Genomic DNA, 57,671 nt, shown 5'->3' with positions numbered 1-57,671 from the left:
TGAATATACCGGCTCTGCAAGATTCTCGAAATTTGCAGCACGCGCTTTGGCTGCTAAAGTGAGCTTTTATCAAGGTGATTACGAGAAAGCTTATACTACTGCAACCGAAGTAATCAATAGTAGTGGTTTTACTTTATTAACTTCTGATAAAGTATTAGCTTACTGGGCGAATCCGACTTCTAATGCTGCATCGGTTAAAAACGAAACTTTATTTGAAGTATCGGCTGACGCTACCCTGAATGCAGGTACTGATGAGTTAGGATATATCTACAATCAGGCTGGTTATGGTGATTTATTAGCTAATGATGAGTTATATAAATTGTATTCTGATACTGATGTCAGAAAAAAACTAATCGTGATTGGTTCAAGAGCGCAAGCTGAAAATCCTGCATATATTGTTAATAAATACCAAAACGTAGCAGGCGACAGAGATGATAAGAAAGTACTTCGTTTATCTGAAGTTTATCTGATTGCAGCTGAATCTGCCGCTCGCACTAACAAAGAGGCCGACGCATTGAAATATCTTAACGCTTTGGTTGCACAAAGAGACCCTTCATTAGTTTATGCTTCTACAGGTTCTACTTTGATTGAAGACATCATCACAGAACGCAGAAAAGAATTAGCTTTTGAAGGAGACAGATATTATGATCTGACTCGTCTGAAAAGAGATATCGTTCGTGTAGGTGGACGATACGCTGTAAGAAGTATTCCATATACAAGCAATTTCAGAATCGGGCCAATTCCGCAAACTGAAAGAAATGCGAATCCGAATATTTCACAAAATCCTGGATATTAATTCTGTTTTTTCCAGAAAAGCCCGGCTTATCTTTAAGTCGGGCTTTTTTATACCATTAGTACTTAGCCTATCGTTGTATCATCATTATATTTGCTAAAAACTATTCTGATTATGAAAAAAACTATTTTATATGTCGTGCTTTTTTTGATTGCTTTCACAGCCCGGGCTCAATATATGCAGGATGTAAACGGAAAACCTCTGATGGCGGGTAAATATGTGGATGTAGTAGGGACACCCTATCTTTTTGAAAACTGGACAAAAGGTGAAGTAACATTGAGCGATGGAAAGAATTATAAAGACCTTGACCTGAAATATGATCAGATAGAAGGTATTGTGTTCTTTAAAGGCAAAAACGGTGCTGATTTAGGATTTACCTCTCCTGTAAAATCATTCATACTCTACCCTAATAATATAGCTATGAGTTTTATTGAGGTTCCGTGGATAAAAGAGGTGGATAAAGACCCGTATTTTGAACTGCTGAACGATGGCAAGAAAGTGAAATTTCTAAAAAAGACAATGAAGGTAATCAGAGAAGGTAAAGCCTATGGCTCAGCTACTACAACCAAGACGTTTTCAGAGAATACCGCTTATTACCTACTAAAAGCAGATGGTAATTATGCCAAAATCAAGAAGGATAAAAAAGCACTTTTGGGTGTGTTAAACGATAAATCGGCGGAATTAGAGCAGTATATCAAAGATAAGAAGACAAATTTTAAAGAAGATGCCTCTGTTGCTGCATTGGTAGAATATTATAATACGCTATAAGTTTTCATCTCACCGCAACTCCTTTCTTTTGGAAGAGGAGCTGCGGTGAGTAAAAAAGCCTAAACCAATACCTTTCTGGCGTAAATTTCTGTGAGCACTTCTACTACTTTATCTATTTCTTCTTCGGTATTATATTTTCCGAAAGAGAAGCGAACATTACCTCTGTCAGGGTGTACTTTTAAAGCTCCTAATACATGAGAACCCACATCTGTACCGCTTGAACAGGCACTTCCTCCCGAGCAGGAAATCTGCGCTATATCTAAATTAAACAGAAGCATATCATTATCTGCACTGGGCGGGAAGCTCACACTCAAGACGGTATAAAGGCTGTTTTCTATATCTGCTGAATCTCCATTAAAAGTAATACCCGGAATATTAGCCATCAGTTTTTCAATCATCCGGTTCTTTAATCCTTTAATATGATTTTGGTGTGCTTCCATATCACGATAGGCAATTTCAAGGGCTTTTGCCATCCCTACAATACCATATACATTTTCTGTTCCGCCACGCATATTGCGCTCCTGCGAACCTCCATGAATAAACGGGTGTATTTTATTGCTGGCATTGATATATAAAAAACCTACGCCTTTTGGCCCATGAAATTTATGTGCTGCTCCTACGATGAAGTCTATGTTTAACTCTTGCAGATTGTGGGTGTAGTGTCCCATTGTCTGAACAGTATCAGAGTGGAACACCGCATTATATTTTTTACAGATTTCGCTTATCTGTTTTAAATCTATAAGATTACCTATTTCATTATTCCCGTGCATTAATGAAACGAGCGTACGGGGTTTAGTGCTCAATAATTCGTCCAGATGAGTTACGTCTATACGGCCTTTTTCGTCCAGTTTTACATAGCTCAACTCAATAATTCCTTGCTTTGCCAGATGCTCCAAAGTATGTAATACTGCATGATGCTCAGTTGGAGAAGTAATGGCGTGTTTTAGCTGGTAAGTATCAATACTGCAGGTAATAGCGGTATTATCTGCCTCTGTTCCGCCCGATGTAAAGAATATTTCTGAAGGTGATGCACCCAATAAAGTAGCTATACTTTTACGGGCTCTTTCTATAGCCGAACGTACCTGACGCCCATGGGCATGGATAGAAGAGGGATTCCCGAAATTTTCTGTCATCAGGGGAAGCATGGCCTGCAAAACTTCGTCGTCAAGACGGGTGGTTGCGGCATTATCAAGATATATACGAGGCATTTTTATTTGGTTTCTGCAAAATTAATATTTGTTTTTGTATTGTACAACCCACAAAATCAATAGACTAAGCAAATTTTATTTGGCAAAATTGGGCTTGTCGGATTTATAGTTCTACGCTTACGTTTCTCTTGAAAGCTGCGCCAAAGTCAATCATCGATTCTGTTTTGAGTACTCCGTCGATATTATCAATTTTATCGTACAATACCCTTCGCATATGTTCGCTTGATTTCGCCACTATGCGGGCATATAGCGTGTATTGGCCTGTAATATAATAACACTCGGTTACTTCAGGTATTTTTCTAAGCTCTTCAATAATCAGTATGGAGTCTGAGTCTTCTTTCAGAATAATGCCTGTAAATGCACTCCACTCATACCCTAACTTGCGTTCGTCCAGAATAATTCCTGCCCCTTTCAGAATCCCGACTTTCTTCATACGTGCTATGCGTTGATGCACCATTGTATTGGAAATGTTCAGATTTTTGGCAATTTCTGAGTAGGGTTTTCTCCCATCTTTCTCTAACTGTATTAATATCTGTTTATCGAAATCATCTAAAAATTCCTGATTAATCATAAGTCAAAATGAATTTTATTGGGAATATAATTACTATTATTTCCTATTTTTTTTATCAATTAAGTAAATATAACTTATTTATTGATTATTATAAGTCATTTTAACATTTTTGTCGTATATACCAGAGAAAAATTAAATACCAATACTATGTTAGTAGATACTCATTTAAGCGAACAACTAATTGAATTGGAAGAACGCTACGGAGCCCATAATTATCACCCACTTTCGGTGGTTTTAGACAAAGGCAAAGGTGTGTATGTATGGGACGTTGAAGGGAAACGTTACTACGATTTTCTATCGGCATATTCTGCGGTTAATCAGGGGCATTGCCACCCACGCATTATCAACGCATTAATTGAGCAATCTCAAAAGCTGACACTCACTTCACGGGCATTTTACAATTCGGTGCTTGGTCGATTTGAAGAATATATTACCCAATACTTTGGCTATGACAGAGTATTACCCATGAATACAGGTGTTGAAGCTGTAGAAACAGCGATGAAACTATGCCGTAAATGGGGATATCAGGTAAAAGGTATTCCTGAAAACAAGGCAAAAATAATTTTTGCCGGAGGGAATTTTCATGGACGAACCTTATCGGTTATTTCTGCCTCAACCGACCCAACAGCCCGTAAAGATTTTGGCCCTTATATGACAGGCATAGAAGTAGTGCCTTATAACAATATAGAAGCGTTAGAAGAAGCGTTAATCAACGATCCCTACGTTGCTGGTTTTATTGTAGAGCCAATTCAGGGAGAAGCAGGGGTAGTTGTGCCTGATGACCCGTATTTACCAGAGGTCTATAGATTATGTAAAGCAAGCAATGTACTGTTTATAGCTGACGAAATTCAGACAGGCATTGGCCGAACAGGTAAATTATTAGCTACTGACCATTATGATATACGCCCTGATATGATTATTTTAGGTAAAGCCCTTTCTGGTGGAGTTTTGCCTGTTTCAGCAGTACTGGCAGATGATGAAATTATGCTGACGCTGAAACCTGGTGAGCATGGTTCTACTTATGGCGGGAATCCATTGGCCTGTGCAGTGGCTATGGAGGCATTGCAGGTAGTAAAAGATGAGAATCTGGCTGAGAATGCTGATTGTTTAGGCGATGTTTTCCGCCGTGAAATGCTGAAGTTGGTAGATGAGACCAGTATTATTACACAAGTACGCGGAAAAGGTTTGCTGAATGCCGTTTTGATTGATACTACAGAAGATTCTGACCTGGCCTGGGATATATGCAATCAACTTAAAGAGAATGGCCTGCTGGCAAAGCCTACACATGGCAATAAAATACGCCTGGCTCCCCCCTTAGTAATGACGGAGTCGCAATTGTGGGATTGTGTAGATATTATTTCTGACACTATCAGAAGTTTTGAATAGGCGAATTGTCAGCTTAGTTCTAATACTCCCAGCTTTTGGGTAAACCCATTTGCCGCACATAATACGCAGGAGCATAGTTATTAACCCGCTCTAACAATTTATTAACCTCTTGCTCAAACTCTATGTAATAGTCTTCATGGAGTTTGGGCAATTTTTTTAGTATAAACTCTGTTCGTTTGGCAATATATAAGGCGATTGTATCAGATTTACTACTATATTTCTCTAATAGTTTCAACTGGTTATCGAAAAAACTATTGAGCAGGTATAAAGTCAGTTCTATTTCGCCATATTTATCTTTAGTTATTTTTACATGGTTCGTAATCCGACTATTCAAATCCCTCATATCCATCATCATCCAGCCGGGCGTATCATGATACATTTTTGAAACCCTCAGAATACTTTTCTTGATTTCATCGCGCCTGTCACCTAAAAAAGATTCATTTTCAAGTAACTGATATTGTAATTGTTGTACTAATAATTCATTCTTGCCTATTAGTCGTAAAAGCATTTTATCTTTCTCTTTGGCAGGAAGTTCGACAATTGCTTTTTCAAGTTCTTTAGGTATTTTCGACATATTTGTAAAAATCTATTGAAACGATAAAGCCCCTGAAAAATTCAGGGGCTTTAAAATTACAGAAAATAATGATTTTATTTTGTGCTCTTAACCTCTACAACAAAGATTAAAGGTGAATAAGGCGGAATTTTATAAGTATTAGTTGTCTGATCTGCTATTCCTTGTGTTCCGTAACCAAGTGCTGACTTGAAAACCAGCACCGCTTTCTCTCCTACTCTTAATTTTTGCAAACCCTCGTCAAAGCCTTTTACTACACCTCCGCCTCCTAAATATACATCTATCTGCCCGGTATCAAACTGTTTGATAGTACTTGCCAGATACCCTGTATATTTTACAGTGGCTGTCTGGCCTGCTGCCAATTGTGTACCGGTTGTTTCAGTTATTTTAAGAACTTTTACACCAGACGCCGTCGTATCTGTTGATACAAAGGTTGTATTAGTACCTGTAGCAATATACTCTTCGATCTGTTGATCTTCTGAACGGTATCTGACCGCTTCCAGATCAAAAACCACAACCGAATTAGCTGGAATTTTATTTTGCGTTTGAGAACCAAAAGCTAAATAAGACGGAATCAAGAAAAGGCCTCTTTCGCCTTCTCTTAAAGTATTGATCGCATCTAATAATCCTTGTAAACCTATTGTACCACCAAAAATACCTGAGAATGGAGCATTTTTCAGTCTTTCTGTACTATCAATTCTTGTACCATCCAATAAAGACAAAACAAAATGCAATTTTACCTCATCTCCTAAATTTACTTTCTTCCCTGAAGCATTGGTTTGGGTAATCTGGTAATACATACCGTTGTCTGCTTTGGTCATCTGCAGATTTTTGGTGTTGATATAATTCAACATCTGTTGTTCATTCAGTTTCATGGTCTCTTCCAGGTCATTGGTCAGAAAACCATTACAGGCATTCAATAAAACAGAGCAAGCTACTACAACTAATCCGAGTACTATCTTTTTCATTACAATTAAATTATTTATTTCACATCGATAATTTCCATTTCAAAAACCAATGGGCTGAAAGGCGGAATAGGACCACTACCCTGCTCTCCATAAGCCAAGTTTGATGGAATAAAGAAAATACTCTTTTCTCCTTTTTTCATCATCATTAATGCCTGTTCCCAACCCGGAATTACTGCACCTTGCCCAACCGGAAATTCAATTGGTTGTTTACCTACTGAACTATCAAAGACGTTTCCGTTCATCAGTTTTCCCGTATAATCTACTTTGACGGTATTTCCTGCCACAATGGTTGCACCAGCACCTTCTTTCAGAACGACCCGATACATACCATATTGTGTTTTTGTGGCATTAGGGAAGTTTTTCCTGGCAAAATTATCCATGAGTTTCAACTCATTATTTTTCTTTTCTTCCTGTGCTTTCTGATATTGTGCCTGGTTTTGAATTGCTTTTATTTTCACAATAAATTTCATATCAGAACCCTTGGCTACCCCTTGAGGTAAAGGTTGTTGCACACGCATAAACAATGAGTCTGCACTTACAAAAACAGTTGCGCTATCGCCCTCTGATAAGTGCATAAGGCTGTTTTCAAAAGAGCCTTTAAACTGGCCTTTAGGTAAAGGCATTACAATTGGTTCTTTTCTTTTATAAGTATCGGTAAAAACTGTATCGTTAGGAGCTTTTATTACTAAATCAAAAGTTACGATATCTCCTTCTTTTGCCGTTGTTTTACCATTTCCTTTTTCGTGAATCTGGTATTTTGAGCCATCGGACTCCTGGGTTACTTTAAAGTTGTCGCAAGAAAAGAGCAAACCTGTTGCTACCGCAAGACCCAATGTAGGTTTCAAAAATTTTGTCATGAAATTTATTAATTATGATATATTACTTAATCAGATATTTATTCGCTTTCTAACAGCTTTGCTTTATATTGAGGCAAAAGACCGAGAAACTTCTCAAGTGTTTTTGCCAGACTCACATAAGAACGCCCACCTGCGGCATTTTTGTGCCCACCACCATCAAAATGATTTCTGGCAAATTCGCTTACAGAAAAATCTTTTACAGAGCGGAACGAAATGCGTACCATATCTTCTCTCTCGACAAACATGGCTGTCATTTCGACGCCCTTAATCGAAAGCCCATAGTTTACTATTCCTTCAGTATCGCCGTTTTTAGAACCAAACTTAGCTAACTCTTCTTTGGAGATTGTCATGTACGACACTCTGTACTCAGGCAAATAGACTAATTTCTGGCTTATAGCAAATCCTAAAAACTGAATACGCTCTAAAGAGTTATTATCAAAAATTTTCCGGTGTATGCTATTTGTCTCTACACCTATTTCTATTAATTCACCTGCTACTCTATGTAAATCTTTGGTAGTGCTATCAAACCGGAATGACCCTGTATCTGTTACTAAACCTGCATAGAGACACTCAGCAGCAGGAATATCAATTAGTGCTTTATCGCCCAGAATTTCTATCAGTTGATAAATCAATTCACAGGTAGCTGCGGCCTTTTCATTCCAGAAAACAAAATCAGCAAAATGTTCCGGTTGTTGGTGGTGGTCTATGAGCACTTTTTTTGCTGAAGCTTTCCTAACATATTCCTCCATGCTTTTGATACGCCCCAGCGCTGAGAAATCAAGGCAGAAAATTATTTCTGCATCAGCTACCAACTGTCTGGCCATATCCTGTTTGTCACTCTCAAAGTTAATTACTTCCTTCTCGCCTGCCATCCATTGTAAAAACTCAGGGTAGTCGGTAGGTGTAATAACCGTTACAACATGATTCTTTTTCTTTAAATAGGAAGCTAAACCCAACGACGAACCAAGTGCGTCGGCATCTGGGTTTTGATGAGTAGTAATAACAATTTTTCGGGGTGACGCCAATAAATCGTTAAATTCTTGTATTTTTTGTACCGAATCCGTGAAAAACTCTTGCATAGCGGCGCAAAGGTACAAAGTAATGACGGGAAAACAAACATGAGAAAACTAATGCTAAACCCTTGATAATATAATTCTTATAGAATTTTAAATGTGTTTATATATTCTGTATAATTAGAATATTCTGAAAATTCAGAATATTATGAAAGTAATATAATTAATCAAGATTAGCGACTTGAATTGATAATTTCTTTTATGTTTGTATATAGATTTCCCTAATCTTTATCCTATGAAAAAACTTATCCTTGCTTTGTTTCTGTTTATCAGTTCTGTAGTTTATGCCCAACAAGCATCTACCGAACAGTGGAGACCTAATTTTCATTTTTCGCCTGCAAAAAACTGGACAAACGACCCTAACGGGCTTTTGTATCATGATGGCGAATGGCATCTCTTTTATCAGCACAATCCTTTTGAAAATAAATGGGGGCATATGAGCTGGGGGCATGCCGTAAGCAAGGATTTAGTGAACTGGGAACACCTGCCAGTAGCTATTCCAGAAGATTCAGTATGGATTTTTTCAGGTGGTGTGGTAGTTGACAAAAATAATACGAGTGGTTTTGGTGCTAATAGTTTTGTAGCAATTTATACGGCCGATTATCATGGCAAAAAAGAAAATCAGCATTTGGCCTATTCGACCGATAAAGGCAGAACATGGACAAAGTTTGAAGGCAACCCTGTGATTCCGGCCCCTCAACCAAGCGGAAAGGCCATGAAAGATTTTCGTGACCCGAATATGTTCTGGCATGAACCCACTAAACAATGGGTGATGGTAGTTGTATTACCTCTCGAATATAAGGCACAATTTTACGGCTCTAAAAACCTGAAAGACTGGACACTATTAAGCGAATTCGGCAAACAGGGGGATTTAAGAAAAATGTGGGAATGTCCCTCACTGATAGAACTGCCAATAGAGGGCGAACAAGGCACCAGATGGGTATTGATGCTTTCTTCTAACGGCCCTCATCAGGATTTTATAGGTATGCAGTACTTTGTCGGCAATTTTGACGGGAAAACCTTTACTAATGAAAATCCAGCAGATACAAAGTTGTATGTTGACTATGGTAAAGATTTTTATGCGGCTATTCCTTTCAGTAACGCACCTAAGAAAAGTATGTTGGGCTGGATGGCGAGCTGGAACTATACCGATGCTCTTCCGACGTTTCCGTGGAAAGGGCAAATGAGTATTCCGAGAGAAATTTCTTTAAAAAGAACCCGGGAGGGATTAAGACTTTTGCAAAAGCCTGCTGAAGAAGTTTTAAAGGCAAAAAACTGGCATGGGGTTGTGCAGATGGAAGAGATGAGTATAGAGGAAGATAACGGCATGATGTGGCGGAATCAGGCTGGATCTTATATGATCGATGTTGAGTTTGAGTTGGCCGGAGCCAGAGAAGTAGGGGTAAAAGTAATGAAAAATGCAGCGAATAATCAGGAAACGCTGATTGGCTATCAGAAAGATAGCGAACAACTCTATATTAATCGTATTAATTCGGGTAAAGTCATTGCTCCTAATTTTTCTTCAATGGATGCCAGCCCTATGAAAATAGCAAGAGGAACGGTAAGATTATTGATTTTTGTTGACCAGTCGTCTATTGAAGTATTTGGCAATGACGGCGAAGCAGTTATAACCAGTCTTATTTTTCCGGAGGGAGATAATGGTAACTGGCAATTATTCAGCCGGGATGGCAGAGCAAAGGTTACAAAACTGAAAGTATGGGAGTGGCAGAAGGATTGATCTACCTGAAAACAGAAGCTGAATAAACCTGTTAGTTTATTCAGCTTTTTTCTTTTGCTGGCGTTGCTTAAACAGCAGAAACAGGCTTACAACAGCACCTATTCCAACTGTATAAAACTGAATTTTCTGGATTGTAAGTGCTAATGCCTGATGGCCTGTATAATAGGCCACCAATACTGCCGCTGTGATAATAACCATAACAACAAGCATGAAAGCAGGCACTATCTTTACTAATTTTCCTTGCATTAATTGATGTGTTTGTGTTTATAGTATATTTGCAAAAGTAATCAATTTTAACGATTCTACCCTAAATGGACAGTTTTTCAAGACGAGATATTCTTAAAGCCTTTGGCTTAACTACTGGTGGTTTATCATTTTTCAATACCGATGCTTTTGCAGAAAACCCTGATAACGAACCTATCGAACTACCACATGACGAACGATACATTGCATTTGAACAACCAGTAACAGCTATTGTTTTAGGGGCAGGTAACAGAGGCAATGTATATGGGCGCTTTGCCCTGGCATTTCCGAATGAATTGGATATAGTAGGGGTAGCAGAACCCATCCCATTCAGAAACAATAAATACACTAAAGATCATAATATAGCAGAGAAAAATCGTTTTAAAACATGGGAAGATGTTTTTAAGGTACCTAAGTTTGCCGATGCCATTATCATCTCAACTCCTGACGACCTGCATTACGGCCCGGCTATGAAAGCACTGGAAATGGGCTATCATGTACTACTTGAAAAACCTATTTCACCATCATATCAAGAATGTTTAGATATATTGGCAATGGCTAAGAAAACCCAAAGAATTATTGCTGTTTGCCATGTATTACGCTATACGCCGTATTTCAGAAAACTAAAAGAAATCGCACAAAGCGGCCAGTTCGGACAATTAATCAGTGTCAATCATCTGGAGGGTATTGAATACCAGCACATGGCACACTCGTATGTGCGGGGCAACTGGCATGTGGCCAAAGACACGAATCCGATTATTCTGGCAAAATCCTGCCATGATCTGGATATTCTGCGCTGGATTATCGGCAAACCCTGTAAAAATATTGCAGCTTATGGCTCATTGAGTTGGTTCAGAAAAGAAAATGCCCCTGAAGGTAGCACGGAGCGTTGTACAGATGGCTGTAAAGTAGAAGCTGAATGTCCTTTTTCGGCTATTAATATTTACCATAAACAACGCCTGCGCATAAGAGTACTTGATGTAACCGATGACCCGGCTAAGCAAGGTGATGAAATTTTAGAGAAACTGAAAACTTCTCCATACGGTCGTTGTGTTTATAGAATGAATAACGACCAGCCTGACCATTACACTACATCAATGGAGTTTGAGGGGGGTATTACAGTAAACTTTGCTATGGAAGCCTTTACGTCTTTTGAAGCCCGTAAGACCCGGCTGATGTTTTCGCATGGGGAAGTGTGGGGAGATATGGACGAGATTCAGACTTATGATTTTCGTACGAAACAGAACACCAAATGGCGAGCCAGCGAATTGCCCGAATACAAAAGTCAGGCATCAGGCCATGCCGGCGGCGACTATGGTTTAGCCCGCAATTTTGTGCAGGCAGTAGCCCAGAATAAACCCGAATTATTAACATCAACTATTGATGCGTCTATTGAAAGCCATGTGATGGGCTTTATGGCCGAGAAAAGCCGATCAGGCAAACAAATGGTAGAAATAAAAATTTAAAAGTGATGCGTAAATTATTAATTATTGCACTTTTAGTTTTAAGTGCCTGTAAAAATAAAAAAGCTGATTTAGGAGATTTTGACTTACAGAGTTTCAAGACTGACAGAGGTGGTTGTGAAGACAAACGAGTAAAACTGATTGACCCTCTGAAAGCACTCAGACCTAAAATACTTGGTCTGAGTGAAAACCTGATTATAGAAAACTTCGGCCGATATGACTACCAGATTCTGAGCCGTCGTAACGAAAAGGTCTTTGTGTTTTTCTTAGAAAAAGGCCCTCAATGTGAGCATATTCAGAATCCGACTAACTCGCGCTCAATGTTATTGTATTTTAATGCTGCCAGTTTAGTAAAAGAAGTTTCGTTTCAGACAGGAGGGATTATTGATACATATAAGTAGCCCATTTTCATGAAAAAGATTTTAATCATATTGTTATTTTACCCTTTCTTCGGATACGGGCAGTTTGAAATAAAAGGCATTATTATTAACAATCAAGACCAGACACCTCTCCCAGGCGCAAATGTGTTTCTGGCTAATTCGACTAAGGGCACTCAAACAAACTCAAACGGTACTTTTTCGCTTAAAAATGTACCTCCAGGAAAATTCAATCTGGTAGTTTCTTATATAGGTTTTGAAACACTGGTGTTATCGATTCAGGCAGAAATTGCTAAATCGTATCGCATTAATTTAGTCCCTGGTAACAATGCCTTAGATGCTGTTACTATCAAAGCACACCGTAAGAAGGACCTTTATTGGCAGGATAACGTAGATTTTTTTTCTAAGAATTTTATTGGGCAAAGCGAAAATGCTATTCAATGTAAATTGGTTAACCCGGAAGTGTTGTATTTTGAGAACGCGCCTGAGAAATTCACTGCAAGGGCGCAGGAGCCAGTTATTATTGAAAACAGAGGCTTAGGCTATAAATTGAAATTTCAGTTAGACGAGTATTCTTTGAACAAAGAAAAACACCGGATTTTTTACAGTGGTCATGTAGTATATGAGAGCTTGATTCCAAATAATGAGAAGGAAGAAAAAAGATGGGTAGAGAACAGACATAAAGCCTATTATGGCTCGATTATGCACTTTATGCGTTCCTTGTATCAAAGACAGTTATTTGAAGAAGGTTTTTTATTGAAGAAAATTGTTAAACGCTATGTTCCTCGTAAGGACACTTTATTAGTAGCACTACCCGGCGATTCTACCGTTTATATTACCACAAAATTTTTTAATAAGAGCAATCTCCCTCAACAAACCCTTACATACAAAGAGATTATTGATAGTACGCTTTCGACAAGAGGTCATCCGCTACTAAAATTTGATGATTTACTTGAGATAACCTATGTGAACGAAGCAGAGCCTTATACCTATTTCAGAAGTCGTAAAAAAGCTAATGATGTTTATAAGACTGCACCGCAAGTATCTACCATAAAACTACTCAAACCTAATGTTACCGTTGAAAGTGACGGACAATATTTTGATGCCGAGGGCATTCATTACCAGGGCTATTGGAGTTGGGAATTAGTAGCAGAGGATTTACCCATAGACTATACCCCTTGAAAATACTGGCTATAGCAAATACCTGGTTTTACAACCAGAACAGTAAAAAACCTTAGCTATTACCAGATAATAAAAAAAATATTCAGAAATTCTTAAAAAAATTTTGTTTTAAAAATTTACGCAATACTTTTGTATCAACAATTTCAACACAGACAATGAATCGACGAAATATCATAGCTAACATCTGGTGGTGGCGTTCTTCCGGCAAAGGATGAACAGCATAGCTATGTATTGAGTAATCAAAATATATTCAGCGGCTTACAGTTCATCCTGTGAGCCGCTTTTTTTGTGCTATGCATCAAAGATTCCATTCAAAAATAAGTTACTGGCTTTTTGCCCCCCTTCTATGTTTTCTTATAGTATTGGTGGTAATGACAGCCCTTGAAAAGATCTGGATAATGGTGGGAGTGCTTATGGTAGTGAAAGTCTTGATTCTGAGTTTCTTATTCAGAACCTATTACCAGATTGAGGGAAATACTTTGAAAATTGTATGCGGATTCGTGTTTAATGAAACAATTGAGATAAAAAAGATAAGAAAAATAAAAAAAACAGCTAATCCAATCAGTTCTCCGGCTTTATCAGTAAGAGATAGAATTGAGATTTATTATGATAAATTATGATTCTGTGATTATTTCACCGGAACGACAAGCAGAATTTATTCGAACACTGAAATTGATTAATAAAAATATTAGTACAAACCTCTGATAGAAATGCAAAAGTTTGGTATAACAACCCGATATAAACGTTTATTGGCCGATATGCTTACTCCGGTCGGAATTTTTCAAAGAATCCGTAGTCAATACCCCCATTCGGTTATTCTCGAAAGTGCCGATTACCACGCTATGCACAATAGTTTCAGCTATATTGCCTGCGACGAAGTAGCCAGTTTTCAATTAGACAACGATGTTGTTACCCAGAAATTCCCGGACGGCACCAAGAACCAGTTCGCTTTAGCCAATCGTAAAGAGGCAGTAGGCGTTTTACAGGATTTTGCAGCTAAATTTGAGATGCCTAAAAGTGAGTTTTCTTTTATTACGAATGGGTTGTTCGGGCATATTACTTATGATTCTGTAGAATATTTTGAAGACATAGAGATTCAGGAAAAAAGTGCTGAAACCACCATTCCGCAAATCCTCTACCGTGTTTACCGATATGTAATTGCTATCAACCATTTTAAAGACGAATTATACATTTTTGAGCATACCTATACGCCTGAAGGCCAAGAACCTCAACCAGACAAAGATGGCCTGGAAAAACTGGAGCTTTTTGTCAAAAACCCTAAAGTAACCACTTCAAGATTCAAGGCTGATAGCGAAGAATTGACTAATATTAACGATGACGATATGCGAGAAATCATCCAAAAATGTATTGGCCATTGTTTACGCGGTGATGTATTCCAGATAGTTCCTTCCAGACGTTTTTCAAGAAAATTCGAGGGCGATGATTTTAATGTTTACCGGGCCTTACGCTCTATCAATCCTTCTCCTTACTTATTCTATTTTGATGGTGGTGATTACCATATTTTTGGCAGTTCGCCTGAAAAGCAGATTTATATTAAAGATGGGCAGGCAGAAATTCATCCGATTGCTGGTACTTTCAGACGTACCGGTGACGACGAAAGCGATGCCGAATTAGCCCGCCAGCTACACGCCGATCCTAAAGAATCAGCAGAACACGTGATGCTGGTTGATTTAGCCCGGAATGACTTATCCAGAAGTTCAGACTCAGTAAAAGTTGATATTTTTAAAGAGGTACAATTCTATAGTCACGTAATCCATCTGGTTTCAAAAGTAACCGGAAAAATGCACAAAGGTACTAATCCTTTGCAGTTGGTTGCAGATACCTTTCCGGCAGGTACGCTCTCAGGCGCACCTAAGCACAATGCCATGACCATTATTAACCGATTCGAGCCAACCAACCGGAGTATCTACGGAGGTGCTATTGGTTTCATGGATTTCAAAGGCAATTTCAATCATGCCATTGCTATCCGTACTTTCTTAAGTAAAAACAATACGCTTTTCTATCAGGCAGGTATGGGTATTGTGGCAAAGTCAGATATAGAATTAGAAATGAAAGAGATACATTTAAAATTGGCAGCTCTTAGGAAAGCCATTGAAATGGCAAGCGAAATATAATTTGTGGCGCGAACGTCTCGTTCGCCATAAGGGAAAAATAAAAAATTGATATAACAATTTCAATAAAATATTAAAAAATGAAAATTCTGGTTCTTGATAATTATGACTCATTCGTTTATAATCTGGTCTATATTCTGAAAGACTTAGGTGGAAACGTAGATGTATTCAGAAACGATAAAATAGCATTAGAAGACGTAGCAAAATACGATAAAATCCTGCTTTCACCGGGGCCGGGTATTCCTGAAGAAGCAGGTATCATGATTGACCTGATTAAAGAATATGCATCCAAGAAAAGTATTTTTGGGGTATGCCTGGGTCATCAGGCAATCGGAGAAGCATTCGGAGCTAAATTGCATAATATGGGCGATGTGCTGCACGGGGTTACAACCTCTTGTATTATTACAGATAAGGGTGAAAAGCTTTTTCAGGGCGTACCCGAAAAAATAGAGGTGTGCCGTTATCATTCCTGGACGGTTGTACCCGAAACTATGCCCGAAGAGCTTAAAATAACGGCTGTTGACGAAAAAGGCTTTGTGATGGCTGAAGCTCACACCAGATATGATGTGCGAGGCGTTCAGTTCCACCCTGAAGCATACCTGACACAACATGGCGTAAGAATGGTTGAAAACTGGTTGAAAAATTAATTTGCCTAATTATTATCCTAAAATGAAACAATATCTGCAGATTTTATTGCAAGGTCAAACCTTATCAAGCAAGGAAGCTAAAGAAGCCTTGTTGACAATAGGAAGAGGAGAAAGTAACAATTCACAGATTGCCGCTTTTCTGATGGGTATTCAGATGCGAGGCATTACTGTGGAAGAATTAGAGGGTTTTCAGCAAGCCATGCTTGAGTTAGCCGTACCTATTGATTTAACTGATTTCGACCCGATGGACGTATGTGGTACAGGGGGTGATGGTAAAGATACTTTTAATATTTCTACAACATCAGCATTTGTTGTAGCCGGAGCCGGACAAGCCATTGCCAAACATGGCAATCATGGGGTTTCATCTTCGGTGGGTTCAAGTACGGTTCTTGAATATTTAGGCGTAAAGTTTACCAATGATGTCGATTTTCTGAAACATAAAATTGAAACAGCAGGTATTTGTTATATGCATGCCCCTCTGTTTCACCCGGCGATGAAGCATGTAGCCCCTATCCGAAAAGAATTAGGCTTAAAGACCTTTTTTAATATGTTGGGGCCGTTGTTGAATCCGGCAAAAGTACAAAAACAACTGACGGGCGTATATGATATGACTGTATTTGATTTGTACACGCAATTATTCAACCGTTCGGCAGCACAGTTTGGTATTATACATGATTTAGGGGGTTATGACGAAATTTCGTTTACTAACGACTTTAATATAGGCACTCGTCATGGTGTATTTGTTCACTCACCATCGCATTTCAGCTTTGATTTAACTGCGCAATCTGATTTGCACGGAGGGAGTACACTTGAAGATTCGGCCAGTATTCTGATAAACATATTAGAAAATAAAGGCACAAATGCACAAACTAATGTAGTGCTGGCCAACGCCGGAGTAGCCTTAAGCGTAGCCAGAGGTATTAGTATTGCCGAGGGCATTGCACAAGCCAAGGAATCGCTCGAAAGTAAAAAAGCCTTGAATGCCTTAAAAAAATTAGTTGAAGAATAAGCCATAAAACTACCTATTGATACATATAACATGACCATTTTAGATAAAATAGTGGCTCGTAAAGCCATTGAAGTAGCGGAAGCTAAAGCAAAAACTACTATAGAAGATTTAGCAAAAGAGCCGCTTTTTTCGAGAAAAACCATATCCTTAAGTGAAAGATTAAAAGCCGATGGTTCTTCGGGAATTATAGCCGAACATAAACGAAAATCTCCTTCTAAAGGCATTATCAACGACCAACTGACTGTTGAATTTGTTACAAACGGTTATGCCTCGGCAGGGGCTGCGGGTTTATCGGTATTGACTGATACTGATTTTTTTGGAGGAACAAAAGAAGATTTGCTCAAAGCCAGAGCAGCTAACCCTGATACGCCAATTCTGAGAAAAGACTTTATGATTGATACCTATCAACTCTATGAAGCCAGAGCGTGGGGTGCCGATGTTATTTTGTTAATTGCCGCTTGTTTAAGCCCCGCACAGATAAAAGAACTAAGCCTGAAAGCGCATGACCTGGGTCTGGAAGTCCTTTTAGAGATACATGATGAGGAAGAATTGGAAAGGAGTCCGTTAGAAAATGTAGATATTATTGGAGTAAATAATCGGAATCTGAAAAACTTTGCGGAAAATAACGTCAATGCATCTTTAGCATTAGCTGATAAAATTCCGGCAAGAATTGTGAAGATTTCTGAAAGTTGTATTAGTCAGCCCGAAACAATTAACCAATTAAAATTAGTAGGATATAAAGGGTTTCTAATTGGTGAAACCTTTATGAAAGATGACAATCCAGGTGCAAAACTCGGTGAATTTATTGCTAAAATCTAATAAAAAATGTTAATTTTGACATCTTTTATTAGATTTTTCTACAATTCATGCTTTGGTCCCGAGTATGAGTAAAATTAAATTTCCTTTGGGGGCAAGGAAATAATTTTTATGAAACTGAAAGTCTGTGGCATGCGAGATGCCGAAAACATTAAAGAGCTTATCGAGCTCAAACCTGACTTTATCGGCTTTATTTTTTACGATAAGTCTCCACGATTCGTTGGTAATCTGTTAGATGTTGAATTGATTCAATCCATAACCAGAGAAGTCAGAAAAGTAGGTGTTTTTGTGAATTCAACAGTCGATTATATTTTACAGAATGTGAAAAAATATAATCTTCAGTATGTGCAGCTGCATGGCAACGAAACGCCTGATTTTTGTAAAAGTCTACGATTAAAAGGGGTTAACATCATTAAAGCATTCCGTTTGGACGAAACTTTTATTTTCAGCCAATTGAATAACTACAAGCCGCACGTTGATTTCTTTTTATTTGATGCCAAAGGAGACGGCTATGGTGGCAATGGTGTTACATTCGATTGGAGCATTCTGAAAAAATACGATAATCAGAAGCCGTATTTTTTAGCCGGAGGAATCAGTCTTGACAATTTAGACGAATTAGCTACTATTACACCTAAACCTTATGCTTTTGATGTAAATAGCAAGTTTGAAGTTGAACCCGGCATAAAAGATATTGAAAAAATAGCCGAATTGATTACAAAAATGCGTGAACGAAAAAGCATACAGGTATGATAAAGAATTTACGATAGAAAACTTAATAAAATGACAAGCATAGAACAACATAAAGGACAAGAAACAGCCTTTGGGGTAAACGCAAAAGGCTATTATGGGAAATTTGGTGGTGCCTATATTCCTGAAATGTTATATCCGAATGTAGAAGAATTACAGCAGAACTATTTGCAGATTATCAGTCAACCGGATTTTCAGGAAGAATTTCAGGATTTATTGAAAAATTATGTAGGACGCCCAACTCCTCTCTATTTTGCTAATCGCTTGTCAGAAAAATACAAAACCAATATTTATCTCAAACGTGAAGACCTGTGTCATACAGGCGCGCATAAGGTAAACAATACCATCGGGCAGATACTCTTAGCCAAACGTCTTGGTAAACACAAAATAGTAGCTGAAACAGGTGCAGGACAGCATGGAGTTGCCACAGCTACTGTTTGCGCCTTGATGGGTCTGGAATGTATTGTCTATATGGGTGAAATTGACATTCAGCGTCAGGCACCAAATGTGGCTCGTATGAAAATGCTTGGCGCAGAAGTTCGACCCGCTTCAAGTGGCTCAAAAACCCTGAAAGATGCTACCAATGAAGCCCTGCGACACTGGATTAATAATCCGGTAGATACACACTATATCATCGGCAGTGTTGTTGGTCCTCATCCTTATCCTGATATGGTGGCACGTTTTCAATCGGTTATTTCAGAAGAAATCCGCTCTCAGCTCTTCGAGAAAACTGGCAAAGAAAACCCCGATTATGTGATTGCCTGCGTTGGGGGTGGTTCTAATGCCGCCGGAGCATTTTATCATTTTTTGGACGAACCCGATGTTAAACTCATTGCTGCTGAAGCAGGTGGACACGGTATTCATTCGGGTATGTCGGCCGCTACTACATTTTTAGGTAAGCCGGGTGTTTTACATGGCAGTAAAAGCATCCTGATGCAAACCGAAGACGGACAGGTAGTTGAACCGCATAGTATTTCTGCCGGATTGGATTATCCAGGCATTGGGCCATTACACGCGCATTTATGGGATTCGGGTAGGGCAAAGTTTTATGCCATTACTGATGACGAATCTATCGAAGCAGGCTTTGAATTAACCAAATTGGAGGGTATCATTCCTGCCATCGAATCGGCCCATGCGCTTAGTGTCTTGAAATATCTCAATGCTGGTGCAAACGAAACGGTTGTTGTGAATTTATCTGGCCGTGGAGATAAGGATCTGGCTACTTATATGAAGTATCTGTAAGTTACTTTTTTTAACTGCCACAACGTAATTGCCACAATGTACACCAAGCACACAATGTTACACAATTTTATTGCGGCATATTAAATAGGGCAATATTGTGCCTACTTTGTGTACATTGTAGCAGAAAATTTAATCAAACAACAATCCAAAATAAATAATGAAAACTCTTCTATTAACCATCGCTTTATTACCCTTTTTTTATATGGCAAATGCACAAAAAAAAGAGCCTGCGAAACTCCTTCGCCACGCTGTTTTATTCAAGTTTAAAGATACCAGTAGCCCTGAAGATATTAAGAAAGTAGAAGAGGCTTTCAAGGCACTCCCGACACAAATCAAAGAAATTGCTGATTTTGAATGGGGAACCAATAACAGCCCGGAAAATCTGAACCAAGGATTTACTCATTTATTCTTTGTGAGCTTTAAATCAGAAAAAGACCGCGAGGTTTATCTACCTCACCCGGCACATAAAGCTTTTGTTGGGGTATTAGGGCCACATTTAGATAAAGTTCTGGTGCTCGATTACTGGGCAAGTAAGTAATGTCTTCTGTCAGGCGAGCGAGCCTATATCTATCAGTTTGGCTTGCCTGTTCTTTTCATCTTTATCTATTTTTATTTTATTGATTTTATGAATCGTATTACAAAGCTTTTTCAAACCAGGCTTCATAATGTATTGAATCTCTATTTTACGGCAGGTTATCCGAAATTGGCCGATACTATGCCTATATTAGAAGCTTTGCAAGAGGCAGGGGCAGATATTGCCGAAATCGGGATGCCCTACTCTGACCCTGTAGCAGACGGTGAGACCATCCAGCAATCAAACCAGATTGCTCTGGATAATGGCATGAGTTTGAAAGTACTCTTTGAGCAATTGGCAGGAATGCGATCAAAAGTACAGATACCGGTTATTCTGATGGGCTACATTAATCCGGTGTTACAATTCGGTATTGAAAATTTCTGCCAGAAATGTCAGGAAGTGGGAGTTGACGGTTTGATTCTGCCTGACTTACCAATGGACGAATATTATGAAGAATACAAGCCCGTATTTGACAAATACGGTTTACTGAATATATTCCTGATAACACCACAAACAACTGCCGCTCGTATAAGGCGTATCGACGAGATTTCAGATGGTTTTATTTATATGGTAAGTAGTGCCAGCGTAACAGGTAAGACTTCGGGTATTTCTGATGAAATGGAAGCTTACTTCAACCGGGTAAACGCCATGAATCTTAAAAATCCAAGACTAATCGGTTTTGGTATAAAAGACCATGCTACCTTCACAAAAGCATCAGAATATGCGGCAGGAGCTATAATTGGAAGCCAGTTTATTCGTGTGCTACAGTCTGCTTCAGACATCAGAGCAGACGTGGTAGAATATATAAAATCTGTAAAAATAGGATAAGATAAAGGAAATTCAGAACAGCAGTCTCATTTTTTAGCGGTTTTTCCCAAAAAAGCATTAAAAATTGGCTAAAAAGCTAAAACTCTTTTAAAAAAACTTTTGTTTCTCTATAAAATATTCTAAATTTCCTTAGAATTTTAATACCTATATTTACAGAAAAGGCTATAGCTATGGAAAAGTTTTACAGACTCTGTATAATAGCTATCTTGTTGATTTCAAGCCAATTGGCTTTTGCTCAAAAAGACAGGAAAAAAGATACCAGATACGGGTATCACTTTAGAGGGAAAAAACAGAAATTTGCCAAATTCCCGTTTGACCTACATGCTAATCTTATCGTTTTAAAAGCTACTCTTGACGACTCAGATACCCTGCGTTTTATTTTAGATACGGGGGTAACTTCAACTATCGTAACCGACCCCAAACGAGCACTGACATTAGACGTGAAGTATGTACGCCGTGTCAAAATAACAGGTGCTGGTGAAGGAGGAGACCTGATGGCGAATGTGTCGGTAGGACATACGATTAGAATGGGAGATATAGTGGCAACGCAACAAAATATTGTTGTGTTAGATGAAGATGTATTGAAACTATCGGAATTTTTGGGTGTACCTATTCATGGTATTTTCGGACATGACATTTTTAGCAATTTTGTAGTTACTATTGACTTCGAGCATAAGATGCTCTCTCTTACAGACCCCAACAAGTTCAAGTATAAGCGGTCAATGGGTACTATTTATCCGATTGTGCTGACGCAATCGAAACCTTATACTGATGCCATTGCAATGGTGAGCAACGATAATAAGGAAATTCCGATGCGACTGGTAATTGATACAGGTGCAGGACATGCACTCCTATTAAACGCCAGCGAAAAAGAACCTATTCAATTACCCGGCAAAGTAATGAGAGCCAATCTGGGAAGAGGATTGAATGGTGAAATAAATGGCCATATTGGGAGAGTAGATAAAATACGTATGGGGTCACTCGAAATGAAAGACATTTTAGCTTCATTCCCTGACAGCCTTTCTTTCAGTATGAAATTTCCGCCTACCACTCAAGGCAGGCAAGGTAGTATTGGTTGTGAACTATTGAGACGTTTCACGGTAACTCTCAATTATAAAGATGGCTATATGATTCTGAAACCTATCAAGAATCGCATCAAAGAGACCTTTGAACACGATATGAGTGGCATGGATGTTCGGGCAAGAGGAGACCAGTTTAATCAATATTATATTAATAAGGTTATTGAAAATTCTCCTGCCTATGATGCAGGCTTAAAAGAAGGCGACGAAATTATTTTTGTTAATAACCAGAATGTAAAGGATATGGCTATCAGCGAAATTTACAAAATCTTATCAAGAAAAGAAGGCAAAGATGTAGAGCTTTTCATCAGACGAAAAGGAGAGTTGAAATTTGCCAGCTTTAAATTGAGAAGAATGATTTAAATTTACTATTTCGACAATCAGAAAGGGGGTAATTGTGATGCAATTATCCCTTTTTCTTTGATAAAAGTGACACTGATTTTGGCTCACGTGACTTCCCAAAAAAAACTCAACCAATACATATAAGGGGAAACCCCTATTTTAGGATACAACAGAAATATTTAAGAAAATTTCGTTTAATTTTGATTGAATACTTTTACGAAGACCATTAATTACTCTTAATATATGCTCTAACCTACCATACAAGCCCCATGCTGAGATTATTTATCATTCTACTAATAGCTCCTATAGGCTTTGTATCCTGTTCAAAGGGTGATACAAGTGAAAAAATCTTTCAAAAAAAATCTGATGAAAAACTGGATGCTTATTGTAGCTATCTGAATGCCGATAGTAGTCTCCACGACAGCACCTATCTACCTCTTTTTTATAAGCGGTTTAATCGATTAGTTTCTGAAAATAAGATTGATTCAGCTTCACAGATTTTGTTCTGGGCCGGAAGAAATATTGCTAATAACTTTAAGTATGATACGGCTTTCCTTCAGGTATCAATCAATTTTGTAAATAAATATAGTTCAAAGCTACAAGACCGCTATTTTTCAGGTATCTATCATAATATCGGTATCACTTACTGCGATAATGGAGAGTATGATAATTGCTCTTATTATCTTAACAAAGGGGTTATTCAACCTAAAGACTTTTATACATTTCAGAATGTTGCTGATATAAATTATGGTCTATTGTTCGGACATCTCAATAATGGCAAACTTGAACAATCACTCAAATCGGCCTATAAAGCACTCGAGATGTTTGAAACACAAAGAGATACTGTATTTATATCTGCTTGTTATTCGGGGATTGCCTGTATCTATCGTTCTCAGGACGATTTCCCCGAGGCTATGAAATATGAAAATCAAGGCCTTAGGGTTGTCAGAGAAGCGCGTGACACTTCTGGTATTCTGACGGTTTCATTAAACAGGATGGATCTTTATGACCAGATGCAACATCCTGATTTATATCCGCTTATTGATTCTACGATGACTCTATTCAGGCAATGGCCTCATAAAACCGAAGATGATAAGCTGGCGATTAATAGCTGGTATGTCTTGAAGTTAATACATGATAATAAATTAGATGAAGCAAAAAAAACGCTTGACGAAATAAAACCTTTCAGTCTGGAAAGAAGCACCGGATCTTCATTAGATTATTATAACTACGCAAAATTTGTTTATGACGAAAAAGTAGGGGAAAAGTCAGGTAATATTAGTTTTTATTCAAATGCTCTGCCGAAACTAAAAGAGAATAAAGATTATGCCCGTCTTGCACTATATAATCAGATACTTTCGGAGAACGCCAATACTAAAGGTAACTATAAAGCTGCCATGAAATATTTAAAAAATGCGCAAACAGCCCAAGATAGTGTTAGTAACAAAGCCTTACGGATAAAAGTAAAAGAATTTGACAGAAAATATCAGACTGAAAAGAAGGAACAGCAAATAGAATTGCAGCATAAAGAACTGACTCAGAAAAATACTTTTATAGCCCTTCTGATTGCCTCCATTATTGGCTTAATAGCGGCGGCATCAGCTTATTATTTATGGCAAAGACAAAAAACATTAAAACTGGAAAAAGAGAGTAGCGCTAATTTTACCAGACAACTTTTAGAGAATACAGAGGAAGAACGTAAACGCATTGCCGGAGATTTACATGATAGTATAAGCCATGAATTATTGAATCTGAAATCGTCATTAAGTAAAGACACAAAAGCAGTTAGCAGTAAAATTGATACAATTATTAATGATATAAGGGGTATCAGCCGGAACTTGCATCCGGTTATGTTTGATAAAATTGGTTTAGTGCCCAATATTGAACAATTGGTTGAACGGATTCAGAATCAGCATAATTTCTTTATCAGTACAGATGTCAATTATACAGGCTCATTGAGTTCGGCTAATGAGCTTCAGATTTACCGGATTATTCAGGAGACCTTAAGTAATATCATTAAATATGCTAATGCACACGCAGCCAAAATCACTATTAATGAGCAACCAACATATATTCTGATAGAGATAAAAGATAATGGGAAGGGTTTTCATGTAAAAGAAACATTGAATAGTGGTAAAGCTTTTGGCTTGCATAATATTATTGAAAGAAGCCGTGTGATTGGTGGAGAAGCACATATTAATTCTTCGGCAGATGGTACTGTTATTACGATTCATATCCCTAAAAAATCATGAGAATACTCATTGCAGACGACCATCCTTTTACATTAATGGGCACCAAAGCTTTTGTTGAGTCTTTAGGTTATAAAGTAGAAGATGTATGCTCGAACGGGATTACAGCCTTCAATTTAATTTCATCGCATCAGCCTGCTGTAGCCATTTTAGACATCAATATGCCGGGAATGGATGGCCTTGAAGTTTTAGAAAAAGTGTATCGCCTGAAATTACTTACAAGAGTTATTCTCCTGACCATGCACAAAGAAATGACTATCTTCAGAAAGGCAAATCAATGGGGTGTAGCAGGTTATATTCTCAAAGAAAATGCGCAGGAGGAGTTACAGAAATGTATAGAAATTGTAAAAAAAGGAGGTCAATATATAAGTAAAAATCTTGAAAATGATTTAGTGATAGATACTCACTCAGGTAGTCAAAACTATCCTATCGAGAGGCTTACTTTTACCGAGAAAAAAGTGTTAGAGCTGATAGCCCAACAAAAAACCTCCAAGCAAATTGCCGATATGCTTTTTATTTCAGAGAAAACAGTAGAAGGACACCGAACAAGTATTATTCAGAAACTCGAATTACCCAAAGAAAAAAATATTCTGCTTATCTGGGCTACCAGGTATTTTAAGTGATTGGTTGAAACACAGGCAATGCGTTTCAACCAATCTAATGAATCATCTACTCTATCAGTTCTCACAACCTCCGATTGTAGCCTGAAAAACTGCTCCGTTAGCTACTTCAAAAGTAGTACCACCTCCATTGGTGCTTGGCTTCAATTCTATTCTATTTCCGGCTTTTAAGGCTACTTTTGCTGTTCCCGAAATAATATGGCTGGCTTCGATAGAATTACTTGCTTTCAGATTAACTACCCCTGAAGCCACGTTATTTGCAGGATTCACTAAGGTAAGGGTTGGTGGGCATGGGGAGGTTTCTCCTTCTAAAGTAATAGTAATAGCTAACCTTGCACTTTCACAACCATTAATCATCTGTGAAGCATAATAGGTGGTTCCATCCATCAGTTCAGCTGAGCTATTCAATAAATTACCTCCTGCAGCGGCATCATACCATTTAATGTCTGAACCCGTAACTACTATATTGGCAATTGTGGAACCGTTGGCTAAGGTCTGATTCGTATTGCCTGCAGGTGCAGCCATCATAGTTCCTGTTACAACCATTGAAATCAGTCTTGCAGCAGCAGGCGATGAGGTTTTCTTTCTGATAGCAATTCTATATTCCTGATTTGGTGTTGGGGTGGCTATTTTTACCTGTTTATAATTATTACCATTGCCATCAAACCAGGTAGTAGAAATCGTGGCAGCCTGTGTTCTATTAGCCATTGTCACTGGCTTCCAGGTTCGGGTTTCGGCATTAGTACCCATATTTTTCACTAACATATCAAAATCATAAATCATTCTGCTTGCAGTATTGTCGACGCCATCTTCTTCCATTTGTTCTACACCTTCATCATCAGTCCAGGCAATAGAGACAATCAATGGCTCACAACCGCTGGCTTTAACTGTACGATATAATTCAGCTGTTGAGTTATTAGTAGGGTTAACTGTAATTTCTTCAATATAAGCACCTTTACTGGTAGCATCGGCATGTGTTTGACTTGTCGGATTTACCGAACTACTTCTATATTTAATGGCATTAGCCGCTTTTTCAATATTTACCAATCCCCAGCCAAACTTAGAATCAGGGCCAGTTAGTCCTAAGTCTTCTGCTGTGCCCAGCAGTAATGCTTTTAAGGTTGATGCCTTCATATAAGCATTATTGAGTTTATTATAATATTGCTGTAATAACAGCCCAGATGCTGCCACAGCAGGTGTAGCATAAGAAGTTCCGCTCGATTCGTCTCCATTACCACTATAAGCATTGTCAGAGGGGGTATTAGTGCCTTCAATAGCAAAAAGTGAAGAGTTAATACCTGTTCCTTTGGCAACAACATCAGGTTTTACACGGCCGTCGTCAGTTGGGCCCCAGTTACTGTAGGTTGACATCGTTTTATCACCATTCACAGCTCCTACTGTTACCACATTTTTTGATGCAGAAGTTCCTGTAACCATATCAAAACCACCTTTAAGCCAATTGCCATTCATATGTTTATTCTGGTCATCGGTTGCATTAGGATCTTGCTCATTGCCTACTGCTATAAACGGCAGATAATTTGGTGCATTTTTTACAACCACATCCAAAGCTACAGATGAGGCATCATAAGCACCGAATCGCCATATCGGGTCGCCTTCGCCATTAGTATAACCATAAGAATGGTTAGAAATCAAGTAGCCCTGGCCAGCAAATGCTGTCATTTCAGTATAATCATTATCCCAGTCATAGTTTTTGGCAGTTGCACCGTAGGCAATTCCACGCGCAGATGGCTGATTAGGGATATCTTTCCCGACCATAGTACCCGAAACATGCGTCTGGTGGTTATTTCCTTTATAATTATCTCCACTTCCGTCCATAGTTTGTCCTGGTTGCATTGCTACTTTACCCGACAACAATTCATGAGTAGCTCTTACCTGCCCCCCATCCCATACACCTGCTACCATATTTGTGCCCGTGATATTATCTCCGATAGAACCACCACTATATAGCTGGTTTGCTTTAATCAATTCGCCAGATGCCTTGTTTTTGGTATTGATATACACAGGATTACCCTTAGCATCAATAAATTTCAGATAATACAAAGAGCCGTTTTTTACGAAGCTACGGCGTAATTGAGTATTCTTTGCTAAAAACTCCTGTACTTTCTTCTCGTCTTGTTCAAATTTTCTTTGGGCTTGTTGCTGTAAAACACTGATACGGGTATTGCTATTAGCATACGACTGAACTATTTTTTGTCTTTCTTCGTCAGTTTGTGCTTCTACAGCAAACATACAGCCCCAAAGCAGAGCAATGCATAAGCAGGTAAAGGTATTTTTCATGATTAGAGAGGGACTTAAATTTATGAGAGAGATTTGTATTTACGACGGGAATAAGTAAATCTTGAATTATCAATAAGCTCTACTTCAAAACTTGTCATAGAATTGATAACTTTCTGTGGGTTAATCAGTACAGCTTTATTGATACGCTTGAAATCCTGAAAAACACTTTGCCAATAGTTAAGACTGTAGCTCACAATTATTTTTTTACCACATTCAAACTTTACTTCATTATAAGGCTGGATTCCAAGGTGTTTGATATAGATTATTTTCTGCTCCTCTTCGAGTCTTACAATACGAGTGTTTCTACTAACAGTTGAATACATCTTTTTGGTTGCTAAGGTTCAGGTAATGGTAATCTGGCTGCTTCAGGAAAGTGAATAGTTATAATAAGCTGTGTAGCGGGCTGATAATCAACCGTACAAATGTAACGGAAGTCTCTTAGGTGCGGAATAGGGGGAAACCCTTGTTTTAAGGTATATTAAGAAATATCTCTATAGTGCCACAATAATAAATTGTAAAATATAATTTAACAGTCTATACATACTTATATATTTCTTATAGTCTTTCTGCTCGTGTTATTTTTATTAATTTCGTGCCGTATTAAATATTTTGCATACCATGACTATTCTCATATTAAATGCACTTGTAGTGAACGAAGGGAAAATTGAGCCACGTGATATATTTATTAAAGATGGTATTATTGATCAAATTGGTCCAGACTTATCAGGTCTGAAAGCCAATCGTATCATTGATGCCACAGGGAAATACCTGCTTCCGGGTGTGATTGATGATCAGGTACATTTCCGTGAACCGGGGCTTACTCATAAGGCTACTATTTATACAGAAGCTAAAGCAGCTGTAGCAGGAGGTACGACCAGTTTTATGGAAATGCCCAATACTGTTCCGAATGCGCTTACACAAGAATTATTGGCAGATAAATACCAGATAGGCGCTGAAACCTCATTAGCCAACTACTCTTTTTATATGGGTACATCGAATGATAATTATGAGGAAGTAATGCGTACGGATATTCAGAATGTTTGTGGATTGAAAATATTTATGGGGAGTTCGACAGGCAATATGTTAGTTGATGACGAACACGTATTATCGAAGGTTTTTGCCAATTTCCCTGCTCTTATTGCTACTCATTGCGAAGATGAAGCCACTGTAAAAGCAAGACTGGAGCAATACAAGACACTATATGGGGATAATCCACCTTATGATATTCATGCAATTATCAGAAACGAAGAGGCTTGTTATAAATCTTCTTCTATGGCAGTTGAATTAGCTAAAAAGTATAAAACCCGCTTGCATATCCTGCATATTTCGAGTAGTGAAGAAATTCCTTTATTTGCCAAAGGGCCAATTGCTGATAAACATATAACATCTGAGGTTTGTGTCCATCACCTATGGTTTGATGCCGAAGATTACAAGCGATTGGGTAATCAGATTAAATGTAATCCTGCTATTAAGCATGGGCATAAAGAAAAACTATTACAAGCCTTACTTGACGACCATTTCGATGTAATAGCTACAGACCATGCACCTCATACCTGGGAAGAAAAACAGCAACCTTACTGGCAGGCACCATCTGGCCTACCATTAGTACAACACTCGTTGAATGTGATGCTCGAGTTTTATAAGCAAGGCAAAATATCGCTCGAAAAGATTGTACAGAAAATGTCGCACGCTGTTGCCGATTGTTTCCAGATTGAACGCAGGGGATATATCAGAGAAGGGTATTGGGCTGATTTGACTCTGGTTGATTTGAATGGCACTACCATAGTTGATAAAAACAGCCTTTATAGCAAGTGTGGTTGGTCGCCGTTTGAGGGTACAGCGTTTCAGTCGAAAGTGACACATACGATTGTTTCAGGCAATATAATCTATGCCAATGGCAAGTTTGATGAAAGCAAAAAGGGGCAGCGTTTAAGATTTGAAAGATAGAACATTAACGCATCATTAACAGTTTTATGAATAGATACTTGTAACAATTGGAAGACGTATAGCGTTATGCTTCCGAAACATAACTTTTATTCTCAACAAAAACTGATACACAATGAAAAGATTATTGTTTGCCTTTCTCTTATCAGGCTATACATTTATTACTCACGCGCAAGATAATATGGCAAAAGACCCCATCAAGAAAATTGAGGTAACCGGTTCGGCAGAAATGGAAATTGTACCGGATGAGATTTATTTTTCAATTTCGCTTAAAGAATACTTTAAAGATGAGAAAAATCAGAAAGATAAAGTAACAATTGATGTACTGGAAAAACAATTGATTGCCGCCGTGATAAAGGCTGGATTTCCGAGAGATAACCTTACCATTAAAGCTATAACGGGTTATAGAAACTGGACAGGTAAGAAAAAACCACTGAATTTTCTGGAAAGCAAACGCTATATTCTGAAAATGAACAACCTTTATAAAACCGATGTGATTTTAGATGAAGTAGATGATAAAGGAATTGAATTTGTGAATATTGACCATGTAGACCATTCAAAAATTAAAGATTTCAGAAAAGAAATCAAGATAAATGCCTTAAAGGCGGCTAAAGAAAAGGCCACTTATCTATTGGAATCTATTAATGAAAAAGTGGGTGATGTTTTAATGATAGAAGAATTAGACGAGCAGTTTTATGCCCCACAACCCATGATGATGTCTAATATGCGCATGATGAAAGCAAGCGGTGATGCCGCTCCAATGGAAGATAGTAGTCTGGAATATCAGAAGATTAAGCTAAGTTATAAGATGAAAGCGGCATTTAAGATTAAGTAGGTATTTGTTTGCTCTTTACACAAAAACACCTGTTTTGGCAATAAAACAGGTGTTTTTGTATTTTGGCTACTTCTCTACTTCCATCGCACGTTTATCTAAATGTTCATCTAAAGTCAAACGATCTACACCTTTTTCTAACCAATCCGGGGCAGGTTTGCCTTTGAGGTGGTAGTCGAAGAATTCCATCATGCGCACGGCATAATCTTTACGGTTGGTTAATTTAGCCAGACCATGATTCTCGCCTTTGTATTGAATCAATACTACCGGTTTTTTCAGACGGCGAAGCGCATTGTAATACTCAATCCCTTGTGTAAAGTCTACGGCACCATCGGCATCGTTATGCAACATCAACAAAGGTGTATTTACTTTCTTTACATGATACAAAGGCGAGTTACGGTTATACGCTTCCCAGTTTTCCCATGGTGGTAATAAACGGCCTTGTGAAGCCTCGAATATTGCTCCGTTTGACGAACCGCTGTTTTTATAAATCAGGTTATACATCGAAATCATATCTGTTAAAGGTGCTCCGGCAGCAGCAGCCTTAAACATATTGGTCTGGGTAATCAGGAAACTGGTCTGATAACCACCCCAGCTATGCCCGTGAATACCTATTTTGGTTTCATCAATAATACCTGTTTTAATGGCAGCTTTCACACCCGGAAGCACACACCAGACAGCCGACATACCCGGGTCATTGAGTTTATATACAATATCTGGTATAAATACTGCATAACCATTAGAAGTATATACACTTGGGTTCCAACCTGTACCTGAATATGCCGGATTGGCAAAATTGTGAAGTGTTTGTGAGAGTTTTTCGTAATAGTAAATAATAGTCGGGTATTTTTTGCCTGCTTCATATCCAGCAGGTAAAAACAAAGCTCCCTGTAGCTTATCACCTTTATCACTCTTGTAATCAATCAATCTTACTGATGGAGACCAGGCATATTTTTCAAAAGATGGTGTATTCTGAGTAATTTTCTGCCCATTTTCTAAATTTGTTGAAGCAGTCAGATAATATTCAGGCGAAGTTTTAAAAGTCTGTCGGGTATAAACAAAAGCATTGGCTTTTTTTGCTTTATTCAGGTTCCCAACTGAAGTATCTTCCCATAATAAACTTTTTATCTGTCCATTCTCCAAGGCCACAAAACCACTCTTCTTGGTCCATTCACCATACATCTTAAAATATTGTATTTTGGCTAAATCAATGCCTTTTTCCTCAGGGTCCAGCACATAGCGGTTCTGATATCGGATTTGCCCGGTTTTACCATTCTTTGTCAGATTCTGTGGACTGGGTGTGCCATCAACTGATAATTGCCAGATATCCCAACCATCACTTACCAGTACAAAATGGTTATCGCTTGTCCAACCTATTACAGGATACGGAGGTTTACGCACGTTGTGATCATCTTCTACATCAATAAATGAAGTCCCTGCTTTGTCTGAAATATTGCGTAAAGTCTGATTATTCAAATCAAATACTATCCAGTTACCGTCTTTCCAGTATAAGAATTTAGTGCCATCAGGCGAAGCACTTGGGTTCGCATAAAAATCAGGGATATAGTGTTTTTCTATTACTTTCTTCCGGTTTCCGGTTTTCAGATCTACTATGTATATATCACTATAGTTTTGTCCATCAAGGTTATTGTCTAACTCATAATTAGAAATATCCTGACCTATGCCATACAATTGCTTAGGGGCAATACTCAGATTTTTAAGGCTACTATCTGCTAATCGCAAAAATTTCTTAGTGCTTACATCATAGTTAGCTATAAAGCTGAAATTCTTGTCTTGTGTTTCCTGCACTTGCTGGCGAGACTGCAAGCGTTTATCCTGCCAATGCCAGATAGTCATATCCGGTTTTTCTTTGTCTGCTCCCTGTGCAGTGGCTATTTTTTTTGTTGAGTCAGTCTTGATTTTAGCAATGGCTTTGGCTAAATCGTCAATAGTTTTGATGCTTGTGTCTGCCTTTATTTTAGCTAATTTTTCAGCATCCGTTTCTTTTTTCGTAGAATCTGTCTTGACATCTGCTTTTGGGGTTTCTTTCTTAACCAATTCAGTTTTGGTGATACCAAAGAATAAGCGTCCTAAATCTTCTGACCAGTAAGGCGTTCTGTTAGCACTAATGGTCATACCTTTAGGAAAAGCCAAAGTATCTTTCTTAGGTTCATACATACTTAATTCAGGCATTGTGCTAAAGTTTTTCACGCCTACCACACTATTCAATTCGGTTTTAAATTTTTCATCTTTTATACCCTTCAGTAATGCCAGCCCATCTCCTTTTTCTGTCCAGTTCAATGATTTATAAGTGGCTTTATCATTATCTAAAATCATTACTACATTTGTATTCATGTTCCGTAGCCATAGGCCATTGCCTGCCTTTTCGGCGGCATCTACCGTCAATGCCAGCCAGTCTCCTTGTTTATTGAAAGAATATTCCGAAATATTCCCGATGTTCTGGGTTTTGCCCAACGTTAAATCATATAATAGTAAATCAGAACCTTTAGGAGCATCTGCATTTTGACTACCTGAAGCATTAGCAGGAGTCAATTGCAGGGCTAATACCGAAGATTTCTCTCCATTAAATGCAAAAGATTTTACCCTTTCAAATTCTGTTTTCTTTTTGTTGGAGAGATTTATTAAAAAGACCTTATCAGGAACAGGTTTGCCGCCTGGTTTCGCCGCTGCTTTTTTATCCTTGTCTTTCGGATACACTTTAAAGGCCAACCATTTGGCATCGTCAGAGAAACTCATAGAGAAAGAAGTACTTGAACCAACAGGGTATTTGACTCTGGTGGTATCGCCGGTTTTTCTGAGAATTAGTTCTGCGTCTCCCTCATTAGGATTCAGAACGTATGCAAACCAGGCACCATCGGACGACAATTGTGTGCCTCCAAAAGCAGGAATAGCTTTCCATGAGGCAACATCTTTCCAGGTAAGTGGTGGTTTAGGTTTTTCCTGCGCCCATACGACAACAGAGCAGAGTAGTAAACAGGTGATGAAGTATTTTTTCATTGTTAAAGAGGTATTGTTAGTTTTTATAAAATTATAACAAAAGTTTTAAAACAGAAAACCGAATAGATTATTGAGCGTTATATGCCGATATAGATACTTTCAACTACTTATTTTTCTTACTACTTTAATCGAAAATCTATTTCAAAACAGTAGATATCTTTGTTTTTAGGCCTCATTTGAAGAAATATTAGTAAAATCTAAATCATTCTTGAAAAACATCAAAAACTTGTTTTAATTTGCCCAAAATCTTTTACAATTAAAATCATTCGGATAGTCATGCTACAGAGTCTTAAATTAGATACAACAGCAGAGAAGAATATCAAAACCTGGCTTAAAGGCAGGTATGATGAAGAAACCAAAACTGCTATTCAGAAACTCATTGACGACGGTAACGCCACCCAACTGACCGATTCTTTTTACAAGAATTTAGAGTTTGGTACGGGTGGAATGCGGGGAGAAATTGGTGTAGGCTCTAACCGTATGAATAAATATACCGTTGGTGCTGCCACACAGGGTTTGGCAAACTATCTGAACAAGGCCTTTCCTGGTCAGGAGATAAAAGTAGCTATTGCACACGACAGTCGGAATTTTTCACCTGAGTTTGCCCGTGTAGCAGCCGATATTCTTTCAGCTAATGGTATTACGGTTTATTTATATAAAGAGCTTCGCCCTACCCCACAATTATCTTTTACGGTGCGTCAGTTAGGTTGCCAGAGTGGTATTGTTATCACGGCATCGCACAACCCAAGAGAATATAACGGTTATAAAGTCTATTGGGTTGATGGCTCGCAAGTGGTGGCGCCACACGATAAAAACATTGTGGCAGAGGTAAATGCGATTACGAATGTAAAAGACATCAAGTTTAAAGGTGTAAAGAAACGCATTAAAATGATTGGTGAGGTACTTGACAAAGCTTATCTGAAAGCCGTAAAAAGCATTTCGGTGAATCCACGTATGATTAAGCGTCAGGCTGATCTGAATATTGTTTTCTCCTCTATTCATGGCACGGGTATTACAATGGTGCCAAAAGCTTTGGCGCAATTGGGTTTTACCAATGTAAATATTGTCGAGGAACAAGCAACACCCGATGGGAACTTCCCGACTGTGGTTTATCCGAACCCTGAGGAGCAGGAAGCCATGAGTCTGGCATTGAAAAAAGCCAAAGCAATCAATGCTGATCTGGTAATTGCTACCGACCCGGATGCCGACCGTGTAGGTATGGCTGTTAAAGACCCGAAAGGCGAGTGGCAGCTACTGAATGGTAATCAGGCCGCGAGTTTGATTATTTACTATCTGTTGAAAGCATGGAAAAAAGCTAAAAAACTGACAGGTAAAGAGTTTGTAGCGAAAACCATTGTAACGACAGATTTGATTGATGAAATGGCAGCCAAAGCAGGTGTATTTTGTTATAATACCCTGACAGGTTTTAAATACATTGCACAGGTTATCAGAGAACTCGAAGGGCAACAAACCTTTATTGGTGGTGGTGAAGAAAGTTATGGTTATCTGATTGGTGACAAGGTGCGTGATAAAGACGCTATTGCCAGTTGTGCCATGATTGCTGAATTGACGGCCTTCGCCAAAGATCAAGGCATTAGCTTATTCGATTTTCTGGCGGAAATGTATCAGAAAAACGGCTTCTATTATGAAGGTCTGATTTCATTAACTAAAAAGGGCAAAACAGGCGCAGAAGAGATTCAGCAGATGATGGTTGATTTCAGAGCAAAGCCTCCGAAGAGTCTGGCAGGTTCAAAAGTTATCCGTATGGACGATTATAAGGCTTTGACGACAACTGATTTAAAAACAGGTGAAACCAAAGATATTCCATCAGGTAAAATGGGAATTGAATCATCAAATGTACTGCAATTCTTTACGGCTGATGGCACTAAATTTACCTGTCGCCCCTCAGGAACTGAGCCTAAAATCAAGTTTTATGTGGGTGTACGAGCCAAGTTGAAGAAGAAAGACGAGTTTGATGCTACTTTAGTTTCGCTTAAAGAAAAAGTAAAAATGATTCAGACAGAACTGAATTTAGTTTAATTGATAAAAAACGTCTGGTTTAGCAAATAGACCGGGCGTTTTTCTTTTAATGACTTTCCCCTCTGCGTATTTCTACTTTTCTTTACATTTACCAACTCTAATTGGTACGCTAATTGCTTCATAAACAAGGTAAACAATTAACAAAAAGCAGCTACTGCTTTTAGATATTCATTTTAAAATGTATTTTTACATCAGCAGGTTAACCTATTCTAATCTACCAATTTTCCTGATGCCAAAGCCGCTCTTAATAATTGTTTTGATATGCTTATTCGCCAATTTTACTGCTCATGGTCAAACGACAGGTGCTCCCCGAAAAGCAAGCAACTTCAAGGCTAAAATTACTCGTGTTGAAATAGCAGGACGAGATATGCCTCAGCAGGAAAACTACCATGTTGATTATGATAATAATGTTTTAGAATTTGAATTTAATGCTACCCCTGCACAAGCTAATCTGACTTATAAATACCGGATCATAGAAAACAGTTTTGAAGGAGCTAAGCCCTCTGCCTGGTTTTATACTCCTAAAACAGCCGTAAAAGTTGATAGTCTAAAACCTGCCGTATATCATTTTGAATTGGTAGCCATTGATGCCACAAAGAAAGAAAGCCAGCCAGCTATAGTTGAGTTTAAGATAGAATACCCCTGGTGGCGTTCGTGGTGGTTCTGGGGCTCATGCTTTGTAACCCTATTCGGACTTTTCTATGGTCGTGAGCGTTTTCTGAAATTCTGGTCAGACGAAGAGCAACGGCATCACCGTCAGGTTACTGAATTAGAGTTGCGGACTCTGCAATTACAGATGAACCCTCACTTTGTATTTAATGCCCTGAATGCCGTACAAAGTTTTATCCTGAATCGTGACACTATTTCTGCCAATAATTATTTATCAAAATTTGCCAATCTGATTAGGCTCTTTTTAGATTCGTCGCGTAGTAAATATATTACCATTGCCGACGAAATAAAGCTATTGAGCCTTTATATTGAAATAGAAATGTTGCGTTTCGAAAACAAGTTTGAGTTTCATCTGAATGTAGCCCCTGATGTAAATCGTTTTGTTGAGATTCCGACCATGATTCTACAACCATTTATCGAAAACGCGATTAATCATGGGTTAAGGTATAAAGAAACCAAGGGGAATCTATATATGAGTTTTTTTACTCAGGGTAAATACCTGGTGTGCAGAATAGAAGACGATGGCGTAGGAAGAGAACGTGCTAAACAGATTCAGTCTAAATCAAGGAAGGGCTATAAATCGCAGGGTCTTAAAATTACAGAAGAGCGCCTGCAAACCTTTAATTTAATTAATGATGCAGACATTCATTTTTTAGTTGAAGACCGTTTAAAGCCGCCATATGAACCCGGGGCTGATATTGGCACGACAATTGAAATTAAATTTCCAAAATTTGGTTAATTTGGAATGTTTCTTTTCTTTTGTAATTAGTAAGTATCCCTCTCCCTATACATATACATTATTAATCATTAATATTTATGTGGCTATTGGCATGAGTCCTATGGCTGATGCTAATCTTATTGACAGTAGAGTAAACTTGTAAACAAATCCTTTTTATGTATAAGGCTATTATAGTTGATGACGAAAATCGAAGTGTTGAAACCTTAAGTAGTATTATTTACCTTTTCTGTTCGTCAGAGATTGAGGTAATTGGTACGGCTAATTCAATACAAGAGGCTTATCAACTTATTCAGGAAAAATCGCCCGATATTGTTTTTTTAGATGTGGAGATGCCTCATGGCAGCGGTTTTGACCTGTTAGAAAAATTCACCAACCCTAAATTTGAAGTTATTTTTACTACCGGATTCGACCATTATGCCGTTACAGCAATCAAATTCAGTGCTTTAGATTACCTGTTAAAACCGATTAATATTGAAGAGCTTAAGCAAGCTATTGGTAAAGCTAAAGAACGTATTGAAAAGAAAAACAGTCAGCAGAATTTCGACCATCTGATTCAGAATTTAAGAAATCCTCGCGACAAATCAAACAAAATACCACTTCCTATACTCAATGGTTTTCAGTTTGTACCTGTCAATAATATCATTTACTGCGAAGCAGATGAAGACTATACTCATATTTATCTGAACGACAACTCAAAGATTACGGTCTCTAAAAGTATTAAAGACTTTGAAGACTTACTGGCCAATTATGATTTTTTCCGTATTCACCATTCTTTCTTAGTTAACCGAGATTATATCAAACGTTATACAAAGGGTGAAGGTGGAACAATCACAACCGAACAGGGTACAGAATTGCCAGTTTCACGCCGACGTAAGTCGGAATTTCTGGAGTGGTTGAGTAATATTTAGTTTTCAATACCTGGCTGGCTACATTCTTTTTTTTAAAAAAACAGTTCTTAATTAAATACAAATTTAATCTTGCTTTGTTTTAAAACTGGCATGTTTTTTATACCCATTACAGGTGCAGAAATACTTATTTCTGCACCTGTTTTTTTGCATTTTATAGTTAAGATTTTTGTTTATAAACGTATCCGTTCAATCATTTTTTCTTAGAAAGATTAAAAAAAAACACCCAATTATACAAAAGCAAATTTTCATAGCATTTTTCTGCCTTCGCAAAAAGTTCGATTATTTAAGATTATCTGCCACTTATCTAATTTATTCTGCCACTTACCGAATCGTTGTTGTAATAGTTATACGTCAAAATTAACTTGCTATAAAATTCAACAATTTTAACGCTTTCCTTACGAATGAATAAGCTGATTTACAAGACACCGTTCAATCCTGAAGGGTTTACGGTCGTCCAAAATGTGGAAAGCCAAGCTACTGGAGCGAATATGTCCATGCGAGTTGCTGGCAAACGTAACATGGTTAAGCTCGGTGATATCTTATACTTGAAGAGCGCAAAAAATTACACGATTTTTAAGCTTGCTGATGGTAGAGAAATTATTAGTTCTAAAACGTTAAGAATCTTTGAAGAGGAATTAGACGAGATTACTAATTTTGTAAGGCTTCACCGTTCGTACATCATTAACCTGGAACATGTAAAAGATTTATATTTTAATTGTCGTGGAGGAGAAGTTCTGATTCATGACGAGAAAATCATTATATCAAGAAGAAAAGCTGCGGAGTTTCGCCGTAAGTACAGAAGGTTCTTACGTACAACAGGGCAGAACGTTACTTCTACAATAAAATTAAAGACAACAATACGGATGTCCTGAAAACATTCGAAAAAATTATTTTTTACTTTTTGGGTTACGATAATAAAGTGCTGGCTAATCTGGCACTTTATTTTTTTGGGGTATTCTGAATTTTTGGTATAGCCCCTTAACTTACTTATTGGCTTCTTAGAAACTGTTTGAAATTCTTATTTTTTCAGAACCTGCATTACCTCTTTTGCCATTTCTTTAGAACTAAACGGATCTTGCCCGGTCAGCAAGTTTCCGTCAACAACAACTTTTGAAGTCATAGGAATAAATGCTTTTTTGTAGTTGGCACGTGTCTCGTTTTCTAAACTTTTCTTCTTTATCTCTTCTAACAGCATAGTAGCCATTTTGCCTTTACAACTGATTTTCTGCCAACAGGAGAAAACCGACTACTTTCTGTTTATGGTTCTCTGGTTTTGGCATACATATAGGTATTGTCAAAAAAACTGCCTACATTGGTGTCTCTTACATGCGTCAATTACATTTTGCATTATTATAGAAAACTGCTTTTCCTATATTTCTGTATCCATAGGTAATCCAACATTCAGATAAGCAATCTCACTTTCTTTAACTGCCTGGTATGTTTCATATGGATCTAACAAATTGACACGAAACAGCTCATCTCTGACATTTATTACTTTAGGATTTCTGCTTACCAATCTTATAGCTTTCGAATAATTTCTATTTAGTTCTTTTGCTAATTCTTCAGCTATTTATTCATTAGCTCCAAGTATTGTTTGCATACTTATGATATATTTAAGAGCAGATACTTTTACAAAATAATCTGGTTTTGTTGTTATCACTGATTCTATTTGTTTGAGTGCTTATTGTTTCAGTATTATAGCTAAATATATAATTCATTTGTTGTAGTTCTTTCTTAGCAGGGTATTTTAATTACTACCTTTCATATTTTGTAAATGAACAGGTAAGAAATTCAGTTTGAAAACGAGATTTTATTGAATAATTCCTCATTTTATTAGTCGAAATACGAATTATTATTGAATTTAAGGTATGAGTCAAAATTCTTTCTCATATGAGTAACATCTTACAGGAGAGTACATGAAGATTTTTAAAAAAAAATCTCCAAATTTGTGATTGATAGTAGATTATGTCTAAACATCTTAATTCAACCAATAAATTCTGCGTCTCAAGCTATTCTACGGTTTGAATGGAAAAGTTTAAATATATTCTTACATATTTACAGCAACGAAAATTTTAACAACACATGGAAAATACCCTAACATTCAAGTATGTTAGCTACCTATGGGACGACAACAAAGCCGCTGAATTAGCCAATAATGAAGTTGATTTATTTATCTATCGCTCCAATCTCCTTGGGGCTGATTTAAGATTAACAAATTATGCCGGTGGAAACACCTCCTGCAAAATCACAGAAATAGACCCGCTTACAGGCGATCCTGTTGAAGTGATGTGGGTAAAAGGCTCTGGTGGCGATATTGGTACACTTACAAAGAAAGGCTGTGCCAACCTTTATGTTGATCGACTACATGCCCTAAAAAAACGTTATAGAGGTTTAGCCTTTGAAGACGAAATGGTTGGCTTATTTGACCATTGTTTGTTTGATCCGAAATGCGCAGCACCTTCTATTGATACCCCCCTCCACGGATTATTACCTTTTAAACATATTGACCACCTCCACCCTGATGCTTTGATTGCTATAGCCGCCAGTAAAAACGGGGAACAGATCATGAAAGAAATCTGGGGGGATACTATGGCTTGGTTACCGTGGCAACGTCCCGGTTTTGACTTAGGGCTGAAATTAGAAGAAACGGTTAGGAATAATCCGAACCTGAGAGGTGTTATTTTGGGTGGTCATGGTTTGTTTACCTGGGGAGATACTTCTTATGAGTCTTATATTAATACTTTAGAAGTCATTGAAATGGCTTCGGTATATCTCGAAGAAAACTATGGCAAGAAACGGCCGGTTTTCGGTGGAGCAAAAGGCCAGTCAAAAGCTGTAGAAGATAGAAAAACTGCTGCTGCCGAGGTGATGCCTACACTCAGAGGCTTAGCATCAAGCTATAGAAGAATGGTAGGACATTTTACTGATGATGCCCGCGTGCTGGAGTTTGTTAACTCGCATGATTTAGAGAGGCTCGCACAGAAAGGCACCAGCTGTCCTGACCATTTCTTGCGCACCAAAATCCGGCCTTTAGTATTAAAAGGAACTGATAAAGCAGAAATAGAGGCACAATTTGAAGCCTACAGGGCCGATTATATTGCCTATTATGAACGTTGTAAACACCCGAACAGCCCTGCTGTAAGAGATACCAACCCAGTGGTAATCCTCTATCCTGGTGTAGGTATGTTTTCTTTTGCAAAAGACAAACAGACAGCCCGTGTAGCATCAGAATTTTATATTAATGCCATTAATGTAATGAAAGGGGCTGAGGCCATTTCGGAATATGTGGGATTGAGCGAACAGGAAGCTTTTAATATTGAATACTGGTTGTTGGAAGAAGCCAAATTACAAAGGATGCCTAAACCTAAATCGTTGTCAGGCAAAATAGCATTTGTAACAGGTGGCACTGGTGGTATAGGTAAAGCGATTTGTGAAGAATTATTGGCAGACGGGGCTTGTATAATAGCCGCTGACCGCGACCGTTTGGAAGAGACCCAGACAGAATTAAGCAAGAAATATGGCAAAGATGTGGTGATTACGGCCAAAATTGATGTAACTCAACCTGCTTCTATTGCCGAAGCACTTAAACAGGGAATATTGCAATTTGGTGGGGTTGATATTGTAGTGAATTGTGCCGGATTGTCTATTTCTAAACCATTGGAAGACCATACTTTAGCAGACTGGAATATATTGCAGGATGTGCTGGTGAAAGGCCAGTTTCTGGTATCGCAAGAGGCAGTGAAAATTATGCGCCAGCAGGCTTTAGATGGAGACATCGTAAACATTGCCAGTAAGAATGCCCTGTTTGCAGGCCCTAACAATGTAGGATATGGTACGGCTAAGGCTGCACAGGCACACATGAGCCGCTTATTAGCCGCCGAACTGGGTAAAGATAAAATACGTGTTAATACGGTTAATCCTGATGCTGTATTACGTGGTAGTAAGATATGGGAAGGCGAATGGGCAGAAGGCCGTGCAAAAGCTTATGGCATCAAGGTAGAAGATTTGCCCAGGATGTATGCAGCCCGCACATTGTTGAACGAAGAAATACTGACCGAAGATATTGCCAAGGCAGTAAGAGTATTTGTAGATGGTAGTCTGTCAAAATCAACCGGAAATATCCTGAATGTAGATGGTGGTGTGGCAGTGGCCTTTGTGAGGTAAGATTTACCTCACCCTCTAAGTCTCTCGTGAAAAAAGAGTGGACAAACCTAAGGTGGGAGATTTTAAAACACCTCTTCCGGGAGAAGAGAAAGGGCGAGACGTTTTTTTTAAATTATTCGAAAAAATGTATAAGTTACAACTCAACCCCAATGATAAGACCCCAAAATACAAGCAAATTGTACGCTCTATCATCACCGATATAGAGCGAACTGTCTTAAATAAAAATGAGCAACTCCCTTCTATAAGCGAATTAAGCGAAGAGTATTATCTGGCACGAGATACTGTAGAAAAAGCTTACCGGGAGTTAAAAGAACAAGGTTTTATTACGGCGGTTCAGGGCAAAGGTTTTTATATCAATGGTAAAGAGCACAATAAGATGCGTATCTTATTGATTTTTAATAAGTTAAGCTCTTATAAAAAACTAATTTATTATGCTTTTCTGAAAGTATTAGGAGAAAAAGCTGCGGTAGATTTACAGATACATCATTACAATGCCCGCATTTTTGAAGAAATCATAGAAAAGAACTTAGGCAAATATAATTATTATGTTATTATGCCACATTTCTTCCCTGAGACTGATAAACACCTGGCACTGAAAACCATAGAGAAGATTCCGACAGATGAACTGGTGCTGTTAGATAAAGATTTACCCGATTATCAGAAATCAATCTTAAGTGTTTATCAGGACTTTGAAAACGATATTTTTGATGCTTTAGAATCTGCCAAAGATTTACTCGAAAAATACCAGCGTATGGTATTGATTTTTCCGAGTGATGGCAATTACCCGAAAGAGATTGTCAAAGGCTTTCGTTTTTTTTGTATCAATTCTAATAAAGAATATGCTATTAAAGAAAATGCCTTTGATGAAATCCTGCAACCCAAAACCGCTTATGTTGTAGTAGAAGAAACTGACCTTGCCGAATTAATCAAGAAAACAAGACAGACTAATTATCTGATTGGGCAAGATATCGGGATTGTTTCTTTTAATGAAACCACGCTGAAAGAATTATTAGAAATTACGGTTATTACTACCGATTTTGAAACGATGGGTCGAACAGCCGCAGCTTTACTACTGGATAAAAAACAAATCAAAGTAAAAAATCCTTTTTACATTATCCGCCGTAAAAGCCTTTAATTGATTCAACCAAAACCTTAACATCATGCTTACTTCAGATATTATTCAAAACCATAACAAAACCTTAGAAGCCGACCACCAGTTTAAATTAGCTTATATAAGCGAGCTACTTAGTCGAAAAGGAATTAATGCACAAAGTATTATTGATAAAATCAAAGCATTTCAGGTAGCTATTCCCAGTTGGGCTCTGGGCACAGGTGGCACACGCTTCGGGCGTTTCCCGAATGGCGGAGAACCACGTAATCTGGAAGAAAAAATTGAAGACGTAGGCTTGATTCACCAGTTGAATGGCTCTTCTAATTCTATCTCTTTACATATTCCCTGGGATATACCGTCTGACGCCACAGCTGTTAAACAATTATTAAAAGAGCATGGTCTGACTATCGACTCTGTCAATTCAAATACCTTTCAGGATCAGAAAGACCAGCCATTTTCTTATAAATTCGGCTCCTTGTGTCATACGAAAGAGGAAAGTCGTAACCTGGCGATTCAGCATAATATTGAATGTATAGAATATGGCAAACAGTTAGATTCTAAAGTACTGACAGTCTGGTTGGCCGATGGTTCAAACTTCCCTGGTCAACAACATTTCCGCAAGGCTTATCAACGCACAGCAGATTCACTGGCAACTATTTATGGAGCCATGCCGTCTGACTGGACGATGTTGATTGAATACAAGCCTTATGAGCCGTTTTTTTACTCAATGGTGATACCAGACTGGGGTACTTCTTATTCGCTTTGCCAGCAAGTAGGCAAAAACGCACAGGTATTAGTTGATTTAGGGCATCATTTACCAAATACCAATATCGAACAGATTGTAGGTCGGTTAATGCACTTTGGCCGTCTTGGTGGTTTCCATTTTAACGGCTCTATGTATGGTGATGATGATTTAACAACCGGAAGTATCAAGCCTTATCAATTTTTTCTGATTTTCAATGAACTGGTTGATGGTATGCAAGACCCGAATGTAAAGAATCCGCCATTGGCATGGATGATTGATGCGAGCCATAATACCAAAGACCCTATTGAAGACCTGTTGCAATCGGTGAATGCTATTTTAACTACTTATGCGAAGGCTTTATTAGTAGATAGAGCTATTTTAGCAGATGCGCAGGAAAATAACGATGTATTAAAGGCAGAAGAATTGCTAAGAGATATTTTCTTTACTGATGTAAGAGCACTTGTAGCAGAGGCAAGTCGTCAGGCAGGGGGAGCCCTTGACCCAGTGGCTACTTTCCGCGACAGGAAAGTACGTGAGAATTTAATCAGTAAAAGAGGGAAATTCAGTATAGCTACAGGTTTGTAAAACTATACCAGAACATTTTCATGTAAAATACTCGTCAGGTGTTGTCTTTCTTTGCAAAACTTGATGTTATTTTGTATTGTTAGTTTAATTTACTCACCAACTATTCATCTAATGAAAAAACTCCTGACCTTTTTAAGTATAATATTTTTTCCGCTACTGACTTTCTCACAAACCCAGACAGTAGACCCAAAAGAATGGAAACAATTGTTTAACGGAAAAAATCTTGATGGCTGGCATGTCAAAATACGGAATTACACATTAGATGATAATTTCTCAAATACCTTCAGAGTTGCCGATGGAATGATGCAGGTACGTTACGATGGCTATGCTTCGTTTGAAGAGAAATTCGGACATATTTTCTATAAAGACAAATACTCTTATTATCGTATAGCTACCGAATACCGTTTTGTTGGCGACCAGGCCAAAGATGGCCCGGGTTGGGCAACCCGTAATAGTGGGATTATGATTCATTGCCAGGCTCCTGAAACAATGGGGAAAGACCAGGATTTTCCGATTTCGATTGAAGTACAATTGTTAGGGGGGTTAGATAAAGGTAAACGAACTACCTGTAATCTTTGTACGCCTGGCACTAATGTGTTTTATCAGGGCAAGTTAGATAAACGCCACTGTATCAACTCAACCTCACAAACCTATAATGGTGACCAATGGGTGCGCGCAGAAGTACTGGTTTTAGGAGATTCGCTTGTTCAGCACTTTGTGAATGGTGAGAAGGTATTGGAATATACAAAAACACAAACCGGAGGTGGCAACGTGAGCGGACATGACCCAAGCCTAATGGTAGAGGGTAAACTTTTAGGAGAAGGGTACATCTCGCTACAAAGCGAAAGTCACCCTGTTGATTTCCGTAAAGTTGAGTTATTGAATCTTTGTGGTTGTACCGACCCTAAGGCAAAAAATTATAAATCTTATTATGTGAAGTCTGATAATACGACTTGTGAGTATAAGAAGAAAAGAAAGAAAAAGGCTTGATAAATTCATACCTGCCTATCATTTAGTATTTGAATCATGAAAGTAGCCCTTTTTATACCGTGTTATGTTGACCAGTTTTATCCGAATGTAGGCATTAATACCCTGCAATTATTAGAAAAGTTAGGTGTAGAGGTAGCTTATCCGCTACAACAAACCTGTTGCGGGCAACCGATGGCCAATAGTGGTTGTGAACAGGATTCAAAAGATGTATATCATCATTTTGTTGACACTTTTGCCGATTATGAATATATCGTTACTCCATCCGGCAGTTGTACTTATCATGTTCGCAAACATTACGATATAATAGACCAGACACCTGCCGTGCAACAAGTAAGAAAAGGCGTATATGAATTAGTCGATTTCCTTGAGAATGTATTGAAAGTTGAAGAAATTCCAGTCCATTTCCCTCATAAAGTAGGCTTGCATTTAAGCTGTCACGGTCAGCGGGGGCTTCGTCAGGCCAATGCCTCAGAAATTACAGGAGACAAAGGCGGGCAGATTCTGACCCTCCTTAAAAAACTAAAAGGTATTGAAATAACCCACTTAGAACGCAATGATGAGTGCTGTGGCTTCGGAGGCTCTTTTTGTATTACAGAAGAAGCCGTGTCAGCCCGCATGGGACAAGACAGAATAGCCGACCACGTGCGTCATGGAACTAAAGTTCTAACAGGTGGAGATATGTCTTGCCTGATGCATCTTGAAGGAATAGTAAAACGGCAACAAGTGCCAATAAAAGTAATGCACATAGCAGAAATTTTGAACGGAAGCCAACCATGAACCACCCTGCATTAGCTGAGAAATTTGCCAGAGATTTTAGCCGGACTACCTGGCATGACGAAACATTGTGGTTTGTCCGTCAGAAGAGAGATAAGGCCATTTACCCAATTCCCGAATTTCAGGAATTACGCCTGCTTGCCTCCAAAATCAAAGATCATACGCTAAGTAATCTTGATAATTATCTGCTTCAGTTTGAAGAAAATGCCAGAAAAAACGGTGTACAGGTACATTGGGCTACTGATGGTGAAGAGCATAACCAGATCGTATTAGACATTATCAGAAATGCGTCTTCTATCAAAGATAAAACCGGAACTATCAAGATGGTAAAAAGTAAGTCGATGCTGACCGAAGAGTGCCATCTGAACCCTTTTTTGCAAAAAAATGGGGTTGAAGTAGTAGATACCGATTTGGGTGAACGCATAGTACAGTTCAGAAATGAGCCGCCAAGCCATATTGTGATGCCTGCTATCCATTTAAAAAAGGAAGACGTAGGCGAAACCTTTCATGAGCATTTAGGCACACCTAAAGGTGAAAAAGACCCACAGGCACTTACAGAAGCGGCCCGCCAGCATCTAAGACAAAAATTCATAGAAGCCGATGTAGCCCTGACGGGTGTCAACTTTGCGGTTGCCGAAACAGGGAGTTTCGTTGTATGTACCAATGAAGGCAACGCTGATTTAGGAGTTAATCTGGCAAATGTGCACATCGCCTGTATGGGCATGGAGAAACTTATTCCGAAAATAGAGCATTTATCAGTCTTTATACGCTTGTTGGCTCGCAGTGCTACAGGCCAACCTGTTACCACCTATACTTCTCATTTCACCAAGCCTGCTGAAGGAAAAGAAATGCACATTGTGATAGTAGACAATGGCCGGACCCAACAATTAGGCCGCTCAGATTTCAGAAATTCGTTGAAATGTATTCGTTGTGGTGCTTGTATGAATACCTGTCCTGTGTATCGGCGTAGTGGTGGGCATAGTTATGACTTTACTGTGCCGGGGCCTATTGGGGCAATCTTATCGCCTAATATTGATTTGCATAAGTATAGTTCACTTCCATTTGCCAGTACTTTGTGCGGCTCTTGCTCTGATGTATGCCCGGTGAAGATAGATATTCATGTACAGCTCTATAAATGGCGTCAGGTGGTATCGAAAGAAAATGAATTACCAGCATCTAAAAAATGGGGGATGAAAGGGCTGGCAAAAATGTTGGCTATGCCGAAAGTATATGATTTAGGGGGCAAATTAGCGAGAAGTGCTCTGAGAGTATTGCCTCATGGCATGACTCACGCTAAAGGATTAAATCCCTGGGCAATAGCCCGTGAATTGCCTGATGCACCCAAGCAAAGCTTTAAGGAATGGTATAGTAAAAACAAAAAGTCCTGAAATGAGTAGCAGAGAGAAAATATTAGCCAGTGTTAAAGCCCATAAACCGGTTTTGATTGACTTACCTACCATTCCGGCTTTTGAAGGAGATGGAAGCATAGAAAGGTTCAAAACAGTTTTATCGGGCATTGGTGGACACGCTATTGAAGTAGAAAGTAAAACTGATTGTCAGGGAGCAATTGATACCCATTATTCTGATTTAAAAAGCGTAGCCTCAAAGCTCGTAAAATCAAGTGTTGAGATAGATAAAAATACCTCTAAAGAGGTTTTAGAGCGTGTAGATCTGGCGGTAATAGAAGGAGTAGTAGGTGTTGCCGAAAACGGAGCGATATGGGTGCCGGAGGTGAATATGATTAACCGGGCACTGCCTTTTATTACTCAACATTTAGTTTTAGTACTCGAAAAACGCCAGATAGTAGCCAATATGCACGAAGCCTACAAGAAATTAGATACCGTAGGTAGTTACGGTGCATTCATTGCAGGTCCTTCTAAAACAGCCGATATTGAGCAATCATTAGTGATTGGCGCACATGGCGCAAGAAGTATGATGGTGATTTTGTATGGAGGATAATGGTTGTTTTGCAGAGACGTATTGCAATTGCGCGGCGAACCGTACGTCTCTACAAAAATAATAACAAAAATGTTACTCCTTAGGCTTGGCTTTAGCCTTATCAATCACTGCTTCCGCTGAGTTAACGGCCATTATTCCAAAGAAACCTACTGCCTTTTTTGTGGATTGAGAGTTATAATTAATAATATTGGTTGGTATATTAGACAATGGTGTAGCGAAAAGCCCTCCGTTTGAAGATACCTGCTGGACAATCTGTAAATAATAAAACTGCTCTTTGGTAATTGAATACAAATCGACTGTCAGGGTATCTTTATCTGAATACAATTCTCCTCCTAAGGATTGTCGGATGGGCAATATAAATAACAAGCCATCTGATTTTGACCCCGGGCTAAAACCTGCATCGTATGCTACACTAATCTGATTAGACTTATTGAAGTATTTATGATTCTTAGCCGATTTTATCCAGTAGCAATCACCTTCTCCTTCAAAATCATGCGCATAAAATTGGGGTTGAAAACCTTCCTGAGGCCCATTGTCTGGTTTTACCGGAAACTTCTCCACTGCATAATTAATTGAATCAATTTTTGGCACTCTGTTCAGTTTCGATAAAGATACGTACTCTTCTCCCTGATATTTAATATACAGTACGTATTGCTTGCCTAATTTATCTAAAGGTTTGGTTTTGCCATCATAGACATAATTTCCATCATTCTTGAGGTCTATAAAATTATGCGCTACGCTATCTTCATCAAATACAGTTACTGTTGCCCCTAAAGCAGGTTTTACAGGCGAATTATCAAAATAGGCTTGCGAAAGACTGAGTTTAATGGTCTGAGTTTGCGCTTTGTTAGTAATCAGGGCATCAACAGTCAATTGTGATACACCCTCCTGTACATCAATATTTACTACATCTTCGCATGACAAGAGCGAAAAAGAGGCAAATGCTATCAGTATGCTTAAAAATATATTTTTCATTGTTTTTGTCTTGTTATAAGTGCCGGATTTATCAGAATTTAAAATTATAGGTTACTGCCGGAATAATACTTCCGAAAATGGCATAACGTACGGCCTCAGTCTGGGTCTGGTTATTTTCGTTTTGTCGTACAAATACCGAGAATGGATTGCGGCGGTTATATACATTATATACCGAAAATACCCACTCACTTGTACCTTTCTTAAAGAAAGCGTGTTTATTTTGTCGGGTGGCAGAAATATCTAAACGATGCGAAGCCGGAATACGGTAGGTGTTTCGGGTATCGTAGTAGTTGTGAGGCAGAGCAATATCCTGCCATATATATTTATTGGTCGGGAAACTGGCCGGGGTACCTGTGCTAAAGGTAAAATTGGTTGAGAAGGTCCATTTACTGTTTAAATCATAAATACCTACAATGGCTAAATTATGCGTTTTATCAATTCTGCTCGGAAACCAATTGTTCAGATTTAATCCTGGTATCTTTCTTTCTGTCCGGGCTAAAGTATAGCTTACCCATCCATTGAATTTACCTTTGGTTTTCTTTACATAAAACTCTGCTCCATAGGCTCTTCCATCACCAAAGAGTAAATCTCCCTCTACATTAGGATTCAATAGTAAATCTGCATTTCGTATATAATCAATCTGATTGTATAGCTTCTTGTAATAGACCTCAACCGAAGTTTCGTACATATTATCTGCCAGATTATGGAAATACCCTAAAGCAACCTGATCGGATAGCTGAGGTTTAATATTATTACTACTTGGTGTCCAGACATCTAATGGAGAAGAAGCTGTCGTATTAGATAACAGGTGTAGGTACTGCACCAGACGATTATAACTTAACTTAATTGAGTTATTCTCACCTAAACCTATATTAGCGGCAAAACGTGGCTCAAAATTACCATATTTCTTAATAGATTGCCCCCAGTTAAAAGGTGTGCTACTTGTTACAGGCCGGCGTTCACCCTCGGCCGGGGCTTCTCCTAAAATCAGAGCATTGCCTTTTCCCAGATAATCATATAATGAATAGCGTAATCCGTACTGTAGCGATATTTTAGAGGTAATTTTCTGTTCATTACCCACATATAAGGCTGCCTCTGAGGCAAATTTATCATCTAATCCAATGGACCTCTCTACTCCACCTGAAATGGCTACTGCTTGCCCCGGATTAAAGGTATAATAGGTGAGTTGTCCACCAAAAGTGATGGTATTATTGGCATTCGGATAATAAGTAAAATCGGGTTTTATGCTATAGGTAATAATGTTCGATTTCCAACGGAAGGCATCCTGGGTATTCTTCTTTTTTAAATCAGTCTGGAGGGCGTAATCGTAGTTGCTATAGAAAACAGTATTGTTCAGAAATAACTTATTATTAAATACATGATTCCAGCGAAAACTCGTGGTTGCATTTCCCCAGTTAAAGCCGAAATCTGCTCCGAAAGTATCTCTGCCAAAATAACCTGACAGGAAGAGCGTATTTTTATCGTTTACACGTACATTCCCTTTAGCTGTAAAGTCATAGAAATAGAAACGGGAACCTTTCAGATCATCCTTCAGAAAAGGTTTGGCTAAAATATCAATATAGGAACGACGAAGTGCAACAATAAAAGAACCTTTATCCTTAAAGATAGGCCGCTCATAGGTAAAGCGCGAAAAGATACTACCAATACCGCCAGAAAATTGTGGCTTTTTGGCATTGCCTTCTTTCATTCTCACATCTAATATAGAAGAGACCCGTCCGCCATACTGTGCCGGGATACCTCCTTTAATCAGTTTCACATCCTTAACGGCATCAGGGTTGAAAACCGAGAAAAAGCCGAACAGGTGAGACGAGTTGTAAACAGGAGCTTCATCCAGCAAGACAAGATTCTGATCAATACCACCACCCCGAACATTAAAACCTGATGTGCCTTCACCAACGGAAGTTACACCTGGCAGGAATTGAATGCTTTTGATAATATCAACCTCACCTAATAAGGCGGGCATTTTCTGGATAGTTTTAATGTCTACTTTATTGACTGACATCTCCAGACTCTTCACATTTTCATCAGCCTTTTTAGAGGTTACAATCACCTCTTGCAAGACCTTTGAATCGTCTTTGAGTTCAATATCCAGTTTCACGTCGTGGGTGACTAAATCAATAGTTTTTACCACTCTTTCATAACCTACATACGTAAATACCAGATTATATTGTGCCTTAGGCAGCGTAAGCGAATAAAAGCCATAAGCATTGGTAGTAGTTCCGGTTTTAAGCTCCTGCACATATACCGAAACACCAATCAGCCCTTCGCCATTGGCAGCGTCTTTTATATAACCGCTAACAGTAGATTTTTCTTGTGCGTACAGTTGTGTCAAGTAAAACAGGCTCAAAACTAATAGGAGTATTCTCTTCATAAATTGGATTTTTTCAAGTAATTACCGTTGATAATAAATGTTTTATGTGGAAATAATAAAACAAAATGTAGTTGACTGCAAAATTATTAACGTTCAGGAAAGAGAGAAAGTTTTAAATGATAAAGCAGAATTTTTTGAGGATGAACGTATGTTCTAAGTGCGTAAACTCAGTTGCGTTATGCTTCTTTAAATTTTAAAATGAAGAACTAAAAAAATAGTTATTGAAAATTTGGAATTTAATTCCTTATTTCTACATCTGTAGAACAACCTCTAATATTGTAGAATATGAAACTATCCGCTACTGAAGAAAACCAGCCTCACAAGCGATTGGATTAACTTTAACAAGCAACTTAAATTTACAACTCACTAAAAAACGATTATTGATGATGACTAAAATCACTTCCCAGTCAACAGCTTTTATACGTAAAGCTATATGCTTTCCGCTATTCGCCGCACTGGCCTTTTGCCTGATTGATTTTCAACTGATGGCACAGGAACCCACTAAATTGAAGCTAAGCTCTCCTCCTACTGTTACTTCAGGTCTAAAATCTCATAAACTGGCTAAGGAAGATGTCAATTATCAGAATGCGACAGTAATGGTTACAGGAAAAAACAGATTACCCACTCCTAAAAAGTATAGCGAATTGGCTGAAGAGGAAAAAAGTAAGCCTATGAAAGTCATGTATTTTGAGAAATCTGCTCCTACACAGGAAATAATTGACAAATGGAAAGAGAGTTCCGAACAGAAAATTATCACAATATAAACCAGGCGATATATCATGCTTTTTTACAAGCAAACTTGCAAAAAATGCGATAGACTATGGGAAACACTATTATCAGATAGATATAATGACCAACGATTATTATGAAAATGTTTATATTAGACATATAAAAGAATCCCCTACATTATTTTTTATTGATAAAAAAGAATAATCAGGTATCTCCTCTCTTCAACCATTTATGATGCGGGGTAGGCTGAAAGTTTGCCATCTTTTGTAGCAGGTCATCGATATTATCTGATACTAATAGCAAATCACAGCTCTCCTGTTTCAGGAACCCTTCTTTCACCATCACTTCTAATTGTTTCAATAAGAAATCATAAAACCCGTTGACATTCAGAATGCCAATGGGTTTTTGGTGTAACCCCAATTGTGCCCAGGTTAATATTTCAAAAAGTTCATCTATACTTCCGAAACCGCCCGGCAAGGTAATAATCCCATCACATAGCTTTTCCATCAAAGCTTTGCGCTCATGCATTGATTCTACCACATGTATTTCGGTTAAACCTCTATGCCCAACCTCCATCTTCACCAGAAAATCCGGAATTACCCCTGTTACTTGCCCGCCATTAGCTAAAACAGCATCAGCAACTACTCCCATTAATCCTACGCTTCCAGCGCCATAGACTAATCTTATATTGTCTTTGGCGAATCTCACTCCCAACGCTTCGGCTGCTTCTTTAAAGGCCGGGTTCTTTCCGAAATTGGCTCCACAATACACTAAAATGCTTTTCATTTGTTCTCTTAAATAGTATTTTTTACTAATAGGTTTGTCTTATAAAAAATAAAACCCAACAAGGTGCTGGGCTTATTTGTTCGCTAAATTTGTCAGGAAAAAAAATCTTTGTTTTTCAATGGCTTTTTTCCTAAAATCTTTTTGAAACAATATGAAATTTGAATCAAGACCTTAGTATAATTTTCTGCAATTTATAGAGTTAGATGTAATAATGCAAGTATTTTTTCAGAAGAGACTCCCCTGTACAACCTGTGGTGTTATCTTAGGTTCGGCTATACGTAAATTATTATCGTTATTCAGTTTTTTTATCCAATATTGTGTCAATTCCGGGGCATATTTATTTTCGCCGCAATGAATAAAAATAAAAATATTCCTCAGCCCTTTTTGTATCCAATCTGTTATTCTGTGGCACCATTCATCTGTTCTTTTATAATCTGTCGGGTGCAACTCATTGCCAACAAAGCGTAGCATCAGGTCGTTGGTCGTAAGCGTCATGTGCAGTACATCTCTTCTGCCGGCAACGTCGGACATAACCGTACCAACCCCCAATTCTTCAAGCATAGTGCAGGTTTCTTTCCATATAGCTTTATTGGCAAACCATTGCTCATGCCGGAACTCTACCGAAACCGGAAAGGCTTCAGGTAAAGACTTTAAATACCTTTCAAGGTTCTTTAATTGCTTCGGTTCAAACATGGGCGAAAGTTGCAGAAAAGTTCTGCCCAAATTATCTCCCAATTGTAATACTGCATTACAAAATTCTTCAGTCAGTGCTTCTGCACCGATTAATTGCCTGTCATGACTGATTGCTTGTGGAAACTTAGGGCAAAACTTAAAACCTTTCACAGCTTCCTCTTTCCAACGGACAATCATGGCAGGTGTAGGAATCTGGTAATGCGTTACATTGAGCTCTATCGTATTGAACTGCCGGGTGTAAAAATGGAGATAGTCTTTTTCCTTAGCGTTGGAAGGGTAAATTTTACCTACCCAGTCTTTCATGGCCCATATCGGAGGGCCAATATATACCTCAAGGGGCTTATTTATGCTTTTCGATAATAGTATTTTGTCAGTAATCGGATTTTCAGGTGGTAATGTAAAATCTACGCCTGAAACGTCCGGCAGTTTTCCGAAATCCATTGGTGTTAATTTTTATAAGACTTTCGTCTAAAGTTATGTGTATTATCGTATATCGCTATTTCTTGATTTTAATTCAGCATATACACTCTGCACTCATGCTGTGGCAACTCAGGTGCCGTATCAAAAAGCAAAGTAAGCGGGTGATTGAATGTTACTTCTTTTAAAACGCTTTCGTCGACTTGATTGTTTGGATCAAGGTTAGCCACAAATACATATTTTGAATGATCTTGCAGTGTCCAGACCATTAGTTTCTGGTTTTCTGATGGAGTTAATAGCCAGCGTACTTCTCTTTCCTTGATTTCATCCCAGATATTTTCTGCTAATGCCCGTAATTGTTCAATCATCGCAAATTGCTCAAAGTTTTTCCCCCAGGTATAAACTCCATGTGTAACCTTATCTACGGCTGCATCGTCCTGAATTTCGAACACATATAATTTAGTATATTCTTCATTTGCTCCACGCTCTAAGTGCAAGTTACGGGTCTCAAATCCAAGGCTCATATAGCTTGGCATATCAGTCAGAAACAAAGCCACAAAAAAACGGAGATGATTGCCTGTCTGATAGAAAATATCAAAACGAGGGTCATCTTTATCTGCTGTAATAAGTGTATAGTTTGGGGCAAACTTCCGGTTTTTCAGCCAATGATTATAGTTAACGATTTTCTGCATGTATTCAGCAGAGCCCACTACTGTCGATTGCAGGTCGCCTAAAGTGGAATCGGCCTCAATAGCTTCCAGATGGTCTAATTCGTCTCCGTAGCCCATAAAATCAGGCTCCACAAGAAAAGTCTCTGCAAAAAAACCGAAATAAGGAACACCTTGTTTCTGAATATATTTCTTAACGGCTCTCAGAGGATCATAATACTCGTCAATTTCTTTTGGTACTCCATCAGACCGAGGTTGTACATGTGCCATATCGCCCCGCATAAAGTCAAAATGGTAGGTCTTCTGGCAATCATACACTTTCTGACAGAAGAAGGTCCAGACAGGTTTATTCGGATTTTTGAAATCTAATTTCCATTGGGCGTTATCATCTTTAGAATGATAAAACTTATACCGCGCCAATGGTCCAAATACCCTCGACATAGCCTGGGGCTCATCGAACTCGTAGGTGTACCAACGATTGCCGTTATTATCTAAAATAAATTCTTCGTGGTTGATATGCAAGCCTCTGTATGGGGGAGCCATAGTCATCGGAAGTGTCTCATAACCCTGATACACAATATCCTGCATCAGTTCTATCCTGCGGCGCAAACGTCCCTGATAATCTGTTTTATGACCGAAAAGAATTTCCAGACGCTGTTCGTCAGTAAGAATCGGAATTTCAGGAGAGAAGAAAACATTTCTCGAATAAGATAGTGGAGAACCATTAGCTGTGCCATGACGATGAAGATATAACCAAATAATTTCTTCTACCTCACGATATAACGTTTCTGAATGGCTTGAAATCCTCCCGCCCACACGTCTTATCCACTCAAAAAAGCGAGGGTTGGCAATCACCATTTCTGAGAATCTATCAGTATGAGGTATCACGTCCATACCCACACTTTTGCCCATTGCATGAAGCACATTTACCACAAAAACCAGCTGTTTCTCAACATTATTTAACTGAGGAATAGCCGAAGCTAACTCGTGGCTGAAAAACTGTGGATTGATATTAAAGCTTGTCATACCGTATAGACTTCCTACAACGCCCGGCTCCCAGACAGGTAGCAGATGAATAGAATTCTGCGATTCCGGAATCGTAAGAGCATATTTAATAACATTAAAGAAGTTTCCAATGGTGCGTACATTAATACCCACCATATTTACCTTTTTTAACCAGTTCCCATTCTGGTAATGACTAACAGGGCTTTGTATGAGCTGATTGGGATCTAAAGCCTTCTGAAGTATTTCAGTTCCTAAACGCCTTTGAAGAATATCCAGAATTTCATACACGTTGAGCTGAACAGCTATTTCAGGCAAGAGGTTTTCAATGTACGACGTCTGATGCGAGGTATATTTGTCTTTATATATATAATGATTCTGACGCCACAAATCGAACATCATAGGCTTGGCAAGTGTATCAGTTGTCATCAGTCAATACTAAATGGGTAATATACAAAGTTATGAAATCGGAACAAATTACAAGAATTTATAGTTTTTTTTTATCAGGCGGCTGAACATAATTACCTGATTTACAAGTTAAAAAGGCAGGGTTGTTGTAGATTTGAGAGCTATATTAAATGTAACATAATAAAAGCGAATCTTTCGGAGTTGACAAGTTATAATTACAGATTTGCATAACAACTTTGGAGAGGTATTGTCATACCTCTCGTTAATTGGAATATTTATTCATTGAATCTTAATTATTCCATCGAAAACAAAATAATTATCATAAGTTCCAACCATTTTGGAAATATCAGGGTCTCTTTGAATAAAAGACCTTTTCAATCCATACAGTTGGATAAAAATTTACCCTTTTCATGCACCGTGAATATGAATTAGTGCAGGCTTGCATTCGGCAAGAACGGATTGCGCAGCGACAGCTCTATGAGATGTTTGCGGGTAAGCTGCTTGTTACTTCTATGCGGTACATGAAAAACAAAGCTGATGCGGAAGATATTTTACAGGATGCGTTTATAAAGATTTATCAAAAGCTACCAACCTTCAGGTTTGACTGCCCATTAGAGGCCTGGCTTAGAAAAATAGTAGTAAATACCGCCTTAAAAGAATTGCAAAACCAACCAAACTGGATGCAACATACCGATAGCGAACTGGTAAGTGATAAGGTAGAAGAGAAAGATTTTACACTATCAAATTTTCAGTTTACTCAATTGATGGAAATGGTAAACAGCTTGCCTGATGGTTGCAGAACCATATTTAATCTTTATGCCATAGAGGGGTATCAGCACAATGAAATAGCAGAACTGTTAGGTATCTCTGAGGGAACATCAAAGTCGCAGTATTCGAGGGCAAGAATACTCTTGCAGCAAAAACTGGGGAATACCGGAAGAAAAGTGGACAATAAAACTCCGGCAAACAAAATTTAAGTTAAACAATCATGATTACGCGGACTTCATACGTTCGTGATACAAACAAATGGAATTTCAAAAACAAAACAATTTTGAAGAAGAATGGAGGAAGGCATTTGATAATGCTTCAGTACCTCCTTCAGATGAATTGTGGGGACGCATTGAATCGGAATTAGATAAGAAAAAGAAGAGAAGTCCTTTTTTATTTTTCCTTAAACCATCTTTTATGGCAACGGGGCTGGCCGCAGCCTTAGCTTTAGTGTTAGGGGGTATTCTATTTTTTAACCGAACAACAAAAACTGATTTAGCACAAGATACTATAAAACCTGCGATAAGCAAAGGTAACCATGCGGCCTCACAGCCAACAATCCCGAATAATATAG

General features: G+C 38.3%; 51 protein-coding genes (2 of these 51 running past the window's edge). 35 read left to right on the top strand and 16 right to left on the bottom strand.

What is annotated here, in order from left to right:
* Both H1R81_RS15830 and H1R81_RS15825 read left to right on the top strand, forming a co-directional pair.
* Nucleotides 1-796 carry the 3' portion of a RagB/SusD family nutrient uptake outer membrane protein gene (locus tag H1R81_RS15830; protein WP_181841713.1) on the top strand. Its footprint begins 602 nt before the window's first position, so only the last 796 of its 1,398 coding nucleotides appear in the window; its start codon lies beyond the left edge, outside the window; its stop codon occupies nucleotides 794-796.
* 111 nt (nucleotides 797-907) lie between these two features.
* Nucleotides 908-1,561, top strand: coding sequence for a hypothetical protein (locus tag H1R81_RS15825; protein ID WP_181841712.1), 654 nt, complete (start codon nucleotides 908-910; stop codon nucleotides 1,559-1,561).
* Nucleotides 1,562-1,620: 59 nt separating this feature from the next.
* Here the strand turns inward: H1R81_RS15825 and H1R81_RS15820 are convergent, their stop codons facing one another.
* Together H1R81_RS15820 and H1R81_RS15815 are read right to left on the bottom strand one after the other, a co-directional pair.
* Nucleotides 1,621-2,769 carry a cysteine desulfurase family protein gene (locus tag H1R81_RS15820; protein ID WP_181841711.1) on the bottom strand — a complete coding sequence of 383 codons (1,149 nt, stop codon included), beginning with the start codon at nucleotides 2,767-2,769 and terminating at the stop codon, nucleotides 1,621-1,623.
* Between the two features lie 103 nt (nucleotides 2,770-2,872).
* The gene (locus H1R81_RS15815) at nucleotides 2,873-3,340 is read right to left on the bottom strand and encodes an Lrp/AsnC family transcriptional regulator (protein WP_181841710.1); all 468 of its coding nucleotides are present in this window, start codon (nucleotides 3,338-3,340) and stop codon (nucleotides 2,873-2,875) included.
* Between the two features lie 147 nt (nucleotides 3,341-3,487).
* Between H1R81_RS15815 and rocD the strand changes: the two genes are divergently transcribed.
* Entirely contained in the window at nucleotides 3,488-4,726 is a 1,239-nt protein-coding gene (gene rocD / locus H1R81_RS15810) for an ornithine--oxo-acid transaminase (protein WP_181841709.1), read from the top strand.
* Nucleotides 4,727-4,745: 19 nt separating this feature from the next.
* On the opposite strand, the gene H1R81_RS15805 is transcribed toward rocD, so the two are convergent.
* From H1R81_RS15805 to H1R81_RS15790, 4 genes are all read right to left on the bottom strand, one after another.
* Complete coding sequence (locus H1R81_RS15805; RefSeq protein WP_181841708.1) at nucleotides 4,746-5,300, bottom strand: hypothetical protein; 555 nt, start codon at nucleotides 5,298-5,300, stop codon at nucleotides 4,746-4,748.
* 74 nt (nucleotides 5,301-5,374) lie between these two features.
* Nucleotides 5,375-6,265, bottom strand: a complete 891-nt coding sequence (locus tag H1R81_RS15800; RefSeq protein WP_181841707.1) for an FKBP-type peptidyl-prolyl cis-trans isomerase — start codon at nucleotides 6,263-6,265, stop codon at nucleotides 5,375-5,377.
* 14 nt (nucleotides 6,266-6,279) lie between these two features.
* Complete coding sequence (locus tag H1R81_RS15795) at nucleotides 6,280-7,122, bottom strand: FKBP-type peptidyl-prolyl cis-trans isomerase (RefSeq protein WP_181841706.1); 843 nt, start codon at nucleotides 7,120-7,122, stop codon at nucleotides 6,280-6,282.
* Nucleotides 7,123-7,160: 38 nt separating this feature from the next.
* Entirely contained in the window at nucleotides 7,161-8,201 is a 1,041-nt protein-coding gene (locus tag H1R81_RS15790) for a bifunctional oligoribonuclease/PAP phosphatase NrnA (RefSeq protein WP_181841705.1), read from the bottom strand.
* Nucleotides 8,202-8,430: 229 nt separating this feature from the next.
* On the opposite strand from H1R81_RS15790, the gene H1R81_RS15785 reads away from it, so the two are divergent.
* Nucleotides 8,431-9,933 (top strand): glycoside hydrolase family 32 protein, encoded by a 1,503-nt coding sequence (locus H1R81_RS15785; RefSeq protein ID WP_181841704.1) that lies wholly within the window; start codon nucleotides 8,431-8,433, stop codon nucleotides 9,931-9,933.
* Between the two features lie 36 nt (nucleotides 9,934-9,969).
* Here the strand turns inward: H1R81_RS15785 and H1R81_RS15780 are convergent, their stop codons facing one another.
* Nucleotides 9,970-10,179, bottom strand: a complete 210-nt coding sequence (locus tag H1R81_RS15780) for a hypothetical protein (protein WP_181841703.1) — start codon at nucleotides 10,177-10,179, stop codon at nucleotides 9,970-9,972.
* A 65-nt stretch (nucleotides 10,180-10,244) separates the two neighbouring features.
* Between H1R81_RS15780 and H1R81_RS15775 the strand changes: the two genes are divergently transcribed.
* The 15 genes from H1R81_RS15775 to H1R81_RS15705 all read left to right on the top strand — a co-directional run bounded on the left by H1R81_RS15775 (nucleotide 10,245) and on the right by H1R81_RS15705 (nucleotide 25,486).
* Entirely contained in the window at nucleotides 10,245-11,642 is a 1,398-nt protein-coding gene (locus tag H1R81_RS15775; RefSeq protein WP_181841702.1) for a Gfo/Idh/MocA family protein, read from the top strand.
* A 5-nt stretch (nucleotides 11,643-11,647) separates the two neighbouring features.
* The gene (locus H1R81_RS15770; protein ID WP_181841701.1) at nucleotides 11,648-12,040 is read left to right on the top strand and encodes a hypothetical protein; all 393 of its coding nucleotides are present in this window, start codon (nucleotides 11,648-11,650) and stop codon (nucleotides 12,038-12,040) included.
* Between the two features lie 9 nt (nucleotides 12,041-12,049).
* The gene (locus H1R81_RS15765) at nucleotides 12,050-13,198 is read left to right on the top strand and encodes a carboxypeptidase-like regulatory domain-containing protein (RefSeq protein WP_181841700.1); all 1,149 of its coding nucleotides are present in this window, start codon (nucleotides 12,050-12,052) and stop codon (nucleotides 13,196-13,198) included.
* A 293-nt stretch (nucleotides 13,199-13,491) separates the two neighbouring features.
* On the top strand, nucleotides 13,492-13,818 hold the full coding sequence (locus H1R81_RS15760) for a PH domain-containing protein (RefSeq protein ID WP_220275237.1): 327 nt from the start codon (nucleotides 13,492-13,494) through the stop codon (nucleotides 13,816-13,818).
* A 90-nt stretch (nucleotides 13,819-13,908) separates the two neighbouring features.
* A complete protein-coding gene (locus H1R81_RS15755) occupies nucleotides 13,909-15,333 on the top strand; it encodes an anthranilate synthase component I family protein (RefSeq protein ID WP_181841698.1) in 1,425 nt (474 codons plus the stop codon).
* 77 nt (nucleotides 15,334-15,410) lie between these two features.
* A complete protein-coding gene (locus tag H1R81_RS15750; protein WP_181841697.1) occupies nucleotides 15,411-15,977 on the top strand; it encodes an aminodeoxychorismate/anthranilate synthase component II in 567 nt (188 codons plus the stop codon).
* A gap of 22 nt (nucleotides 15,978-15,999) precedes the next feature.
* Complete coding sequence (gene trpD, locus H1R81_RS15745; protein ID WP_181841696.1) at nucleotides 16,000-16,986, top strand: anthranilate phosphoribosyltransferase; 987 nt, start codon at nucleotides 16,000-16,002, stop codon at nucleotides 16,984-16,986.
* 30 nt (nucleotides 16,987-17,016) lie between these two features.
* A complete protein-coding gene (gene trpC, locus H1R81_RS15740) occupies nucleotides 17,017-17,805 on the top strand; it encodes an indole-3-glycerol phosphate synthase TrpC (protein WP_181841695.1) in 789 nt (262 codons plus the stop codon).
* Nucleotides 17,806-17,913: 108 nt separating this feature from the next.
* Complete coding sequence (locus H1R81_RS15735; RefSeq protein WP_181841694.1) at nucleotides 17,914-18,552, top strand: phosphoribosylanthranilate isomerase; 639 nt, start codon at nucleotides 17,914-17,916, stop codon at nucleotides 18,550-18,552.
* 30 nt (nucleotides 18,553-18,582) lie between these two features.
* Nucleotides 18,583-19,791, top strand: a complete 1,209-nt coding sequence (gene trpB / locus H1R81_RS15730; RefSeq protein ID WP_181841693.1) for a tryptophan synthase subunit beta — start codon at nucleotides 18,583-18,585, stop codon at nucleotides 19,789-19,791.
* Between the two features lie 202 nt (nucleotides 19,792-19,993).
* Nucleotides 19,994-20,329, top strand: a complete 336-nt coding sequence (locus H1R81_RS15725; protein ID WP_409013559.1) for a Dabb family protein — start codon at nucleotides 19,994-19,996, stop codon at nucleotides 20,327-20,329.
* An 87-nt stretch (nucleotides 20,330-20,416) separates the two neighbouring features.
* Nucleotides 20,417-21,193 carry a tryptophan synthase subunit alpha gene (gene trpA / locus H1R81_RS15720; RefSeq protein WP_181841691.1) on the top strand — a complete coding sequence of 259 codons (777 nt, stop codon included), beginning with the start codon at nucleotides 20,417-20,419 and terminating at the stop codon, nucleotides 21,191-21,193.
* 170 nt (nucleotides 21,194-21,363) lie between these two features.
* Nucleotides 21,364-22,635: an aspartyl protease family protein gene (locus H1R81_RS15715; protein ID WP_181841690.1), complete on the top strand. Its 1,272-nt coding sequence runs from the start codon at nucleotides 21,364-21,366 to the stop codon at nucleotides 22,633-22,635.
* Nucleotides 22,636-22,883: 248 nt separating this feature from the next.
* The gene (locus H1R81_RS15710; RefSeq protein WP_181841689.1) at nucleotides 22,884-24,866 is read left to right on the top strand and encodes a sensor histidine kinase; all 1,983 of its coding nucleotides are present in this window, start codon (nucleotides 22,884-22,886) and stop codon (nucleotides 24,864-24,866) included.
* Complete coding sequence (locus H1R81_RS15705) at nucleotides 24,863-25,486, top strand: response regulator transcription factor (RefSeq protein ID WP_181841688.1); 624 nt, start codon at nucleotides 24,863-24,865, stop codon at nucleotides 25,484-25,486. Before H1R81_RS15710 ends, H1R81_RS15705 begins: the two co-directional genes overlap by 4 nt.
* A gap of 54 nt (nucleotides 25,487-25,540) precedes the next feature.
* Here the strand turns inward: H1R81_RS15705 and H1R81_RS15700 are convergent, their stop codons facing one another.
* Both H1R81_RS15700 and H1R81_RS15695 read right to left on the bottom strand, forming a co-directional pair.
* Entirely contained in the window at nucleotides 25,541-27,781 is a 2,241-nt protein-coding gene (locus tag H1R81_RS15700; protein WP_181841687.1) for a S8 family serine peptidase, read from the bottom strand.
* A 20-nt stretch (nucleotides 27,782-27,801) separates the two neighbouring features.
* The gene (locus H1R81_RS15695; protein WP_181841686.1) at nucleotides 27,802-28,104 is read right to left on the bottom strand and encodes a LytTR family transcriptional regulator DNA-binding domain-containing protein; all 303 of its coding nucleotides are present in this window, start codon (nucleotides 28,102-28,104) and stop codon (nucleotides 27,802-27,804) included.
* 295 nt (nucleotides 28,105-28,399) lie between these two features.
* Between H1R81_RS15695 and H1R81_RS15690 the strand changes: the two genes are divergently transcribed.
* Both H1R81_RS15690 and H1R81_RS15685 read left to right on the top strand, forming a co-directional pair.
* On the top strand, nucleotides 28,400-29,728 hold the full coding sequence (locus H1R81_RS15690; protein ID WP_181841685.1) for a dihydroorotase: 1,329 nt from the start codon (nucleotides 28,400-28,402) through the stop codon (nucleotides 29,726-29,728).
* Between the two features lie 112 nt (nucleotides 29,729-29,840).
* Complete coding sequence (locus tag H1R81_RS15685; protein WP_181841684.1) at nucleotides 29,841-30,560, top strand: SIMPL domain-containing protein; 720 nt, start codon at nucleotides 29,841-29,843, stop codon at nucleotides 30,558-30,560.
* Between the two features lie 66 nt (nucleotides 30,561-30,626).
* Here the strand turns inward: H1R81_RS15685 and H1R81_RS15680 are convergent, their stop codons facing one another.
* Entirely contained in the window at nucleotides 30,627-33,575 is a 2,949-nt protein-coding gene (locus tag H1R81_RS15680; RefSeq protein WP_181841683.1) for a prolyl oligopeptidase family serine peptidase, read from the bottom strand.
* A gap of 276 nt (nucleotides 33,576-33,851) precedes the next feature.
* Here H1R81_RS15680 and H1R81_RS15675 point away from each other — a divergent pair, with 276 nt between their 5' ends.
* The 4 genes from H1R81_RS15675 to H1R81_RS15660 all read left to right on the top strand — a co-directional run bounded on the left by H1R81_RS15675 (nucleotide 33,852) and on the right by H1R81_RS15660 (nucleotide 38,803).
* A complete protein-coding gene (locus H1R81_RS15675) occupies nucleotides 33,852-35,615 on the top strand; it encodes a phospho-sugar mutase (RefSeq protein WP_181841682.1) in 1,764 nt (587 codons plus the stop codon).
* A gap of 229 nt (nucleotides 35,616-35,844) precedes the next feature.
* Nucleotides 35,845-37,023, top strand: a complete 1,179-nt coding sequence (locus H1R81_RS15670; RefSeq protein WP_181841681.1) for a sensor histidine kinase — start codon at nucleotides 35,845-35,847, stop codon at nucleotides 37,021-37,023.
* A gap of 155 nt (nucleotides 37,024-37,178) precedes the next feature.
* Complete coding sequence (locus H1R81_RS15665; RefSeq protein ID WP_181841680.1) at nucleotides 37,179-37,931, top strand: LytTR family DNA-binding domain-containing protein; 753 nt, start codon at nucleotides 37,179-37,181, stop codon at nucleotides 37,929-37,931.
* Between the two features lie 401 nt (nucleotides 37,932-38,332).
* Complete coding sequence (locus tag H1R81_RS15660) at nucleotides 38,333-38,803, top strand: LytTR family DNA-binding domain-containing protein (protein ID WP_181841679.1); 471 nt, start codon at nucleotides 38,333-38,335, stop codon at nucleotides 38,801-38,803.
* Between the two features lie 146 nt (nucleotides 38,804-38,949).
* Here the strand turns inward: H1R81_RS15660 and H1R81_RS15655 are convergent, their stop codons facing one another.
* A complete protein-coding gene (locus H1R81_RS15655) occupies nucleotides 38,950-39,135 on the bottom strand; it encodes a hypothetical protein (protein ID WP_220275236.1) in 186 nt (61 codons plus the stop codon).
* A gap of 878 nt (nucleotides 39,136-40,013) precedes the next feature.
* On the opposite strand from H1R81_RS15655, the gene H1R81_RS15650 reads away from it, so the two are divergent.
* The 7 genes from H1R81_RS15650 to H1R81_RS15620 all read left to right on the top strand — a co-directional run bounded on the left by H1R81_RS15650 (nucleotide 40,014) and on the right by H1R81_RS15620 (nucleotide 48,259).
* Nucleotides 40,014-42,095, top strand: a complete 2,082-nt coding sequence (locus tag H1R81_RS15650; protein ID WP_181841678.1) for a bifunctional aldolase/short-chain dehydrogenase — start codon at nucleotides 40,014-40,016, stop codon at nucleotides 42,093-42,095.
* A gap of 124 nt (nucleotides 42,096-42,219) precedes the next feature.
* A complete protein-coding gene (locus H1R81_RS15645) occupies nucleotides 42,220-43,230 on the top strand; it encodes a GntR family transcriptional regulator (RefSeq protein WP_181841677.1) in 1,011 nt (336 codons plus the stop codon).
* A 22-nt stretch (nucleotides 43,231-43,252) separates the two neighbouring features.
* Nucleotides 43,253-44,536, top strand: coding sequence for a TIM barrel protein (locus tag H1R81_RS15640; protein ID WP_409013558.1), 1,284 nt, complete (start codon nucleotides 43,253-43,255; stop codon nucleotides 44,534-44,536).
* Between the two features lie 111 nt (nucleotides 44,537-44,647).
* Nucleotides 44,648-45,526: a DUF1080 domain-containing protein gene (locus H1R81_RS15635; protein WP_181841675.1), complete on the top strand. Its 879-nt coding sequence runs from the start codon at nucleotides 44,648-44,650 to the stop codon at nucleotides 45,524-45,526.
* 36 nt (nucleotides 45,527-45,562) lie between these two features.
* Nucleotides 45,563-46,303, top strand: a complete 741-nt coding sequence (locus tag H1R81_RS15630; protein WP_181841674.1) for a (Fe-S)-binding protein — start codon at nucleotides 45,563-45,565, stop codon at nucleotides 46,301-46,303.
* On the top strand, nucleotides 46,300-47,688 hold the full coding sequence (locus H1R81_RS15625) for a lactate utilization protein B (protein ID WP_181841673.1): 1,389 nt from the start codon (nucleotides 46,300-46,302) through the stop codon (nucleotides 47,686-47,688). The genes H1R81_RS15630 and H1R81_RS15625 overlap by 4 nt, the downstream gene beginning before the upstream one ends.
* A 1-nt stretch (nucleotide 47,689) precedes the next feature.
* Nucleotides 47,690-48,259: an LUD domain-containing protein gene (locus H1R81_RS15620; protein WP_181841672.1), complete on the top strand. Its 570-nt coding sequence runs from the start codon at nucleotides 47,690-47,692 to the stop codon at nucleotides 48,257-48,259.
* A gap of 72 nt (nucleotides 48,260-48,331) precedes the next feature.
* Here H1R81_RS15620 and H1R81_RS15615 read toward each other — a convergent pair whose 3' ends face one another.
* Both H1R81_RS15615 and H1R81_RS15610 read right to left on the bottom strand, forming a co-directional pair.
* A complete protein-coding gene (locus tag H1R81_RS15615) occupies nucleotides 48,332-49,234 on the bottom strand; it encodes a DUF4249 domain-containing protein (RefSeq protein WP_181841671.1) in 903 nt (300 codons plus the stop codon).
* Nucleotides 49,235-49,265: 31 nt separating this feature from the next.
* Complete coding sequence (locus tag H1R81_RS15610; RefSeq protein WP_181841670.1) at nucleotides 49,266-51,626, bottom strand: TonB-dependent receptor; 2,361 nt, start codon at nucleotides 51,624-51,626, stop codon at nucleotides 49,266-49,268.
* 383 nt (nucleotides 51,627-52,009) lie between these two features.
* On the opposite strand from H1R81_RS15610, the gene H1R81_RS15605 reads away from it, so the two are divergent.
* Complete coding sequence (locus tag H1R81_RS15605) at nucleotides 52,010-52,390, top strand: hypothetical protein (protein ID WP_181841669.1); 381 nt, start codon at nucleotides 52,010-52,012, stop codon at nucleotides 52,388-52,390.
* A gap of 169 nt (nucleotides 52,391-52,559) precedes the next feature.
* Here the strand turns inward: H1R81_RS15605 and H1R81_RS15600 are convergent, their stop codons facing one another.
* The 3 genes from H1R81_RS15600 to H1R81_RS15590 form a co-directional block, all read right to left on the bottom strand.
* A complete protein-coding gene (locus H1R81_RS15600) occupies nucleotides 52,560-53,141 on the bottom strand; it encodes a TIGR00730 family Rossman fold protein (RefSeq protein ID WP_181841668.1) in 582 nt (193 codons plus the stop codon).
* Between the two features lie 225 nt (nucleotides 53,142-53,366).
* Nucleotides 53,367-54,275, bottom strand: coding sequence for a DUF72 domain-containing protein (locus tag H1R81_RS15595; RefSeq protein WP_181841667.1), 909 nt, complete (start codon nucleotides 54,273-54,275; stop codon nucleotides 53,367-53,369).
* Between the two features lie 68 nt (nucleotides 54,276-54,343).
* Nucleotides 54,344-56,350 carry a hypothetical protein gene (locus H1R81_RS15590; RefSeq protein WP_181841666.1) on the bottom strand — a complete coding sequence of 669 codons (2,007 nt, stop codon included), beginning with the start codon at nucleotides 56,348-56,350 and terminating at the stop codon, nucleotides 54,344-54,346.
* A 389-nt stretch (nucleotides 56,351-56,739) separates the two neighbouring features.
* On the opposite strand from H1R81_RS15590, the gene H1R81_RS15585 reads away from it, so the two are divergent.
* Nucleotides 56,740-57,306 (top strand): RNA polymerase sigma factor, encoded by a 567-nt coding sequence (locus tag H1R81_RS15585; RefSeq protein ID WP_181841665.1) that lies wholly within the window; start codon nucleotides 56,740-56,742, stop codon nucleotides 57,304-57,306.
* A 49-nt stretch (nucleotides 57,307-57,355) separates the two neighbouring features.
* Nucleotides 57,356-57,671, top strand: partial view of a hypothetical protein gene (locus H1R81_RS15580; RefSeq protein WP_181841664.1) — the 5' portion only. Its footprint extends 1,217 nt past the window's final position; the window shows 316 of its 1,533 coding nt (coding positions 1-316); it begins with the start codon at nucleotides 57,356-57,358; its stop codon lies beyond the right edge, outside the window.

Origin of the sequence: Emticicia sp. BO119, assembly GCF_013912375.1 — a bacterium.
In the GTDB taxonomy this organism is placed as follows: Bacteria; Bacteroidota; Bacteroidia; order Cytophagales; family Spirosomataceae; genus Emticicia.
The sequence above is the reverse complement of the archived record's forward strand: the minus strand, read 5'-3'. Positions and strand labels throughout refer to the sequence as shown.

Coding starts and splice junctions, on each gene's coding strand:
- H1R81_RS15825 (WP_181841712.1), top strand. CDS start 908: ATGAAAAAAACTATTTTATATGTCGTGCTTTTTTTGATTGCTTTCACA.
- H1R81_RS15820 (WP_181841711.1), bottom strand. CDS start 2,769: ATGCCTCGTATATATCTTGATAATGCCGCAACCACCCGTCTTGACGAC.
- H1R81_RS15815 (WP_181841710.1), bottom strand. CDS start 3,340: ATGATTAATCAGGAATTTTTAGATGATTTCGATAAACAGATATTAATA.
- rocD (WP_181841709.1), top strand. CDS start 3,488: ATGTTAGTAGATACTCATTTAAGCGAACAACTAATTGAATTGGAAGAA.
- H1R81_RS15805 (WP_181841708.1), bottom strand. CDS start 5,300: ATGTCGAAAATACCTAAAGAACTTGAAAAAGCAATTGTCGAACTTCCT.
- H1R81_RS15800 (WP_181841707.1), bottom strand. CDS start 6,265: ATGAAAAAGATAGTACTCGGATTAGTTGTAGTAGCTTGCTCTGTTTTA.
- H1R81_RS15795 (WP_181841706.1), bottom strand. CDS start 7,122: ATGACAAAATTTTTGAAACCTACATTGGGTCTTGCGGTAGCAACAGGT.
- H1R81_RS15790 (WP_181841705.1), bottom strand. CDS start 8,201: ATGCAAGAGTTTTTCACGGATTCGGTACAAAAAATACAAGAATTTAAC.
- H1R81_RS15785 (WP_181841704.1), top strand. CDS start 8,431: ATGAAAAAACTTATCCTTGCTTTGTTTCTGTTTATCAGTTCTGTAGTT.
- H1R81_RS15780 (WP_181841703.1), bottom strand. CDS start 10,179: ATGCAAGGAAAATTAGTAAAGATAGTGCCTGCTTTCATGCTTGTTGTT.
- H1R81_RS15775 (WP_181841702.1), top strand. CDS start 10,245: ATGGACAGTTTTTCAAGACGAGATATTCTTAAAGCCTTTGGCTTAACT.
- H1R81_RS15770 (WP_181841701.1), top strand. CDS start 11,648: ATGCGTAAATTATTAATTATTGCACTTTTAGTTTTAAGTGCCTGTAAA.
- H1R81_RS15765 (WP_181841700.1), top strand. CDS start 12,050: ATGAAAAAGATTTTAATCATATTGTTATTTTACCCTTTCTTCGGATAC.
- H1R81_RS15760 (WP_220275237.1), top strand. CDS start 13,492: ATGCATCAAAGATTCCATTCAAAAATAAGTTACTGGCTTTTTGCCCCC.
- H1R81_RS15755 (WP_181841698.1), top strand. CDS start 13,909: ATGCAAAAGTTTGGTATAACAACCCGATATAAACGTTTATTGGCCGAT.
- H1R81_RS15750 (WP_181841697.1), top strand. CDS start 15,411: ATGAAAATTCTGGTTCTTGATAATTATGACTCATTCGTTTATAATCTG.
- trpD (WP_181841696.1), top strand. CDS start 16,000: ATGAAACAATATCTGCAGATTTTATTGCAAGGTCAAACCTTATCAAGC.
- trpC (WP_181841695.1), top strand. CDS start 17,017: ATGACCATTTTAGATAAAATAGTGGCTCGTAAAGCCATTGAAGTAGCG.
- H1R81_RS15735 (WP_181841694.1), top strand. CDS start 17,914: ATGAAACTGAAAGTCTGTGGCATGCGAGATGCCGAAAACATTAAAGAG.
- trpB (WP_181841693.1), top strand. CDS start 18,583: ATGACAAGCATAGAACAACATAAAGGACAAGAAACAGCCTTTGGGGTA.
- H1R81_RS15725 (WP_409013559.1), top strand. CDS start 19,994: ATGGCAAATGCACAAAAAAAAGAGCCTGCGAAACTCCTTCGCCACGCT.
- trpA (WP_181841691.1), top strand. CDS start 20,417: ATGAATCGTATTACAAAGCTTTTTCAAACCAGGCTTCATAATGTATTG.
- H1R81_RS15715 (WP_181841690.1), top strand. CDS start 21,364: ATGGAAAAGTTTTACAGACTCTGTATAATAGCTATCTTGTTGATTTCA.
- H1R81_RS15710 (WP_181841689.1), top strand. CDS start 22,884: ATGCTGAGATTATTTATCATTCTACTAATAGCTCCTATAGGCTTTGTA.
- H1R81_RS15705 (WP_181841688.1), top strand. CDS start 24,863: ATGAGAATACTCATTGCAGACGACCATCCTTTTACATTAATGGGCACC.
- H1R81_RS15700 (WP_181841687.1), bottom strand. CDS start 27,781: ATGAAAAATACCTTTACCTGCTTATGCATTGCTCTGCTTTGGGGCTGT.
- H1R81_RS15695 (WP_181841686.1), bottom strand. CDS start 28,104: ATGTATTCAACTGTTAGTAGAAACACTCGTATTGTAAGACTCGAAGAG.
- H1R81_RS15690 (WP_181841685.1), top strand. CDS start 28,400: ATGACTATTCTCATATTAAATGCACTTGTAGTGAACGAAGGGAAAATT.
- H1R81_RS15685 (WP_181841684.1), top strand. CDS start 29,841: ATGAAAAGATTATTGTTTGCCTTTCTCTTATCAGGCTATACATTTATT.
- H1R81_RS15680 (WP_181841683.1), bottom strand. CDS start 33,575: ATGAAAAAATACTTCATCACCTGTTTACTACTCTGCTCTGTTGTCGTA.
- H1R81_RS15675 (WP_181841682.1), top strand. CDS start 33,852: ATGCTACAGAGTCTTAAATTAGATACAACAGCAGAGAAGAATATCAAA.
- H1R81_RS15670 (WP_181841681.1), top strand. CDS start 35,845: ATGCCAAAGCCGCTCTTAATAATTGTTTTGATATGCTTATTCGCCAAT.
- H1R81_RS15665 (WP_181841680.1), top strand. CDS start 37,179: ATGTATAAGGCTATTATAGTTGATGACGAAAATCGAAGTGTTGAAACC.
- H1R81_RS15660 (WP_181841679.1), top strand. CDS start 38,333: ATGAATAAGCTGATTTACAAGACACCGTTCAATCCTGAAGGGTTTACG.
- H1R81_RS15655 (WP_220275236.1), bottom strand. CDS start 39,135: ATGGCTACTATGCTGTTAGAAGAGATAAAGAAGAAAAGTTTAGAAAAC.
- H1R81_RS15650 (WP_181841678.1), top strand. CDS start 40,014: ATGGAAAATACCCTAACATTCAAGTATGTTAGCTACCTATGGGACGAC.
- H1R81_RS15645 (WP_181841677.1), top strand. CDS start 42,220: ATGTATAAGTTACAACTCAACCCCAATGATAAGACCCCAAAATACAAG.
- H1R81_RS15635 (WP_181841675.1), top strand. CDS start 44,648: ATGAAAAAACTCCTGACCTTTTTAAGTATAATATTTTTTCCGCTACTG.
- H1R81_RS15630 (WP_181841674.1), top strand. CDS start 45,563: ATGAAAGTAGCCCTTTTTATACCGTGTTATGTTGACCAGTTTTATCCG.
- H1R81_RS15625 (WP_181841673.1), top strand. CDS start 46,300: ATGAACCACCCTGCATTAGCTGAGAAATTTGCCAGAGATTTTAGCCGG.
- H1R81_RS15620 (WP_181841672.1), top strand. CDS start 47,690: ATGAGTAGCAGAGAGAAAATATTAGCCAGTGTTAAAGCCCATAAACCG.
- H1R81_RS15615 (WP_181841671.1), bottom strand. CDS start 49,234: ATGAAAAATATATTTTTAAGCATACTGATAGCATTTGCCTCTTTTTCG.
- H1R81_RS15610 (WP_181841670.1), bottom strand. CDS start 51,626: ATGAAGAGAATACTCCTATTAGTTTTGAGCCTGTTTTACTTGACACAA.
- H1R81_RS15605 (WP_181841669.1), top strand. CDS start 52,010: ATGATGACTAAAATCACTTCCCAGTCAACAGCTTTTATACGTAAAGCT.
- H1R81_RS15600 (WP_181841668.1), bottom strand. CDS start 53,141: ATGAAAAGCATTTTAGTGTATTGTGGAGCCAATTTCGGAAAGAACCCG.
- H1R81_RS15595 (WP_181841667.1), bottom strand. CDS start 54,275: ATGGATTTCGGAAAACTGCCGGACGTTTCAGGCGTAGATTTTACATTA.
- H1R81_RS15590 (WP_181841666.1), bottom strand. CDS start 56,350: ATGACAACTGATACACTTGCCAAGCCTATGATGTTCGATTTGTGGCGT.
- H1R81_RS15585 (WP_181841665.1), top strand. CDS start 56,740: ATGCACCGTGAATATGAATTAGTGCAGGCTTGCATTCGGCAAGAACGG.